Source organism: Microvirga terrae, from assembly GCF_013307435.2.
Classification (GTDB): Bacteria; Pseudomonadota; Alphaproteobacteria; order Rhizobiales; family Beijerinckiaceae; genus Microvirga; species Microvirga terrae.
Genome location: NZ_CP102845.1, coordinates 5,101,178 through 5,156,694, shown reverse-complemented (window position 1 = coordinate 5,156,694; position 55,517 = coordinate 5,101,178). Strand labels below are relative to the sequence as shown.

The 55,517-nt window shown below is 64.8% G+C and carries 49 protein-coding genes and 1 tRNA gene; 25 read left to right on the top strand and 25 right to left on the bottom strand.

The features are described from left to right. The first annotated feature begins 249 nt into the window (after nucleotides 1-249). A complete protein-coding gene (gene rnhA / locus HPT29_RS24120) occupies nucleotides 250-702 on the top strand; it encodes a ribonuclease HI (protein WP_173945205.1) in 453 nt (150 codons plus the stop codon). 133 nt (nucleotides 703-835) lie between these two features. Here the strand turns inward: rnhA and HPT29_RS24115 are convergent, their stop codons facing one another. Together HPT29_RS24115 and HPT29_RS24110 are read right to left on the bottom strand one after the other, a co-directional pair. Further along, the gene (locus HPT29_RS24115; protein ID WP_173945192.1) at nucleotides 836-1,636 is read right to left on the bottom strand and encodes an AbiU2 domain-containing protein; all 801 of its coding nucleotides are present in this window, start codon (nucleotides 1,634-1,636) and stop codon (nucleotides 836-838) included. 210 nt (nucleotides 1,637-1,846) lie between these two features. After that, complete coding sequence (locus HPT29_RS24110) at nucleotides 1,847-2,461, bottom strand: helix-turn-helix domain-containing protein (protein ID WP_259060785.1); 615 nt, start codon at nucleotides 2,459-2,461, stop codon at nucleotides 1,847-1,849. Nucleotides 2,462-2,776: 315 nt separating this feature from the next. Here HPT29_RS24110 and HPT29_RS24105 point away from each other — a divergent pair. Next, nucleotides 2,777-2,853 (top strand) — tRNA-Arg (locus tag HPT29_RS24105). A 287-nt stretch (nucleotides 2,854-3,140) separates the two neighbouring features. On the opposite strand, the gene HPT29_RS24100 is transcribed toward HPT29_RS24105, so the two are convergent. After that, on the bottom strand, nucleotides 3,141-4,829 hold the full coding sequence (locus tag HPT29_RS24100; protein ID WP_259060335.1) for a right-handed parallel beta-helix repeat-containing protein: 1,689 nt from the start codon (nucleotides 4,827-4,829) through the stop codon (nucleotides 3,141-3,143). A gap of 773 nt (nucleotides 4,830-5,602) precedes the next feature. On the opposite strand from HPT29_RS24100, the gene HPT29_RS24095 reads away from it, so the two are divergent. Next, entirely contained in the window at nucleotides 5,603-5,977 is a 375-nt protein-coding gene (locus HPT29_RS24095; protein ID WP_173946663.1) for a hypothetical protein, read from the top strand. On the opposite strand, the gene HPT29_RS24090 is transcribed toward HPT29_RS24095, so the two are convergent. The 6 genes from HPT29_RS24090 to HPT29_RS24065 all read right to left on the bottom strand — a co-directional run bounded on the left by HPT29_RS24090 (nucleotide 5,955) and on the right by HPT29_RS24065 (nucleotide 12,044). Further along, nucleotides 5,955-6,122: a YqaE/Pmp3 family membrane protein gene (locus HPT29_RS24090; RefSeq protein WP_173946662.1), complete on the bottom strand. Its 168-nt coding sequence runs from the start codon at nucleotides 6,120-6,122 to the stop codon at nucleotides 5,955-5,957. The genes HPT29_RS24095 and HPT29_RS24090 overlap by 23 nt on opposite strands. 99 nt (nucleotides 6,123-6,221) lie before the next feature. Next, nucleotides 6,222-6,419, bottom strand: coding sequence for a hypothetical protein (locus HPT29_RS24085; protein ID WP_173946661.1), 198 nt, complete (start codon nucleotides 6,417-6,419; stop codon nucleotides 6,222-6,224). Between the two features lie 52 nt (nucleotides 6,420-6,471). Next, complete coding sequence (gene iolB / locus HPT29_RS24080) at nucleotides 6,472-7,275, bottom strand: 5-deoxy-glucuronate isomerase (protein WP_173946660.1); 804 nt, start codon at nucleotides 7,273-7,275, stop codon at nucleotides 6,472-6,474. 11 nt (nucleotides 7,276-7,286) lie between these two features. Beyond that, nucleotides 7,287-8,171 (bottom strand): myo-inosose-2 dehydratase, encoded by an 885-nt coding sequence (gene iolE, locus HPT29_RS24075; protein WP_173946659.1) that lies wholly within the window; start codon nucleotides 8,169-8,171, stop codon nucleotides 7,287-7,289. Between the two features lie 21 nt (nucleotides 8,172-8,192). Continuing rightward, complete coding sequence (iolD, locus tag HPT29_RS24070) at nucleotides 8,193-10,040, bottom strand: 3D-(3,5/4)-trihydroxycyclohexane-1,2-dione acylhydrolase (decyclizing) (RefSeq protein ID WP_173946658.1); 1,848 nt, start codon at nucleotides 10,038-10,040, stop codon at nucleotides 8,193-8,195. 90 nt (nucleotides 10,041-10,130) lie between these two features. Beyond that, nucleotides 10,131-12,044: a bifunctional 5-dehydro-2-deoxygluconokinase/5-dehydro-2-deoxyphosphogluconate aldolase gene (locus HPT29_RS24065; protein ID WP_173946657.1), complete on the bottom strand. Its 1,914-nt coding sequence runs from the start codon at nucleotides 12,042-12,044 to the stop codon at nucleotides 10,131-10,133. Nucleotides 12,045-12,188: 144 nt separating this feature from the next. Here HPT29_RS24065 and iolG point away from each other — a divergent pair, with 144 nt between their 5' ends. Then, nucleotides 12,189-13,178 carry an inositol 2-dehydrogenase gene (iolG, locus tag HPT29_RS24060; protein ID WP_173946656.1) on the top strand — a complete coding sequence of 330 codons (990 nt, stop codon included), beginning with the start codon at nucleotides 12,189-12,191 and terminating at the stop codon, nucleotides 13,176-13,178. Between the two features lie 53 nt (nucleotides 13,179-13,231). Here iolG and HPT29_RS24055 read toward each other — a convergent pair whose 3' ends face one another. Beyond that, nucleotides 13,232-14,095 (bottom strand): MurR/RpiR family transcriptional regulator, encoded by an 864-nt coding sequence (locus HPT29_RS24055; RefSeq protein WP_371823185.1) that lies wholly within the window; start codon nucleotides 14,093-14,095, stop codon nucleotides 13,232-13,234. 261 nt (nucleotides 14,096-14,356) lie between these two features. Between HPT29_RS24055 and HPT29_RS24050 the strand changes: the two genes are divergently transcribed. The 5 genes from HPT29_RS24050 (at nucleotide 14,357) to HPT29_RS24030 (ending at nucleotide 19,095) form a co-directional block, all read left to right on the top strand. Next, a complete protein-coding gene (locus HPT29_RS24050; protein ID WP_173946655.1) occupies nucleotides 14,357-15,298 on the top strand; it encodes a sugar ABC transporter substrate-binding protein in 942 nt (313 codons plus the stop codon). 73 nt (nucleotides 15,299-15,371) lie between these two features. Then, entirely contained in the window at nucleotides 15,372-16,514 is a 1,143-nt protein-coding gene (locus tag HPT29_RS24045) for an ABC transporter permease (RefSeq protein WP_247654464.1), read from the top strand. Next, on the top strand, nucleotides 16,514-17,299 hold the full coding sequence (locus tag HPT29_RS24040) for an ATP-binding cassette domain-containing protein (protein ID WP_173946654.1): 786 nt from the start codon (nucleotides 16,514-16,516) through the stop codon (nucleotides 17,297-17,299). The genes HPT29_RS24045 and HPT29_RS24040 overlap by 1 nt, the downstream gene beginning before the upstream one ends. A 203-nt stretch (nucleotides 17,300-17,502) precedes the next feature. After that, nucleotides 17,503-18,642 (top strand): Gfo/Idh/MocA family protein, encoded by a 1,140-nt coding sequence (locus tag HPT29_RS24035; RefSeq protein WP_173946653.1) that lies wholly within the window; start codon nucleotides 17,503-17,505, stop codon nucleotides 18,640-18,642. A 12-nt stretch (nucleotides 18,643-18,654) separates the two neighbouring features. After that, nucleotides 18,655-19,095 carry an SRPBCC family protein gene (locus tag HPT29_RS24030; RefSeq protein WP_173946652.1) on the top strand — a complete coding sequence of 147 codons (441 nt, stop codon included), beginning with the start codon at nucleotides 18,655-18,657 and terminating at the stop codon, nucleotides 19,093-19,095. 8 nt (nucleotides 19,096-19,103) lie between these two features. Here HPT29_RS24030 and recQ read toward each other — a convergent pair whose 3' ends face one another. Further along, nucleotides 19,104-20,906: a DNA helicase RecQ gene (gene recQ, locus HPT29_RS24025; RefSeq protein ID WP_173946651.1), complete on the bottom strand. Its 1,803-nt coding sequence runs from the start codon at nucleotides 20,904-20,906 to the stop codon at nucleotides 19,104-19,106. Then, nucleotides 20,903-22,174 carry a BaiN/RdsA family NAD(P)/FAD-dependent oxidoreductase gene (locus HPT29_RS24020; protein WP_173946650.1) on the bottom strand — a complete coding sequence of 424 codons (1,272 nt, stop codon included), beginning with the start codon at nucleotides 22,172-22,174 and terminating at the stop codon, nucleotides 20,903-20,905. Before HPT29_RS24020 ends, recQ begins: the two co-directional genes overlap by 4 nt. 152 nt (nucleotides 22,175-22,326) lie before the next feature. On the opposite strand from HPT29_RS24020, the gene HPT29_RS24015 reads away from it, so the two are divergent. Both HPT29_RS24015 and HPT29_RS24010 read left to right on the top strand, forming a co-directional pair. Further along, nucleotides 22,327-22,791: a CAP domain-containing protein gene (locus HPT29_RS24015; RefSeq protein ID WP_173946649.1), complete on the top strand. Its 465-nt coding sequence runs from the start codon at nucleotides 22,327-22,329 to the stop codon at nucleotides 22,789-22,791. A gap of 60 nt (nucleotides 22,792-22,851) precedes the next feature. After that, nucleotides 22,852-24,630 (top strand): SLC13 family permease, encoded by a 1,779-nt coding sequence (locus tag HPT29_RS24010; RefSeq protein WP_173946648.1) that lies wholly within the window; start codon nucleotides 22,852-22,854, stop codon nucleotides 24,628-24,630. Between the two features lie 5 nt (nucleotides 24,631-24,635). Here HPT29_RS24010 and HPT29_RS24005 read toward each other — a convergent pair whose 3' ends face one another. Then, nucleotides 24,636-24,974 carry a hypothetical protein gene (locus HPT29_RS24005; protein WP_173946647.1) on the bottom strand — a complete coding sequence of 113 codons (339 nt, stop codon included), beginning with the start codon at nucleotides 24,972-24,974 and terminating at the stop codon, nucleotides 24,636-24,638. Between the two features lie 129 nt (nucleotides 24,975-25,103). Here HPT29_RS24005 and HPT29_RS24000 point away from each other — a divergent pair, with 129 nt between their 5' ends. Both HPT29_RS24000 and HPT29_RS23995 read left to right on the top strand, forming a co-directional pair. Continuing rightward, a complete protein-coding gene (locus HPT29_RS24000) occupies nucleotides 25,104-25,859 on the top strand; it encodes a hypothetical protein (protein ID WP_173946646.1) in 756 nt (251 codons plus the stop codon). Nucleotides 25,860-25,930: 71 nt separating this feature from the next. Further along, a complete protein-coding gene (locus HPT29_RS23995) occupies nucleotides 25,931-26,890 on the top strand; it encodes a DMT family transporter (RefSeq protein WP_173946645.1) in 960 nt (319 codons plus the stop codon). Here HPT29_RS23995 and HPT29_RS23990 read toward each other — a convergent pair. Continuing rightward, entirely contained in the window at nucleotides 26,859-27,812 is a 954-nt protein-coding gene (locus HPT29_RS23990) for a hypothetical protein (protein ID WP_173946644.1), read from the bottom strand. The two genes, HPT29_RS23995 and HPT29_RS23990, sit on opposite strands and share 32 nt — an antisense overlap. Before the next feature lie 254 nt (nucleotides 27,813-28,066). On the opposite strand from HPT29_RS23990, the gene ribA reads away from it, so the two are divergent. Beyond that, nucleotides 28,067-29,179 carry a GTP cyclohydrolase II RibA gene (gene ribA / locus HPT29_RS23985; protein WP_173946643.1) on the top strand — a complete coding sequence of 371 codons (1,113 nt, stop codon included), beginning with the start codon at nucleotides 28,067-28,069 and terminating at the stop codon, nucleotides 29,177-29,179. Between the two features lie 145 nt (nucleotides 29,180-29,324). Next, nucleotides 29,325-31,007 (top strand): L-lactate permease, encoded by a 1,683-nt coding sequence (locus HPT29_RS23980; RefSeq protein WP_173946642.1) that lies wholly within the window; start codon nucleotides 29,325-29,327, stop codon nucleotides 31,005-31,007. A gap of 119 nt (nucleotides 31,008-31,126) precedes the next feature. Here HPT29_RS23980 and HPT29_RS23975 read toward each other — a convergent pair whose 3' ends face one another. The 7 genes from HPT29_RS23975 to HPT29_RS23945 all read right to left on the bottom strand — a co-directional run bounded on the left by HPT29_RS23975 (nucleotide 31,127) and on the right by HPT29_RS23945 (nucleotide 38,287). Then, a complete protein-coding gene (locus tag HPT29_RS23975) occupies nucleotides 31,127-32,296 on the bottom strand; it encodes a M20 aminoacylase family protein (protein WP_173946641.1) in 1,170 nt (389 codons plus the stop codon). 135 nt (nucleotides 32,297-32,431) lie between these two features. Then, nucleotides 32,432-33,643, bottom strand: coding sequence for a peptide ABC transporter permease (locus HPT29_RS23970; RefSeq protein WP_173946640.1), 1,212 nt, complete (start codon nucleotides 33,641-33,643; stop codon nucleotides 32,432-32,434). 160 nt (nucleotides 33,644-33,803) lie between these two features. Next, complete coding sequence (gene mmsB / locus HPT29_RS23965) at nucleotides 33,804-34,694, bottom strand: 3-hydroxyisobutyrate dehydrogenase (RefSeq protein ID WP_173946639.1); 891 nt, start codon at nucleotides 34,692-34,694, stop codon at nucleotides 33,804-33,806. Next, nucleotides 34,691-35,125, bottom strand: coding sequence for a DUF4267 domain-containing protein (locus HPT29_RS23960; protein WP_173946638.1), 435 nt, complete (start codon nucleotides 35,123-35,125; stop codon nucleotides 34,691-34,693). Before HPT29_RS23960 ends, mmsB begins: the two co-directional genes overlap by 4 nt. After that, nucleotides 35,122-35,493 (bottom strand): DUF5367 family protein, encoded by a 372-nt coding sequence (locus HPT29_RS23955; RefSeq protein WP_173946637.1) that lies wholly within the window; start codon nucleotides 35,491-35,493, stop codon nucleotides 35,122-35,124. Before HPT29_RS23955 ends, HPT29_RS23960 begins: the two co-directional genes overlap by 4 nt. Then, a complete protein-coding gene (locus HPT29_RS23950) occupies nucleotides 35,490-36,641 on the bottom strand; it encodes an isobutyryl-CoA dehydrogenase (protein ID WP_173946636.1) in 1,152 nt (383 codons plus the stop codon). The genes HPT29_RS23955 and HPT29_RS23950 overlap by 4 nt, the downstream gene beginning before the upstream one ends. Nucleotides 36,642-36,790: 149 nt before the next feature. Then, the gene (locus HPT29_RS23945) at nucleotides 36,791-38,287 is read right to left on the bottom strand and encodes a CoA-acylating methylmalonate-semialdehyde dehydrogenase (protein WP_173946635.1); all 1,497 of its coding nucleotides are present in this window, start codon (nucleotides 38,285-38,287) and stop codon (nucleotides 36,791-36,793) included. 117 nt (nucleotides 38,288-38,404) lie between these two features. Here HPT29_RS23945 and HPT29_RS23940 point away from each other — a divergent pair, with 117 nt between their 5' ends. The 3 genes from HPT29_RS23940 to HPT29_RS23930 all read left to right on the top strand — a co-directional run bounded on the left by HPT29_RS23940 (nucleotide 38,405) and on the right by HPT29_RS23930 (nucleotide 40,900). Then, on the top strand, nucleotides 38,405-39,295 hold the full coding sequence (locus tag HPT29_RS23940) for a LysR family transcriptional regulator (RefSeq protein WP_173946634.1): 891 nt from the start codon (nucleotides 38,405-38,407) through the stop codon (nucleotides 39,293-39,295). A 70-nt stretch (nucleotides 39,296-39,365) separates the two neighbouring features. Then, nucleotides 39,366-40,337, top strand: coding sequence for a transaldolase (tal, locus tag HPT29_RS23935; RefSeq protein ID WP_173946633.1), 972 nt, complete (start codon nucleotides 39,366-39,368; stop codon nucleotides 40,335-40,337). 5 nt (nucleotides 40,338-40,342) lie between these two features. Then, nucleotides 40,343-40,900 carry a cysteine hydrolase family protein gene (locus HPT29_RS23930; RefSeq protein WP_173946632.1) on the top strand — a complete coding sequence of 186 codons (558 nt, stop codon included), beginning with the start codon at nucleotides 40,343-40,345 and terminating at the stop codon, nucleotides 40,898-40,900. Between the two features lie 80 nt (nucleotides 40,901-40,980). On the opposite strand, the gene HPT29_RS23925 is transcribed toward HPT29_RS23930, so the two are convergent. The 3 genes from HPT29_RS23925 to HPT29_RS23915 form a co-directional block, all read right to left on the bottom strand. Continuing rightward, the gene (locus tag HPT29_RS23925; RefSeq protein ID WP_173946665.1) at nucleotides 40,981-42,654 is read right to left on the bottom strand and encodes a thiamine pyrophosphate-binding protein; all 1,674 of its coding nucleotides are present in this window, start codon (nucleotides 42,652-42,654) and stop codon (nucleotides 40,981-40,983) included. Between the two features lie 194 nt (nucleotides 42,655-42,848). Continuing rightward, the gene (gene amaB / locus HPT29_RS23920) at nucleotides 42,849-44,399 is read right to left on the bottom strand and encodes an L-piperidine-6-carboxylate dehydrogenase (RefSeq protein ID WP_173946631.1); all 1,551 of its coding nucleotides are present in this window, start codon (nucleotides 44,397-44,399) and stop codon (nucleotides 42,849-42,851) included. A gap of 211 nt (nucleotides 44,400-44,610) precedes the next feature. Continuing rightward, nucleotides 44,611-45,744, bottom strand: a complete 1,134-nt coding sequence (locus HPT29_RS23915) for a saccharopine dehydrogenase family protein (RefSeq protein WP_173946630.1) — start codon at nucleotides 45,742-45,744, stop codon at nucleotides 44,611-44,613. A 114-nt stretch (nucleotides 45,745-45,858) separates the two neighbouring features. Here HPT29_RS23915 and HPT29_RS23910 point away from each other — a divergent pair, with 114 nt between their 5' ends. Both HPT29_RS23910 and HPT29_RS23905 read left to right on the top strand, forming a co-directional pair. Continuing rightward, a complete protein-coding gene (locus HPT29_RS23910; RefSeq protein WP_173946629.1) occupies nucleotides 45,859-46,287 on the top strand; it encodes an Lrp/AsnC family transcriptional regulator in 429 nt (142 codons plus the stop codon). Beyond that, nucleotides 46,284-47,492, top strand: a complete 1,209-nt coding sequence (locus HPT29_RS23905; protein WP_173946628.1) for an NAD(P)/FAD-dependent oxidoreductase — start codon at nucleotides 46,284-46,286, stop codon at nucleotides 47,490-47,492. The genes HPT29_RS23910 and HPT29_RS23905 overlap by 4 nt, the downstream gene beginning before the upstream one ends. Nucleotides 47,493-47,554: 62 nt before the next feature. Here the strand turns inward: HPT29_RS23905 and HPT29_RS23900 are convergent, their stop codons facing one another. Next, on the bottom strand, nucleotides 47,555-48,277 hold the full coding sequence (locus HPT29_RS23900) for a hypothetical protein (RefSeq protein ID WP_173946627.1): 723 nt from the start codon (nucleotides 48,275-48,277) through the stop codon (nucleotides 47,555-47,557). 207 nt (nucleotides 48,278-48,484) lie between these two features. On the opposite strand from HPT29_RS23900, the gene ugpB reads away from it, so the two are divergent. The 5 genes from ugpB (at nucleotide 48,485) to HPT29_RS23875 (ending at nucleotide 55,482) form a co-directional block, all read left to right on the top strand. Then, nucleotides 48,485-49,795, top strand: a complete 1,311-nt coding sequence (gene ugpB, locus HPT29_RS23895) for a sn-glycerol-3-phosphate ABC transporter substrate-binding protein UgpB (protein WP_371823184.1) — start codon at nucleotides 48,485-48,487, stop codon at nucleotides 49,793-49,795. Nucleotides 49,796-49,919: 124 nt separating this feature from the next. Next, entirely contained in the window at nucleotides 49,920-50,801 is an 882-nt protein-coding gene (gene ugpA / locus HPT29_RS23890; RefSeq protein ID WP_173946626.1) for a sn-glycerol-3-phosphate ABC transporter permease UgpA, read from the top strand. Then, a complete protein-coding gene (gene ugpE / locus HPT29_RS23885; protein WP_173946625.1) occupies nucleotides 50,801-51,646 on the top strand; it encodes a sn-glycerol-3-phosphate ABC transporter permease UgpE in 846 nt (281 codons plus the stop codon). The genes ugpA and ugpE overlap by 1 nt, the downstream gene beginning before the upstream one ends. 112 nt (nucleotides 51,647-51,758) lie before the next feature. Then, nucleotides 51,759-52,835 (top strand): sn-glycerol-3-phosphate import ATP-binding protein UgpC, encoded by a 1,077-nt coding sequence (locus HPT29_RS23880; protein ID WP_173946624.1) that lies wholly within the window; start codon nucleotides 51,759-51,761, stop codon nucleotides 52,833-52,835. A 1,015-nt stretch (nucleotides 52,836-53,850) separates the two neighbouring features. Continuing rightward, nucleotides 53,851-55,482, top strand: a complete 1,632-nt coding sequence (locus HPT29_RS23875; RefSeq protein WP_173949459.1) for an HAL/PAL/TAL family ammonia-lyase — start codon at nucleotides 53,851-53,853, stop codon at nucleotides 55,480-55,482. Nucleotides 55,483-55,517: the final 35 nt, after the last annotated feature.

The window sequence follows — 55,517 nt, the reverse complement described above, 5'->3', positions numbered from 1 at the left end:
ATAGGAGCAGGACCAGTGAGTTTTTGAGAGTACGCATCGTGAGCCTTTCCACTGTCTCGCCCAAAGCGTAAGACACGCAACGCTAACCATAGGTTAACCTTGGCTGTAAAATCTGATGGCTTGACGGAAAGACAGGAAGCTCACTGTGAACGCCGTCGCTTATCAGACGATCTTAACGCCTTCCGATGCTTATAGCCGCCTTCACTAAATGATCGAAAATCACATGACCAAGAGACTACTGAACACGCCATTGTCTTCACTGATGGCGCTTGCCTTGGAAATCCTGGACCAGGAGGCTATGCAGCCGTTGTCACTATTGCAGGGGACGAGCAGATTATTGTGGGCCGAGACACGGCAACGACAAATAACAAGATGGAAATGCTTGCTGCTATCAAAGCGCTTGAAGCTGTTCCTCGCTCGACTCCGATCATTATCCACAGTGATAGCCAGTACGTTATCAAAGGCGCGACCCAATGGCTTCGCGGATGGAAAGCTAAGGGTTGGCGTAAGGCTGATGGTAAGCCTGTGTTAAACCAGGAACTCTGGCTAGAGATAGACAGGCTGATCCAAGGCCGGAAGATCAATTGGCAATGGGTCAAAGGCCATGCTGGACATGAGCAGAACGAGCGAGTTGATGCGCTTGCCAATGCTGAGGCTCATATGGCTGCTATGGCGATTGGGTTTGCTGGAGCGGTACGCTAAGGGCTGACACATGACCCTCTCGGAAGCTCCTCACAGCAACTGAGAGGGTTTGCTGATCTGTGGGTTTGTTTAGGTATTTTATTGAATTGTTACGGCCTTAGCCAATTTTGCCTTGGTCAGTTTCATCCGTGCCTTAAGAACGAGGTGTATATGAAATTCTGGAATAGAACCCTCGCGCCTCATCACGCACTTCACTCCGCCGCACTTCGTAGTCATGCGGATTTGGGAGAATGGCTCTCTCCAAAGTTGTCATGATAGAGACTGTGCGATCTATAACACTATTCAAATCTGCGGTCGCAACGTCCCCGATTCCTTTCTCCTTGCCTTGTAATCTTTTGCTAATCTCGGCTCGCGTTCGATAGATTGGATGCGCAATATTCTTGTCACGATAGTTCCGAAGGCGCTGCATCGCCGGTAACTCAGCGACCCGCGCAACGTCTTTTATGGCTTGCTCTGCGCTTTCCATCAGCTCCTTTACGTCAGGACCCTGGCGCTGTTCTTGCGTAGAGCTTTCTTCGGTAAGACTACCCAGCTGTCCCAAGATACCAAAGCCCGCTCCATTACTGTTCCTCAACAGAGATTGCGCTTCCAGTCTCCGTTGGATGAGGGGCAAAACGTCATCCGCATTCAAAAGCGCCGCTATTGTTGGAAGCCCAAAACCGTGTGCATCGAATTTGTCCCAGAGGCGGCATACTTGGACAATCTCGTAATTTATTACCGTGAGTATAAGCGTGTCCGGAGGTCCGACCGGCTCATTGTGGGTTTCTCCGATCATGTTCCGGATCGCTTCTGACGCCCACAGAGCTTGCTTCTGCTCGTTAAGACGGATCACCTCCACCATTAGTCCAGAGGTTGATGCGAGGCGGTTCTGAGCTACAAAAAAACGCTCCTCCGCCGTTAGATGATTAAAGTCTCTAGGCTCACCGTTGGACATGCCTTGGCCTTTGCTTTGCTGCTAAGCTAATGGCGCGATAGGGCAAACTCAACCGGTTGCCGAACACTCTGATAGGTTCTCAAACGAACCTCACAGCAGACCGCAGCAATGGATCTATCACAAGCGAACTGAATATGTTTGATTGTTACAAAAATCTCTGAGTCTATCGCTCAACCCATGTGCAGCCATGTTCCCCCCTTAGGCATCAGATCAAGAGGTTATCTCTAGCTTTAACCTGATCGCCTCATAAGACGCTCCCGAAATTTGAGCGATCTGATTGCGTGCCTCATCAAGCACACGTTGTACTGTCAACTTGAGTCGCCGTGGCTCGGAGGCGACCGCCGCAGCTACCTCATCTTCATCTATGCCAAGCAGTCGGCACACCTCTGGAAGCAGCTCAGGAGACGGAGCAGTTGTGCCAACCTCCCAACTATTTACAGCCTGACGGGTGACACCAAGCGCCGAGGCCAGTGCCGCCCCAGTCATGCCGATCTTCTTCCGTCCCGCTTTGATCCTGACGCCGAGGCCAATACCTTCCGCCGGTCTGGCGGCTACCTCCTCTGGAACCTCAAATGTGAGACCAGGGTCATGCTTACCAAGATAGATCCAGTCTAGGCTAACCTCAGTAAGAGCGACGAGCTTAAGTGCCTCATCAAGTGAGATGCGTCGGCGTGCATTTTCAAAGTTACTCCAAGACTGCTGACCCATGCCTATATACTCACACCAGTCCTTGGCCCGAGTATAACCTAGCCTCTCCCGCAGATGGCGCAGCCTACGAGCTATTGCCTGCAAGGCCAAAGGGTCATTCTCTATCTGATCTAACACCACTTATGCCCCCAGCAGCCTTTGCTCAAATCGTGCAGCCGAGCCGAGCTTATGTCTAGCGCACGGGGCGTGAGACGGCAGAGCATTGATAATTTTATTGCAAAAACCTGTGAGCCTATCGCTCAACCCGTGCTCAGCTGGTTTCCCCCGTACCCGTGGGGAAGGTCTCGGCTTGTCACAGTGGTTGTCACAGTGAGTGTGACAAACGGAGTTGAACAGAGAGCTTTAAAATCCTTGCTAAGCTCAGGAAGGCTGCTAGGTTAGGTAGCGTAACTGATTGGATTTACTGACTGTTTGTCAGGCCCAGCGCCTCAAGCACCCGTAGCTCAGCTGGATAGAGCGTTGCCCTCCGAAGGCAAAGGTCACACGTTCGAATCGTGTCGGGTGCGCCATTCATTCTCGATGACATAGTTATAGAAGACACGCCGTTCTGATTGCTTCGCGCAAGCAATCGGTGGGTGAGCGAGGCCGTTTCATTCATTGGATTCGGCTCCCGAATGGGTCCGATGCTTTAGCGGGCCCATTACGGCACTCAGGGACATAGAGAGTTTGTGGTGTGAGTTTGTGGTTCGGATTTTCTGACGACTTCGCGAGACGAGCGATTGAAATGAAGTGCACCTGCTTGGCCAGCGGGATGGTAGCCCCGGACGGCCGGGGCTACCAGGGAGCCTAGCAACAGTTAGATGACGACGAAGTCAGCGGCCGTCATCTTCAGGTGAGCGTCGAGTTTGGCGAACTTGATCGCCGCGCCGCTGCCGGAGCCGTCGGCATCGTATGACAGATCGCCCGTCTTGCTGTTGTAGATAACGCGGTCGGTGGAATCCAAGGCTTTCTTGCCGATCACGAACTTGCTGGCCGCCAGGGTTCCCGTCGATCCGAGCTTGGTGAAAACCGAGTCGTTGAGACAGATGCGATCATCCGGTGGCTTGAAGTCGGTGATGGTATCGACGTTGTCCGAGCCCAGTTTCGTGTCGAACATGAAGGCGTCCTTGCTTGCGCCACCCGTGAGGATGTCGCTGCCGCCCTTGCCCCACAGGTAATCTTTTCCGCCCTTGCCATCGATCTTTTCGACGGCCGTCGTGCCAATCAGCTTGTTCTTACCGTTGTGTCCCGTAATCGCTCTCATAGACGTCGGTGCCGAGGTAAGGGTCGACAGGGGAGTGAGGGGCGGTTCAGAACCTCCCAATCCAAATTCGAACACGCCGAGGTCTGCGGTTGCGCCGAGATAGGCGCGGCCGCTGACGGCGACGCCCTTGTCGATGAGGTCGCTGGAGCTGGCCAGGTGCAGGAAGGCGCTTTGCGGCAGGGAGCCGTCGGCGGCGCGGGCGGCCACGGCGGAGCTGCTGTCGAGCGACTGGAAGTCGGCGCTGGAGAGCGACACGCCCAGGTCCCAGGAGTTGTGGTCGGCCGTGCCGGTGGTCTTGAGCTTGCCGGTCCCGTACGAGATGTTGTTGCGGAACACGTGCCCGGCCGCGGCATCGAAGTAGAAGTTGTAGATGCCGTTGTTGTAGGCGGTGTTGTTGTAGAGCGTCAGCTTGGACACGCCGCCGTTGCTGCCGTTCTCGTCAAAGCCGTTCATCTTGTTGCCGAAGGCCACGTTGCCCTCGACCACGTGGGCGCCGGCGGTCGAGCCGGAGCCGTCGCGCACGCCGCCGAGCTTGAAGCCGTTGCCGTCGCCGCCGGGCTTGCCGTCCACGGTCCAGCCATTGCCCCAGGCCCAGTTGTTGATCACCTTGAGAGCGCCGGCCTTGGTGCCGTTCTGGATGTTGTAGAAGTCGTAGCCGTCATCCGAGTTGGCCCAGGCGCGGGTGCCCTCGAGCACGTTGCCGCTGCCCGTGGTGGCAACCTGGAAGCCGTCGGCGTTGTCGAGGTTCAGGTCCTGGTTGTGATGGGAGTCGATGTTGCGCAGCAGGTTGTTGGCGCTGGAGCCGAACAGGGACACGCCCTTGCCCTCCCACTGCGACAGGCGGCCGTTGTGGTGCACGTCGAGGTTGTCGAAGACGTTGCTGTTGGACGCGCCCTTGATCAGCAGGCCGCCTTCGGCGCCGTTGCGGATCTCCAGGTTGGTGACGCGGTTGAAGGACACGCTGTCGAGGCTGAGCACGTAGCCGGCGGCGCCGCCCTTGGTCATGGCCGCGCCGTCGAGCACGGCCTTCTCGCCGGGTGCGCTGGTGATGGTGATCGGGGCGGCGGCGGTGCCGTCGTTAGTGAGCTTGAGGCCGGTGGTGAGCTTGTAGACGCCGCCGCGCAGGTAGATGGTGTCGCCCGGCTTGGCCAGGCTGTGGGCGTGTTGCAGGGAGGCGAACGGCTGCGCGGCCGTGCCGGCCCCGCTGTTCGACCCAGTCGTCGACACGTAATAAATCGTCATCTCTGAATTTCCCCTTGTCATTCAGGATTGTTCAAGCGGATGGAATAGTATTAATTTACTAAACTCGTTGCTGATGCTTGTTTATGATCCGCGGGGGAGACATTATCTGAGAATGTGTCCTGTTTATGTCCTGCATAACAAGATCGTGATTATGGCTTTTGCTGCCAACATACTGACAAATATGCGGCAATATCCTGCCACCGCTCAGCGGTGGGAATCTCATCTCCATTTCGAAGACAGAACGAATTGGTGAGTGTTGTTGAGGGGCTTGCCTGCCTCACTCACAATGCACGAACCCATCCTGGCAGGGAGCACGGCATTGGTGCCGGCCGAACGGCTGACATCATGGCCATCAGCAATCTTTGAAAATTCGTGCACCCCTGCCGCATAACGCGGCCTCGTCTCGAGAACCTGTTCGGCTGCCGACGTCATCGTCCTCATGCCCACTCGGCTCGAACAGAGTGCCTTCCTCGAGCTGGCGCTAAGTCGATCCTGCGGGGATGACAGCTCTTCTCGAACTGCTGCTTGGGCCGGGACTCCGGAGCGCTGAACGTGCATCGCATTGCTCTCGCCACCAACCGATTCCGGTGGCATTCAAGGTGCTTTAGCTCCTCAGCCGCGGCCGCGATCTCACAGGGAGAACGGCAAGATCGCATTTGGACACAGGGCAATGCCCGTACCTCGCCCTGCGATGGCAAAGGTCATACGGCCGACGTGTCGGGTGCACCATTCCTTCTGCAGGGGATCAGTGTCGAGGTCTCTCCCGCGACCGGGTGACATTCTCAGCGTCCGGCTCCGGTTTGCAGGCAACCGATGGGTTCCCGCAGGCGCATGAAGACTTCTCGCTGGAGCCGACGACCCCGCGCGAGCTGCGTGGCTTTTCCGACAGGTCGATCATGACCTGCTTTCCGGAGATGGGGTCGAGAACGGTCATCGATCGTCTTTCAATCTTCCGGCTGCACATGCCGTATCCACGCTTGGAAAACGGCCTCGTGCCCGCTCCGTTCAGGCTTGCCGACGCATCATGTGCGCTGGAGCACGAGGGAGTGCTGAATGGCCGCGCTAGGTCGGATCAAGCGCTTCGGGAGGGATTCCGGCAGATCACTCCGGACAACGCAGCACCGCTCAATGCGGGCGACGTGCGATGATCCAGACCGCATGGACGATGCCCGGAATATAGCCAAGGATCGTCAGGAGAATGTTGAGCCAGAACTGGCCGCCCAAGCCGACGGTGAAGAACACGCCGACCGGGGGAAGCAGGATCGCCAGGAGGATACGCAGAAGGTTTGCCATGGGATCGCGACGAGAGGTGAAGCCATGGAAAGAACGGCACCGCGGCCGTTCCGTTCCGGGCCTGATCGCCGTGACGCGATCACGAAAGCATTAGTACGGTCAGCGATCCCATTTGATGCCGAGAGCACTGGTGACGAGCCGGTCGATGAGCACCGGCGCATCAGCCGCCATGCGCTCGATTCCCGTCACGGCTTGGCGCGTCATGCGCCCATTCAGAAATGCGTAATCCATCACGATCGCGCTGACGAGCGCGATCACGGTCTTGAAGGCGCGTGAGGCGAGATCTGACCAGGACATGAGACCTCTCAAGGGGAATCGGATCGCCTCATGCCCGAAGGATCCGCCAGGATCAAGCTTTCGCCAGCATCCACTCGTGATCGGGATCGTTATGGAACTTCCAGATCCGCTTCGGGCCCGCCATCACGTTCAGATAATAGAGCTCATAGCCGTGCGGCGCGCCTACCGGGTGATAACCCCTTGGCACCAGCACCACGTCGCCGTTGCTGGCGGCCAGCGTCTCGTCGAGGGAGCGGTCGTCGGTGTAGACCCGCTGAAGCGCAAAGCCGGTCGGCGGGTTGAGACGATGGTAATAGGTCTCTTCCAGCAGCGACTCAGTCGGCAGCATGTCTCGGTCGTGCTTGTGCGGCGGGTAGCTCGACCAATGGCCCGAAGGCGTGATGACTTCCACCACGAGCAGGCTCTCTGCGGCTTCGGTCTCCGGCAGGATGTTGCGCACGTGGCGCGTATTCGTGCCCTGGCCGCGCGTCTCTTGGCCAACCTGATCGGGACGGATCACACGAGGGGGGAGCTTTCCCTCGGCGGGCGCCGTGCAGACAGCGATCTCACAATCGGTCTGCGTCTCAAGTGACCACTCGGAGCGGGCAGGCGCGTAGAGCGACCACGGATCCGGATCGAACGGCGACGAGCGTCCGCCGATCACGCCGAAATCCTGCCCCGAGGCCGCCACGCGGGCCTTGCCCGACAGGAGCACGACACAGGCCTCCCGATCCCCTGTCGCCTGATGGAGGCTCTGCCCGGCCTTCAGCTGGTAGACCTCGAATCCCACATAGGTCCACCCGGCGGAGTCCGGCGTGATGGCGTGGATGCGCCCCTGGTGATCGGGCTTCGACGGTTTGACGAGAAGATTCGCCATTGCATTCTCCCTTATCGCAGGCCGGCTTTCCTGAGGAATCGCGTCAGATTGGCATAGCCCATCTTGGCATAGGTCAGCGGATGCGCCTTCTTCGGATCCTGCTCCGCCTCGATCACCACCCAGCCGCTGTAGCCGGGCAGTTCCTTGAACACCGAGACGAAATCCACCATGCCGTCGCCCGGCACCGTGTAGACGCCTTCGATGACGGAATCGAGGAAGCTCCAGCCCTGCGCCCGCGACTTCTCCATCACGTCCCTGCGGACGTCCTTCGTGTGCACATGGCTGATGCGGCCGCGATAGCGACGGGCGAGCGCGGCCGGATCCGCGCCGCCCCAGGTGGCGTGGCCCGTATCCAGCAGGAGATGCACGGCCTCGCCGGTGGAGCGCATGAAGGCGTCGATGTCGGCCTCCGATTCCACGATGGTGCCCATGTGGTGGTGATAGACGACGCGCACGCCTTCCTGCAGGGTCCGCTCGGCGACCTCCGTGATGCGGCGCCCGAACTCGGCCCAGTCGCCGTCCTGCATGACCGGACGCTGCGACAGAGGCTTGGAGCGGTCGCCATGGATGGCATTGGAGGTCTCGGCGAAGACGAGCACGTCCGAGCCCATGCCCTTGAGAAGATCGAGATGCGGGCGCAGCGCCTTCATCTCCGCCTCGGCATCACGCTTCAGCAGCTCGGCCGAATACCAGCCCGAAACGCACGCGAGGCCGAAGGGCGCCAGCGCCTTCTTGAGGGCTTCCGGCTCGCGCGGGAACTTGTTGCCGAGCTCCATGCCCTCGAACCCGGCCTCCCTGGCTTCTGCCAGGCACACCTCCAGGGGCGTCTCGCCGCCGAGTTCCGGCATGTCGTCATTGGACCAGCCGATGGGATTGGCCCCGATGCGGATCGTCATGTTCGTCTTCCTCTGTCCTGGTCAATCGCCCACGCGCTGAGTGGCGAGAGCCGTTTCGTAATCCCTGCGGGCTTTGTTCACCTGCTCGCGCACCGACACTTCCGGTACCGCTACATCCCACCAATGGCCGCCGGCTTCGGTCGAAGCGAGCGGATCGGTGTCGATGACGATGACCGTGCTGCGGTCCGCGCCGCGCGCCTTCTTGAGCGCATCCTCCAGCTCGCCGATGCCCTTCACCTTGATGGATTGCGCGCCGAGCCCGGCCGCATGGGCGGCAAAGTCGATCTCGGGAAGGGTCACGTGATTGGTGTGCTGCAGCAGGTTGTTGAAGCTCTCCCCGCCCGTAGCGCGCTGCAGGCGGTTGATGCAGCCGTAGCCGCGGTTGTCGAGCAGTACGACGATGAGCTTGTGCCCCAGCATCACTGAGGTGGCGAGCTCCGAATTCATCATGAGGTATGAGCCGTCGCCCACCATCACGATCACCTCGCGGGACGGATCAGCCATCTTCACGCCGAGCCCGCCTGCGATCTCGTAGCCCATGCAGGAATAGCCGTATTCCATATGGTAGCCCAGCGCCGCGCTCGCCTTCCAGTGTTTGTGCAACTCGCCCGGCAGGCCGCCGGCTGCACAGACCACCACGTCGGTCGGCGACGAGGCGCGCTGAACCGCGCCGATCACTTGCGCGTCCGACGGAAGCTCCGCGTTGGTTGGGTTCGTGTACCGGGCTGCAGCATCGAACCAACGGGCCTTTTCGTCGTGGGCTTTGGCCGTCTGCTCTTCCGGCGCCGTCCAGGCGCCGAGCGCGTGGCTCAATTCCTCAAGGCCCACGCGCGCGTCGGCCACGAGCGGAGCCGCACTGTGCTTGGTCGCGTCGAAGGCCTGCACGTTGAGGCCCACGATGCGCCGCTTCGGGTTCTTGAACAGGGACCAGGAGCCCGTGGTGAAGTCCTGCAGGCGCGTACCTACGGCGATCACCACGTCGGCGTCTTCGGCGAATGCATTGGCGGCGCCCGTCCCGGTCACGCCGATCGCGCCGAGATTGGCCGGGTGGTCGTGGGGCAGGCTCGACTTGCCGGCTTGCGTCTCACCCACCGGAAGGCCGTGCTTCTGCGCGAAATCCGCCAGGGCGCTCTCGGCGCCCGAGTAGAGGACGCCGCCGCCCGCCACGATAAAGGGTTTCTTGGCCTTGCGGATGAAATCGGCCGCCTGGGCGAGCTCGGTCTCGTCCGGACGGATGCGGCGCTGCGTCCAGATCTTCTCCGCAAAGAAGCTTTCCGGGTAGTCGTAGGCTTCGGCCTGCGTATCCTGGCAGAGGGCGAGCGTCGCCGGGCCGCATTCGGCCGGATCCGTGAGCACCGTCATGGCGCGCTGCAGCGCGGGGATGATCTGCTCGGGACGGGTGATGCGGTCGAAATAGCGGGAGACTGGCCGGAAGCAGTCGTTCGCCGAGATTGTGCCGTCAGCAAAGCTCTCGATCTGCTGCAGCACCGGATCCGGTCTGCGGTTGGCGAAGACATCGCCCGGGAGGAGCAGTACGGGCAGGCGGTTCACATGGGCGACGGCCGCAGCCGTCACCATGTTGGTGGCACCGGGGCCGATGGACGTGGTGCAGGCCATCATGCGCCGCCGCCGCGAGGCCTTGGCGAAGGCGATGGCCGCGTGCGCCATGCCCTGCTCGTTATGGGCCCGATAGGTCGGAAGCTGGTCGCGCACCCCGTGCAGGGCCTCGCCCATGCCCGCCACGTTGCCGTGTCCGAAGATGGCCCAGACGCCGCCGAAGAGCGGCAGGATCCGTCCGTCGATCTCCGTCTTCTGGGCCGTCAGGAAGCGGGCAACGGCTTGCGCCATGGTCAGGCGGATCGTGCTCATGCGTGTACCTCTCGAATGGCGTCGCAAGGTGTTCAGGTTTTCGCGGTCATGGGAAGAGGACAGAGCCTTCCGCGGGCTTCATCCTTGGTATTAGGCGGCATTCACCTGGTCCGAGACGCGCTGCCACGCGTCGACGAGGCGTTGGAATCGGGAGGCCATGTCGCTGACGGCCGCTTCATCCGAGATCTCGCCCTTGAGCCAGCGCCGGGCCGCATCGTTGAAGATGGTGCGGCCGACCGCAAAGCCCTTCACCTGCGGCTCCTTGGCGGCGGCCGCGAAAGCGGCTTCCAACTCGCTCTCGGGCGCCTCAAGGCCAAGCAGCACGATGCCGCGGCAGTAGGGGTCGTTGCGGGTGATGACCGCCCCGATGGAATGCCACGCGGCTTCGTCCCGTTGCGGTTCGAGCTTCCACCAGTCGGGTCTGATGCCGAGATCGTAGAGCCGCTGCAGGATGGCGGCCACCGTGTCGGTTCTGAGCGGCCCATGCTTGCCCGCGATGATCTCGACGAGCAGTTCGCGCCCGATGCGGCGCGCGGCATCATGGAGCCGCAGCAGATCGCGCTCCTGGCGCTCCTTCAGCTCCGTCGGATCGTCCGGGTGGTAGAAGCACAGGCACTTGATGGTGTGCCCCACCGGCCATTCCACGAGCTTCGCGCCGAGTGAGCCGCCGCCCTCGAAGTCGAGGGGGCGCGAGCCGGGCAGTTCCACCGGCCTCCCGATCCAGAACGGGTGATCGGCGGCGCGAAACAACGCCTCGCGGCCATAGGTCCCGTCGATCAGCATACCGAAGCCGGCGCGTCCGTCCGCCACGCGTGCAGCCGCCTCGACGGCGAGAACCTTGAAGTCGGGAATGCGCTCGACCGGCGCGCCGATCTCAGTCGCCATCGCTTCCAGCTGCATGCGGTGGTCGATGGCGAGCGCCATCAGCGTCTCGCTTTGAGGCCGGCGCGTCGTCGCCCAATGGATGTGGTTGATATCCTGGTCGAAGCGCAGCGCCTTGTGGCGGCTGCCGGTTTTCAGGAAATGCTGCAACTCGGGGAAGGTGGGGATCTCGGGTGAGCAGAGCAGGCGCGACACAGCGAAGGCGCCGCTCGCATTGGCATAGGCGCAGCACGTCTCGAGCGGCTCGTCCCGCAGCCATCCCCGCAGGAAGCCGGACAGGAAGGCATCGCCGGCGCCCAGCACGTTGTAGACCTCGACCGGGAAGCCAGGCCCCGTCACGCCATCATCGAGCGCGTCCGGGATGTCCCCCGGAAACACCACGCAGCCCATGGGACCGCGCTTGCACACGATGGTGGCCTTCGAGATCGCCCGGATCGCCCGAATGGCGGACAGCGTGTCCTCGGACCCGCCCGCGATATGCAGTTCCTCTTCCGTGCCGACCACAAGGTCGCAATCGGCCAGGATCGGCTTCAGGTGCTCCGTCACCGCATCGGAGCGCACATAGCGGGATTCTCCCGCGCCATGGCCGAGGAGGCCCCAGAGGTTGGGGCGGTAATCCACGTCGAACACCACCTTGCGGCCATTCGCCTTGGCGATTCGGATCGCCTTCTTCTGCGCGGCGGCCGTTGCTTCCCGTGAGAAGTGCGTGCCCGTCACGACGATGGCCGTTGCAGAGGCGATGAATCCCTCGTCGATGTCATCCTCGTTGAGCGCCATGTCGGCGCAATTATCGCGATAGAAGATCAGAGGAAACGAAACCTGGTCCCGTACACCCAGGATCACGAGCGCGGTCAGCCGCTCCTTGTCGATGACGATGCCGTCTGTAGCGACGCCCTCGCGCTCCATCTGTTCGCGGATGAAGCCGCCCATGGCCTCGTCGCCGACCCGGGTGATCAGCCCGGACTTCAACCCGAGCCGCGCCGCGCCGATGGCGATGTTCGCCGGACAACCGCCGACAGCCTTGGAGAAGGAAGCCATGTCCTCCAGCCGTCCGCCCACCTGCTGGCCGTAGAGATCGACCGAAGCGCGACCAATGGTGATCACATCCAGGCCTGGCTTCATGCTGTTCCTCCCGCTCCCGGTCTTGTAAACCGTGTAAGAGCCGCGCTCGGCTCTTGCCGTTATAGAATGTTTATTCTATTAGCAGCTTATACTGGAATATCAATTCCAAATTCGACGTAAGCCGGCAAAGGATCAGGGGGAAACATGATCAGAATCGCCGTATTGGGCGCTGGCCGCATCGGCCGCATTCACGGTCGCAACGCCGCAAGCCATCCGGACGCCCGCCTTGTGGCGGTGGCCGACCCGCATGCGCCCGCCGCGCAGGACTTGGCGGCCGCCACGGGAGCCGAGGTTGCCTCGCTCGACGCGATCGTCGAGCGTTCCGACGTGGACGCCATCCTGGTCTGCACGCCGACCACCACCCACGCCGACCTGATCGAGCGCGGCGCACGCGCCGGCAAGGCAGTGTTCTGCGAGAAGCCGGTCGATCTGTCGAGCGCGCGCATCGAGGCTTGTCTTGCCACGGTCGAGAAGGCGGGCACGTCGCTCATGATCGGCTTCAACCGCCGCTTCGATCCGAATTTCGCGTCGCTGCGCCGTCGTCTCGCCGATGACGAGGTTGGCGAGGTAGAACTGGTCACGATCCTCTCCCGCGATCCCGGCCCGCCGCCGGTGAGCTACATCGCAACCTCTGGCGGTCTATTCCGGGACATGATGATCCACGATCTCGACATGGCCCGTTTCCTGCTGCTGGGCGATGAGCCGGTGGAGGTCCATGCGGTCGGCTCATCCCTCGTCGATCCGGCGATCGGCCAGGCGGGCGACGTCGACACCGCCGCCGTCATGCTGAAGACCGCCAAGGGCCGGATCGTACAGATCTCCAATTCCCGCCGCGCCACCTACGGGTACGACCAGCGCATCGAGGTCCATGGGTCCAAGGGCATGATCCGGGCCGGCAACGTCCACCGCACCACGGTCGAGGTGGCGAACGCCTCGGGCATCACCGCCGATCCGGTGCAGGATTTCTTCCTGGAGCGCTATGCCGAGGCCTATCGCGACGAACTCGCTACGTTCCTGAACGCGATCCGCGACGGCAAGCCGTGCGACCCCACCGGCCGGGACGGGCTCATGGCCCAGCGCCTGGCCGATGCCGCGACAGAATCGGCGCAATCCGGAAAACCCGTACGGTTGTAAACAAAGGGGCGCCGCGGCGCCCCTTTTCATATCCGCGCGAGGACGCGGCCCTGTCAGCTCTCCGCCCGCTTCTCCGCCGTGCCGACGGCAAGCGCCATGGCCAGGGCGAAGGAGGCGGAGAGCGACCGGAAGGCGCCGAAATCCGCTTCCGCGACCTCGAGCCAGACATCGGCATTCGTCACCAGCGGGCTGAAGGCCGAATCTGTGATCGCGACCACCGGCACGTCGCGCTGCGCGGCTGCCGCCGCGAGATCGGCCGTGACCGGCGCGTAGGGTGTGAAGCTGATCGCCAGAACAGCGTCGCGCTTGGTCGCAATGGCGAGCTGCTCGGGGCCGAGCTGTCCGACATGGTCGATGAGGATGGCCCGGATGCCGAGCTTTCCGAAGGCATAGGCACAATAGGCGATGACCGGGAACACCCGCCGGGCGCCGAGCAGGTAGACGGTATCGGCCTTGGCCAAGGTCTCGATGGCCCGGGCCAGCTCCTCGGGGCGCACGGAGGCCCGCATCCGGTCCAGGGAGACGGCGGCCGCACTGGTGAAGCCGTCGAGCAGGGACATCGCATGAACATGATGCCCATCGGCATCGCGCAGGCTGCGGAGCCGCTCGCGATAATCCGGAAACCGCTCCCGGAGACGGTCCCGGAAGATCTGCTGCAGATGGGAGAAGCCGTCGTAGCCGATGCTCTTGGCGAACCGCACCAGGGTTGAGGGCTGCACGCCGGCATGCTCGGCGATGCCCGCAACGGTTCCGAAGGCCATGTCCTCGGGGTGTTCGAGGGCGAAGGCGGCAATCTGCTTCAGGCGCTTCGGCATCGCCTCGCGGCGGCTGAGCAGGAGCACGCGAAGGCCGTCATAGTCGTCCGGCGTTTCCGCCACCGCCGCTTCCGCGCTGCCCATGCTGTCCTCGGTTTCCATCGCAGGCCTCTTGACGCCAGATCGGCCTTGACACCGATCCTACAAAAATGGAATAAAAATTCCAATATAGAAACAAAAAGGTTCTGACGTTCCGTTTCGGCGGACGATCGGATCGGCAGAGGGAACGCTGTACGGACGGTGATTCGCCCTTCGGCTCATTTGTTTTCTCTCTGCCCGTCGAGGCAAGCGGCAAGGCCGCGGCGGCGGCCGCAGCGCACAGGCGTTGTGGCACCCGCATGAGAACCATCTGGGAGGAAGAACATGAGATCCATCATCACCGGTCTGGCTGCCGCGGCAGCTCTGGCTCTTGCCGCCGCCACCCCGGCCGCAGCGCAGCAGAACGCCCGCATCATCGTCGTCAGCCACGGTCAGGCCAACGATCCATTCTGGTCCGTGGTCAAGAATGGCGTGGCGGCGGGCGGCCAGGACATGAAGGTCCAAGTCGATTACCGGGCGCCCGAGACCTTCGATATGGTCGCGATGGCCCAGCTCATCGACGCGGCCGTCAACCAGAAGCCCGCCGGCCTCATCGTGTCGATCCCCGATGCCTCGGCGCTCGGCCCGTCGATCCAGAAGGCGGTCGCGGCCGGCATCCCGGTGATTTCCATGAATTCGGGCTCCGACGTGTCGAAAAAGCTCGGCGCGCAGCTCCACGTGGGGCAGGACGAAGTCGAGGCCGGACGCATCGCCGGTGCCAAGCTCAAAGAGATGGGCGGCAAAGTCGGCCTGTGCGTGAACCAGGAGGTCGGCAACGTGTCGCTCGACCTGCGCTGCAAGGGCTTCACGGAAGGCTTCGGCGGCAAGGTGACGGTCCTGCCCGTTACGAACGATCCGGCCGACGTGCGCGCCAAGGTGAAGGCTGCCATCTCGGCGGACGCCTCGGTCGACACGGTCCTCGCGCTCGGAGCCGGCACCGCGGGCGAGCCTTCGGTCGCGGCCGTCAAGGAAGCCGGCAAGACCGGCGCCATCCGGGTCGCCACGTTCGACATGTCGGCCGGGTTCCTCAAATCGGTGGCGGCCGGCGAAGCGGTCTTCGCCATCGACCAGCAGCAGTACCTTCAGGGCTACCTGCCCGTGGTGTTCCTGGCCAACTATGCCAAGTACGGCCTCATGCCCGGCGGCAACGTGCCGTCCGGTCCGAACCTGATCACCAAGGAAAAGGCCAGCCAGGTGATCGATTTGTCCGCCAAGGGCATTCGCTAAAACAGCTCGTTGGAGCCCGCGGCCATGCTGGTTGCGGGCTCCTCTGTTTCACGGATTCATTGGGGAGACGCTCATGGTCGACACCACTCAGCCGACCGCTGATCTCGCACCGGCGACGGCCGTCAAGAAGATACAGGACGAGCGTCTGCGGGAGGTCTCACTCCTGACCAGGATCATGCGGCGGCCCGAACTCGGCGCCCTGGCCGGTCTCGTCCTGGTCACGATCTTCTTTCTCTCCACGGCCGATGCCTCGATGTTCACGCTCGCAGGCATCATGAACATTCTCTCGCCGGCCGCGCAGCTCGGAATCCTGGCTATCGCGGCGGCCCTCCTGATGATCGGCGGCGAGTTCGATCTCTCCATCGGCTCCATGGTGGCCTTCACCGGCCTCGTCTTCGGCGCCTTCATCACCATCAGCGGCTGGCCGCTCCTGCTCGCCATCGCGGCCACCCTCGTGGCGGCGGCGGTGCTCGGCGGCCTGAATGGCCAGATGGTGATCCGCACGAGGCTGCCCTCCTTCATCGTCACCCTCGCCTTCCTGTTCATCCTGCGCGGTCTCTCGCTCGTCGGATTGAAGTGGGCGACCGGTGGGTCGACCCAGATGCGCGGCATCGGCGATCAGGCGGGGGAGGGGCTCGTCCGCGAACTCTTCTCGGGCGTCGCCTTCGAAGGGGTGTTCTCCTGGCTCGCGGCGCACGATGTCATCGCCAAGTTTCCGAACGGGACGCCGACCGTCACGGGTGTGCCGATCTCCATCGTCTGGTTCGTTCTTTTCGCCTTGACGGCCACCTGGCTTCTGCTGCGCACGCGGGCCGGCAACTGGATCTTCGCGGCCGGCGGCGATGCGAACGCGGCGCGCAATTCCGGCGTGCCCGTGGACCGGGTGAAGACGGGCCTGTTCATGCTCACCGCCTGCGCGGCCGCGCTGGTTGCCATTCTCACCGTGCTCGACGCGGGCTCGACCGATGCGCGGCGCGGCTTCCAGAAGGAGTTCGAGGCCATCATCGCGGCGGTCATCGGCGGATGCTTGCTCACCGGCGGCTACGGCTCGGCCGTCGGAGCCTTCTTCGGCGCCATCATCTTCGGCATGGTGTCCATCGGCCTCACCTATACGCGGTTCGACTCCGACTGGTTCCAGGTCTTCCTGGGAGCCATGCTGCTGCTCGCCGTGCTGTTCAACAACTTTATCCGGCGCAAAGTGACGGGAGAACGCTGATGGACAAGGAAGCTCCCCTCATCGACATCCGCAGCCTCGTCAAGCATTTCGGCTCGGTGATCGCGTTGTCGGGCGTGTCGCTCACGGTCCAGCGCGGCGAGGTCATGTGCCTGCTGGGCGACAATGGCGCCGGCAAGTCGACGCTGATCAAGACCCTCGCGGGCGTGCACAGGCCGACGTCGGGCGAGTTCTTCGTCGAAGGCCAGCCGGTCGCCTTCACGAGCCCGCGCGATGCCCTCGATGCAGGCATCGCGACGGTCTACCAGGATCTTGCGATGATCCCGCTCATGTCGGTCACGCGCAACTTCTTCATGGGCCGCGAGCCGGTAAAGGGCATCTGGCCGTTCCGCAACGTGGATTTCGACCATTGCGACGAGGTCACGCGCGAGGAGATGCACAAGATCGGCATCGACGTGCGCGATCCCCATCAGGCGGTCGGCACCCTGTCGGGCGGCGAGCGCCAATGCGTGGCGATCGCACGGGCGGTCTATTTCGGCGCCAAGGTGCTGATCCTCGACGAGCCGACCTCGGCGCTCGGCGTGGCGCAGACATCCATGGTGCTGAAATACATCCATCAGGTGCGCCAGAAGGGCCTCGGCGTGATCTTCATCACACACAACGTGCGCCACGCCTATGCGGTCGGCGACCGCTTTACCGTGCTCAACCGCGGCAAGACGCTGGGAACGTACAGGAAGTCCGAGATCCAGATCGACGAGCTGCAGAACCTCATGGCCGGCGGCAAGGAGCTGCAGGCGGTGTCGGAAGAACTGGGCGGCATGGTCTGACAGCGAGGGCTGCCTTGTCTTGAGTGCACAAGCCTCGGATGTCATGGCCGGGCTTGTCCCGGCCATTCCGGTGCTGAAGAGCGGTGTGCTTCATGCAATCGAGATCACCGGCACAAGGCGGGTGATGACAAAAGAATTAGTTTCCCGGCCAGGTTCACTGGATGCGGATCGAGTTTTGTTCGTGAAAACTAGGAGCAGGACGGATGACGGCACTCGGGATCGGTCTCATCGGCACGGGCTACATGGGCAAGTGTCACGCACTCGCCTGGAATGCCGTTGCGGCCGTCTTCGGGGATGTCGAGCGTCCGCGCCTCGCAGTCCTGGCGGAGGCCACGCCGGAGCTCGCCGAACGGAAGGCGCGTGAGTTGGGGTTCGCGCGCGCGACGGGCGATTGGCGATCACTCATCGCCGATCCCGCGGTCGACGTGGTGTCGATCACGACGCCGAATGCCTTTCATCCCGAGATGGCCATCGCCGCCCTGGAGGCAGGCAAGCATGTCTGGTGCGAGAAGCCGATGGCCACGCGCCTGCCCGACGCGGACAGGATGCTGGCAGCCGCCCGCGCGTCCGGCAAGGTCGCAGCCCTCGGCTACAACTACATCCAGAACCCCATGGTCCGCCTGATCGCCCGTCTCCTCGGGGAGGGCCGGGTTGGCGATGTCAACCACGTGCGCATCGAGATGGACGAGGACTTCATGGCCGACCCGGAGCAGCTCTTCTATTGGAAGAGCGAGGCGAGTTCCGGTCACGGTGCGCTCGACGATTTCGGCGTCCATGCGCTCAGCCTGATCTGGACCCTCTTCGGCGGCGTGCGCCGCGTCTGCGGGCATATGGCCAAGCCTTATGCCGATCGCCCGCTGAAGGATGGGGGGCGCCGGGCGGTGGAGACCTACGACATCGCCACCACCCTGATCGAGCTCGACAATGGCGCCTCCGGGGTGATAGCGCTCAACCGCTCCGCCTGGGGCCGCAAGGGGCGAATTTTCATCCAGATCTTCGGCTCGAAGGGCACCATCGTGTACGATCAGGAGCGCATGAACGAAGTGCAGCTTTATACGGTCGACGGAGCCAAGGAGACGCAGGGCTTTCGCACCATCCTGACCTCCCCGCATCACCCGCCTTATGATAAATTCGTTCCCGCGCCGGGGCATGGGCTCGGTTTCAACGACCTGAAGATCGTGGAGTGCCGGGAACTGATGCGCCGCATCGCCGGAGAGGCCGCGCATCTGATCGCGTTCGAGGAGGGCCTTCGCATCGAGCGGGTCGTGGATGCAATTGCGCGAAGCGCGCATTCCGGCGTGTGGGTGGATGTTCCGGCCGTTGGAGACAGACAAGCCGCTTGAGGAGGTTCGACCATGAAAGTCGGAACAACCGCGGATCGGATCGTCATCGAATACGATATCAGGCAGGCGCCGCAGAAGGTCTGGGCGGCGCTGACCGCGCCGGACGCGATCGCGGCCTGGTGGGGCGACCATGTGAATCTGGATGCGAAGGCCGGCGGGGCCTTTCGCGAGGAATGGACTGACGAGACCGGCCGACGGGTGGTCACCACCGGCACCGTGAGCCGGTTCGAGCCGCCGGAGTTCCTCGAATTGTCCTGGGCCGATGAGGACTGGCCCCAGCCCACCCAGGTGTCCATGGTTCTCGATCCGGTCGCCGAGACGAAAACCCTTCTTCGCCTGGAGCATCGCGGATGGTCGGTGGTGCCGGCCGACAGGAGGCAGCGGCTGATCGAACAGCATGCCGCCGGCTGGCATCACCACCTGCGGGATCTCGAGGCGTATCTCGGCCGCTGAGGCGCGGCTCAGGCCGCGTGCGCCTTCAGGACCTCCAGGAAGGCGTCCGCGTAGCGGTCGAGCTTGGCTTGCCCGACGCCGTGGATCTCGCCGAAGGCGCGCACGGTGGTTGGCCGCTTGACCGCCATGTCGATCAGGCTGCGGTCGGAGAAGATCACGTAGGCCGGCACGCCCTCTCCCTTGGCAAGCCGCGTGCGCAGTCCCTTCAGGTCGAGCAGCAGCGGATCGTCGGACGGCACCACGGATTCCGCCTCCATCCGGGAGCGTCTGCGGCGGCGCTCGGCGGGCTTCATCAGCACGTCGGAGCGCAGCTCGATCCGCTCCTGGCCTTTCAGAACGGCCACGCCTTTGTCCGTCAGCGTCCAGCGTCCGTACTCCGCCAGTTCCAGCCCGACGAGGCCGGCTGCATAGATCTGCCGCAGGAGCGAGCGCCATTCCGTCTTCGAGCGGTCGTTGCCGACCCCGAACGTCTTCAGCTTGTCGTGGCCGAAGCGGCGGACCGAATCCGTCTCCTCGCCCACGAGGATGCTGATGAGATGCTCCGTGCCGAAGCGCTCGCCGGTGCGCACGATCGCCGAGAGGAGCTTCTGGGCCTCGATGGTCCCGTCGAAGGACATCACGCCATCGATGCACAGGTCGCAGTTCCCGCAGGGCTCGGTGCTCTCGCCGAAATAGGCGAGCAGCGTCTGGCGCCGGCAGCGCGGCGCCTCGCAGAGGGCCACGAGCGCATTGAGCCGCTGGCGCTCGACGCGCTTCTGCTCGTCCGCCGCGTCGCTCTCCTCGATCTGCAGGCGGCGCAAGCGCATGTCGTCGAGGCCGTAGAGGGTGAGCGTGTCGGCTGGAGCGCCGTCGCGTCCGGCGCGGCCGATCTCCTGGTAATAGGATTCGATCGATTTCGGCAGGGCCGCATGCGCCACAAAGCGCACGTCGGGCTTGTCGATTCCCATGCCGAAGGCAACGGTGGCGACCATCACCACGCCGTCCTCCTGCAGGAAGATGTCCTGGTTCTTGGCCCGGTCACCCTGCGGCATGCCGGCATGGTAGGGCAGGGCCCGGTAGCCAGCCTGGCTGAGCGAGTCCGCCAGCTTTTCCGTGGCGTCGCGGGACGAGCAATAAACGATGCCGCTCTCGTGCCGGTGCTTGTCGAGGAACGAGAAGAGCTGGCGCCTCGAGTGTTCCTTCGCCTGCATGGCGAGGCGCAGATTCGGCCGGTCGAAGCCGTGGATGAAGAGGCGCGGCTCCTCCTCGAACAGGCGATGCATGATGTCGCTGCGGGTCGCCACATCGGCGGTCGCGGTGAGCGCGATGGTCTGCACGTTCCCCAAGCGCTGGCGCACCTCGCCGAGCATGGCGTATTCGGGCCGGAAATCATGCCCCCATTGCGATACGCAATGCGCCTCGTCGATGGCGAGCAGGTTGACACCGGCACGCCCCAGCCATTCGGTGGTGCCCGTATTCGCCAGCCGCTCCGGCGACGCGTAGAGAAGGCGCATGCGGCCATCCCGCACCGCATCGACCACGCGGCGGTTCTCGGCCGGGTCATTGGCGGAGTTGAGGCTGCCCGCCTCGATGCCGAAATGGCGCAACGCCGCCACCTGATCGCGCATGAGGGCGATGAGCGGGGAGACCACCAAGGTCAGGCCCTCCCGGGCAAGCGTCGGCAACTGGTAGCACAGCGACTTGCCCGCGCCGGTGGGCATGACGGCGAGAACGTCCTCGCCAGCCAGCACGGCGCGCACGATCTCCTCCTGTCCTTCGCGGAAGGAGGGGAAGCCGAAAACGTCGTGGAGAATCTTGGCGGGATCGATCACGTCTGCCCTGTGGCCGAGGAGAGGCCTCCCGTCAATGCGGCATCGGGAATCCCCAGCCGGGCCAGCACCCCTCGCGCAGCCGCGATGCCGGTCGCGAAGGTCGCCTGGAGCAGATAGCCGCCAGTGGGCGCCTCCCAGTCCAGCATCTCGCCGGCCACGAAGACGTCCGGCATCCGCCGGAGCATCAGTTGCTCGTCGACCTGGTCGAAGGGAATGCCGCCGGCGGTGGAAATCGCCCGGTCGAGGGACTTCGTCCCCGTCAGCGTCAGAGGCACCGCCTTGATCAGCTGGGCCAGCGCATCAGGCTCGGCCGGAAGAGGCGCCGAGCCCTCCCGGAGCAGCGCAATCCCGACGGGGCCAAGGCCCACGCTCTTGCGCAGGAAGGTGGAGGCGGACTGCCCCTTTCGCGGAGCGTCAAGGCGGTTTGTCAGAGCTTCCTCGGTCAGATCGGGCCGCAGATCAAGGTGGAGCGTGGCCTGTCCTGTCCGCTCAATGGCATCGCGCAGCTTGGCTGACAGCGCATAGACCGCCCCGCCTTCGATCCCGTCCGCCGTGACGACGGCCTCGCCTTTCACGGTCGTGCCCTCAAAAGTCAGAGCGATTCGCTTCAGGGGCTCGCCTGCGAAACGGCTCCGTATGAGGTCTGACCAGGGCAGGGTGAAGCCCATGTTGGCGGGACGCAGTCGAGCGATCTCGATGCCGCGCCGGGACAGCAGCTCCGCCCATGTCCCGTCGGATCCGAGCCGGGGCCAGCTCGCGCCGCCGAGCGCCAGGATCGTGGCGGCGGGCTGGGTCCGAACCGCCTGCCCGGCCGCTTCGGTGAAGATCAGACGGCCGTCCTCGTCCCAGCCCTGCCAGCGGTGACGCAGGGCAAAGCGGACTCCAAGGCTATCGAGGCGCGACAGCCACGCGCGCAGAAGGGGCGAGGCCTTGAAGGCCGTTGGAAAGACGCGTCCGCTGGAGCCCACGAAGGTTTCCTGGCCCAGACCCTCGCACCAGGCGCGCAGATCCTCCGGGCGAAAGCCCTCGATCAGGGGAAGTAGTCGCGGGACGGCCTCGGCGTAGCGGGCGACGAAACGATCGAACGGCTCCGAATGGGTCAGGTTCAGCCCGCCCCGACCGGCCATGAGGAGCTTGCGGCCGACGGACGGCATCTGGTCGTAGAGTGTAACGGGAATCCCGGCGCGCCCCAGCACCTCCGCGGCGATCAGGCCTGCGGGGCCGCCGCCGATGACGGCAACTTCGGGAGGGGAGGGATTCGGGGGCATGCGGTCAGCTGACGCGGGAGAGGCAGGAATCTGGACCCTCGCGCTTCAGCATGGCATTCAGCGCCATCGGGTTCATGGCTCCTGCACATGAACGCCGCAGGCCATTTTTTCAAGGGGAGCGGCACCTGAACGCCGCCCGAAGGGGATATTCGATGCGTGCTCTCTTCATCTCGGGTCTGGTCGCCCTGGGACTGGCCGGCTGCGCGGGCGATTGGGCTCTCACTCCCAAGGATGCCGTCCTGGCGAGCTCCACGAGCGATGCCGCGGAGGCGGCCCGGCTGATCTCGGCCTATCGGGTGTCGAAGGGCTTGAGCCCGGTGACGGTGGACTCAAGCCTGAACAAGGCCGCCGAGCACCAGGCCCGAGCCGTGGCGGCGGCAGGCCGGCTCAGTCATGGCAGCTTCGCCAGCCGCATGGACCAGTACGGCATCAGCGGCTACTCGGCGGAGAATCTCTCGGCCGGTTCGGATTCGGTCGATGGCGCCATCGGCCGCTGGAAGGCCTCGCCCGGCCACAACAGCAACCTCCTGATGCCCCAGGCCCGCAGGATCGGGCTTGCCCGCGCCGATGCGAACAACCGTTACGGGCGTTATTGGGCCCTCGTGCTCGGTCAATAATGAAGGCACCAACGGGGGCGTGAAGCGTTAGGATCTCAGTTCCTCTCCTTCGCGCTTCGCATGACCCATCAACAAATGCTTTCCTTCGCCATCGTCGCCGGGATGATGGCGCTCTTCGTCTGGGGTCGCTTTCGCTACGATCTCGTCGCCGTCCTGTCGCTGCTGGTGGCCGTGCTCGTCGGCATCGTGCCGGCCGACAAGGCTTTCGAGGGCTTCAGCGACGACATCGTAATCATCGTGGCGAGCGCGCTTCTGGTCAGCGCCGCTGTGGCCAAGTCCGGGATCCTGGAAGCCGGCTTGAACCGGGTCGGACCCTATTTGCGCACCACGCAGATTCAGGTCGTCGTGCTGGTGACCGTGGTGACGGTCCTCTCCGCTTTCGTGAAGAATATCGGCGCTCTGGCGATGATGATCCCCGTCGCCTTCCAGATCGCCCGGCGCACGAACACGCCGCCGTCGAGCTTCCTCATGCCGATGGCCTTCGGCTCTCTTCTCGGCGGCATCGTCACCCTGGTCGGCACCTCGCCCAACATCATCGTGTCGCGGGTCAGGCAAGAACTCCTGGGCGAGCCGTTCGGCATGTTCGACTTCACGCCCGTCGGTGTCGGCATCGCGGTGGCTGGGGTCGTCTTCCTGGCCTTCGGCTACCGGCTTCTGCCGCAGGGACGCAAGGGGGCCGCCTCCCTCGATGCGGCCCTCAACATCAAGGACTACATCACCGAAGCCCGGGTCACGTCCGAGTCCGAGGTGATCGGCCAGACCGTGGCGGACGTGCACAAGCTTGCGAATGGGGAAGTGAAGGTTGCGGCCATCATCCGCAACGAGACCCGCAGCTCCAGCCCGCTCCCCGATGCGGCCATCCGTGAGAACGACCTGCTCATGCTCGAAGGCGAACCGGATGCTCTCGAAAGCGCCGTCTCACGGGCCGGTCTGAAGCTCAGCCGGGAGCACCGCCAGCCGGAGATGGAAGAGGCGCTGGACGAAATCGGCGTCATCGAGGCGATCGTCGGCCCGAATTCCGCTCTGGCCGGCACCTCGGCGGAGAGGATGGGACTCTACGAGCGGTTCGGCGTCAATCTCATCGCGGTCAGCCGGAGCGGTCAGCGGTTCAAGGAACGCCTGCGCACCATCACCCTGCGCTCCGGCGACGTCATTGTCCTTCAGGGCAATCTCAGGCGGTTGCCGGATACCCTGCGCGACCTCGGCTGCCTGCCTCTTGCGGAGCGCGAGATCCGGCTCGGCAGCGCCCGCCGCAGCCTCGTGCCGGCGGCGATTTTGGCCGGCACCATGCTGCTCGTCGCCTTCAACATTTTGCCGGTCGCCATCGCCTTCTTCGGCGCGGGCGTCCTGCTCGTCCTGTTCGGATCCCTTACCCTGCGTGAGGCGTACGACACGATCGAATGGCCGATCATCGTCATGCTGGGGGCGCTCATTCCAGTCAGCGAATCGATTCGCACGACCGGGGGCACGGATCTGATCGCAGGTTGGCTTTCGACGGCCGCTCACATGCTGCCGCCGACCGGAGCGCTTGTGCTCATCATGGTGGCGGCCATGGCGGTGACGCCGTTCCTCAACAACGCGGCCACCGTGCTGGTGATGGCACCTATCGCGGCGAGCTTCGCCAGCCAGCTCGGCTTCAAGCCCGATGCGTTCCTCATGGCGGTGGCCATCGGGGCAGCCTGCGACTTCCTGACCCCCATCGGCCATCAGTGCAACACCCTGGTCATGGGGCCGGGCGGATACCGCTTCGGAGATTACTGGCGGCTTGGACTGCCTCTGTCGATCCTGGTGGTCGTGATCGGCACTCCGCTGATCATGCTGGTCTGGCCACTGCAGTAAACCTGTCAGCGAAAGATCGCCGTCAGGAGCAGGGTGGTGCCCGCCACCGAGGACGAGAGCGCGACGATCATGGCCCAGATGTGCAGCCGGTCGCGCTCCTCTTGATTGAGCAGAGGACGATAGCGCGAATCCGAGCGACCGAAGATGAAACTTGCATTGCGCGCCGGCCTTGGATCGTGAGGCAGCACGCAGAAGCTCGACCGCACCGTCTGATGGCGGACGCTGTAGGACGGTTCACGGGAGAGCGGCGGGGTCATGGCAGGACGCAGCATGGTGCAGATGATGACCGGGAGGTTGGCTCCAAAGCCGTGAAGGAGTGGTAAAGGCGGCCGGGTGTTGTCCATCGTCGTAAACCAAATCTTGATCGCCGATTGATCTTCCCTGTGGATCGTCCGGTCCAATCAGGGCTGTCGTTGCCTTTCTCATGATGTTGTTGTGATATTATGTCGTTACGTTAACTGAAGGGGCAGATCATGATCAGGGTTTTCACCGGGGCCGGTGCACTTGCGATGATTCTCACCCTGACTGCGTGCAACCAGACCGGAGCCGGATCGGCTGCCCTGGACGCGGCCACTGGGCTGGATCCGACCGGGCTGTCCGGAACGGCCGTCAGTCTGGTCCAGAGCGCCCAACCCGAGCGGGACCCGGATCCCCAGAGCATCGATTTCAGCCGGTTCGCGTCTCGCCTGTCCGATGTGGCGGCCGGCAACACGGCACGCCCCAGTTATCTCGGTGAACTCGATCGTCAGTCGAATCTCGCGATGGCCAGGCACGCGGCCGGCATGGCCAGCACGGTCGCATCCGTGGCCATCGGCGGGGCCATGACCGGCGGCGTCGGTCTGGCGGCCGCCGCTCCGTCCCTCGCCATGCAGGCCGCGGCCGCAGGCATGACATCGAGCCAGTTGGCCGCCGCCCGGGGGCAGGCCAGCGCCAGCATCGCCCAGGCGGAGGCCCAGCGGGCTGCCGCACAGCTCGTATCCGATGCTGATCGCCCCGCGGAGGCCCAGGCGGTTCTGTCGATCCTCAACGGTGCAGGCGCGGCCAATGCCACATGGCAGAACCCTGCAACCGGCGCCTCCGGGAGGGTCAGCCTGAAGCCGGTGAACAGGAAGGCGTTCGGCGAACTCGATTGCCGCCTGATCCGCCGGGAGTTGCGGAGCGGCGGGGCAATGCGCACGGGCGAGATGCTCGCGTGCCGCAGCAACGGGGAATGGTACGACCTCTCCTGATCACAGAAAACGGGTCGCCTCGCGGGCCGCTTCGTGTCAGGTCTGGCCCACGAAGTTCGGAACCGAATCTGATGCCGCAGGCCGCCATCCAGAAAAACATGACCGCGTCCGATTGGGCGCTCTTGACGGTCCTTTCGGTCGTCTGGGGCGGGTCGTTTCTCTTCGTGGGTGTGGCCGTCCGGGAGTTGCCGCCCCTGACCATCGTGGCGCTGCGGGTGCTGACCGCCGCGATGGCGCTGCTTCTCGTCCTGAGGCTCACGGGCGTCGACCTGCCGCGGACCCGCCAGGTCTGGGCTGCCTTTGTCGGCATGTCGATCCTCAACAACGTCATTCCCTTCACCCTGATCGTCTGGGGGCAAAGTCACATCGCCAGCGGCCTGGCGTCCGTTCTCAATGCAACCACGCCGCTCTTCACGGTGATCGTGGCGCATTTTCTGACAGCCGACGAGCGGCTCACGGGTCAGCGGCTCGCGGGCGTGATCGTGGGATTCATTGGAGTCGCGGTGATGATCGGGGGGGCGGCCGTCGCGTCGCTCGATGCGGGCATCCTGGCGCAGCTCGCCGTTTTGGGAGCGGCCCTGTCCTATGGCTTCTCCGGTGTGTTCGGCCGCCGCTTCAAGACGATGGGCATCCCGCCGCTCGCGACGGCCGCCGGTCAGGTCACGGTCTCGAGCACGATTCTTCTGCCTGCCGCCCTGATGGTCGAGCAACCCTGGACACTAGCGGTGCCCAGCACCGCCGCCATTCTGTCACTGGCGGCCCTCGGCTTGGTCTCGACGGCCTTCGCCTATCTGATCTTCTTCCGCCTGCTCGCGCGGGCCGGCGCCACCAATGTGGGTCTCGTGACCTTCCTGATCCCGGTCAGTGCCATCCTGTTCGGGGTATCCGTCCTCGGCGAGACCCTAATGATGCGGCATATGGCCGGCATGGTGCTGATCGGCGCAGGCCTCGTCCTGATCGACGGCAGGGTGATGTCATTTATAAGCGCGCGGCTCGCCGTCAAGGAGCCGGCGTCGCGCGGAAACGGTTGAACATCATGTCGGGCGCGCTGGTGTTGTGCCGCGAGGGCACGAGTCGGCCCATCCAGGCATCGGTCGCCTTGGCGTCGTGGAAATTCATGATCGGCTCCTCGCGCCAGGACCGGGCACCGGCCTCGCGAACCGCGATGCGGGCCACATCGGCGTTGAATTCGGTCACGTACATGGAGCGAAGACCCGCGAAAGGCAGGCCGGCGATCCCCTGATCGAACGACACATCCAGGGTCATGCGCTCCTCGTTGAGAGCCTTGACCGCGACAATCGCCTTGCCGCCTTTCACCAGGGTCAGCGTGAAGGTCATGGTCTTCGGATCGAAGGCGACGTCCTTCAGGTTCACCACGGGGCGCTGGTCGAATTCCACCGGGCCGACGAGGAAGGAGGAGCCGTAGGAGGTCCAGTCCAGATGCTCGGGCGGGAGCGGCTTGATGCGCCAGTAGCCGTCGCCAGGATAGATCACCAGCACTTCGACGGCCTTGTCGCCCCGCTTCTTCAGGAGCTGCAGGAGATGGATCTTGTGCGTGACCGTATCGCCGATCGTCACGGTGACGTCGTTCGGGCGCCAGAACTCCGTAAATGACAGGCCCATGATGCGCAGATCGGCGTCGTCATAGAGGGTCGTCATGGTCGGATGGGGCTTGGCCGAGGTCTGTTCGGAGATGTCCTCGCAGGCGGTCCAGTCCGGCTCCCAGCGGTCCTGGCGCAGGGAGCCCATATAGGCCGGATGCACGGCCTCGATCTGAAAATGCTTCACCTCCGGGGCGGCGAAATTGATCGCCACATTGTCCTTTTCCGCACAGAGGACCGGCTCGCTGGTATTCGTCACGGTCACGGCCAATCCGTCGAGGGTGGCGGCGCCCGCCGCGGAGGCGAAACCGAAGAGGCCAAGGGCGACGAGCCGGGGCAGGAACGTGGGCATGGTCAAGGATCTTTGCGGAGGCTGAAGCGGCGGGACGCGCCAGAGATAGCGCGCTCGGACTATGCCGTCGAGCCAAGAGACGTTTGCACGCGAGCCTGTTGATCCAGCATGGCTGCCATCGCATCTATGGGATTAGGGATCGGGGGCGGCCTGTGGTAGGGTGGCGATCATCCTGAAGCGTGACTTCAGTGGCCGTCTGGCCATAAAGACCCAAAACCTGCCAGATCCGAGGCCGTTTTCTAGAGTTTTCGACCATGCGCCTGACCTTGAGCCTGTCCGCCAATCCTGCCACGACCTCGGTCGAGCGGGCGATCATGGAGTTTCGCAGCGCCCGCCCGGTGGTAATCGACGGGTCAGAGGGCAGCGTGCTCGTGGCCGGCGTCGAGGACCTGGACGAGGTGACGAGCACCGAGATCGAGGCGGTTGCGGGCGGCCATGCTCATCTGGTCCTGCCGGCGGCGCGGCTTCGCCGCCTCGGGCTCGAGCGCGAGGTTCCCGGCCGGATCGCCCTGCCCGTGGTCGACCGGAGCCGCGTCGAGGCCCTGGCTCTCAAGGTCGATGGTCGCATCGACGCGCCGGTTCGGCCCGCCGATGGGTTGGACAGCGAGGCGCTGGAGCTGGCTCGCCTGTCGCTCGTCCTGCCGGCCGTGATCGTGGTGCCGCTGACGAAGGGCATCGAGATCGCCCCGTCGGTCGTGCGCGTGTCCGGCGAGGCCGTCCGCGGCTATCGCCGTGCCGCGGCAACCGAGTTGAAGATCGTCAGCCGGGCGCCGGTGCCGCTCGAAGGAGCGCCGACCAGCGAATTCGTGGTGTTCCGTGGCGGCGAGGGGCTGCGCGATCAGGTGGCGATCGTCGTCGGCAAGCCCGATATCTCGAAGCCCGTGACCGTGCGGCTGCACTCGGCTTGTCTCACGGGGGATCTTTTCGGCAGCCTGAAATGCGATTGCGGCGACCAGCTGCGTGAGACGGTGCGCTTCATGGCCTCGGGCGAGGGAGGAATCCTGCTCTATCTCGATCAGGAGGGGCGCGGGAACGGCATCGCCAACAAGATCCGCGCCTATAAGCTCCAGTCGCAGGGTTACGACACCTACGATGCCGACGAGATGCTGGGCTTCGAGGCCGACCAGCGCCGCTTCGATTTCGCCGCCGTGATGCTCAAGGAATTAGGCGTCGCCAAGGTCCGCCTCATGACCAACAACCCAGACAAGATCGCGGCGCTGACCAGGGCCGGGCTCGAGGTCATCTCGGACCATCGGGTGCTGGGCCGTCCCACGGCCGAGAACGTCAGCTATCTGGCCGCCAAGCGCGACCGCGCCGGTCACTATATCGATCTCGAAGGCATGCTGGCCTGCTCGCAGAAAGATTAAGCGGTTGATACCGCACAATTCCCCTTAAGGTCGTATTGTCGCATTAGAACAATGTTCTAGCTTTTCCGTCAGGCGGAAAGACCTCTCCGGCCCGACCGCCATGCCACGGGTGCCAGCAGGCGCTGGCGGGGTGAGGGAAAAGCTCATGTGGAGCCAAGTCTATAATCCATTCGGCAACGCGACGTTGTCGACCATCGCGGCGGCCATTCCCGTCGTTCTGCTCCTGGTGATGATCGCATCCGGCAAGGTGAAGGCCCACATTGCCGCGGTAATCGCCCTACTTGCGGCGATCGCCGTCTCGGTCTTCCTGTTTACCATGCCGGCCGGGCTCGCCACCCGTGCCGCCCTGTTCGGCGTCGCGACGGGCATGTTCCCGATCGGCTGGATCATCCTGAACGTCATCTTCCTCTACCGGCTGACGGTGGAGAGGGGATGGTTCGCGACGCTTCAGCAATCCGTCGGGGATCTCACGACGGATCGCCGCCTGCAGTTGCTGCTCGTCGCCTTCGCGTTCGGTGCCTTCTTCGAAGGCGCCGGCGGCTTCGGCACGCCGGTCGCCGTGACGGGCGCCATTCTCATCGGACTCGGGTTCTCGCCCCTTGCAGCCTCGGGTCTGTCGCTGATCGCCAATACGGCGCCGGTGGCCTATGGCGCCCTTGGCGCTCCGATCCAGGGTCTGGCCTCGGTGACGGGTTTCGACCCCTACGTCCTCGGCGCGATGGTCGGGCGCCAGTTGCCGTTCTTCTCGTTGATCGTCCCCTTCTGGCTGATCTGGGTGTTCGCCGGGTTCCGGGGCATGCTCCAGGTCTGGCCGGCCATCCTGGTCTGCGGCGTGTCCTTCGCCATTCCACAATTCCTGATCTCCAACTACATCAACCCCTGGATCGTCGACATCGGCGCATCCCTGATCTCGATGGCCTGCCTCGTCGGGTTCATGCGGATCTGGCGCCCGAGGGAGATCTGGACGTCTCCGGCGCTGCGAACCCATGACATCTCGGCCGGCACCATGACGCAGCCCGCATCGCTGGGCGCCGGCGCCGCCCCTGTGGCGCCCAAGGCGAGCCGCGACGAAGTCATCCGGGCCTGGGTGCCATGGATCATCCTGTCGGTGATCGTGGCCATCTGGGGCACGGGCTGGTTCAAGGCGATCGTCAACCCGATCTTCACCTGGAGCTATCCGATTCCGGGCCTGCACAACATGGTGCAGAAGGTTGCGCCCATCGTGGCCAATCCGACCGCGGAACCGGCCGTCTTCGCCTTCACCTACATGTCCTATACGGGCACGGGCGTGCTGATCGCTGCCATCATCGCCGGGCTTGTCATGGGCTTCTCGCCCCTGAGGCTCGTCACGGCCTGGTTCGAAACGATCTGGGTGCTGCGCTACTCGCTCATCACCATCGCGGCCATGCTCGCGATCGGCACGCTGACGCGCTTCTCGGGCGTCGATGCGACGCTTGGGCTTGCCTTCGCCGGCACGGGAATTCTGTACCCGTTCTTCGGCACCCTGCTTGGTTGGCTCGGCGTGGCGCTGACGGGTTCGGACACCGCGTCGAACGTGCTGTTCGGCGGCTTGCAGAAGATCACGTCGGAGCAGCTCGGGCTGTCACCCATCCTCATGGCGGCGGCCAATTCGTCCGGCGGCGTGATGGGCAAGATGATCGACGCGCAGTCCATCGTCGTGGCGTCGACCGCGACCAACTGGTTCGGCCACGAGGGAAGCATCCTGCGCTTCGTGTTCTGGCACTCGATCGTGCTGGCGTGCCTCGTCGGCGGCCTCGTGATGCTGCAGGCCTACGTCTCGCCGTTCACCGAGATGGTCCTGCACTGACGGGCAGCGGGAGATAAAATGAAAGCGCCGCCGGATGGTTTCCGGCGGCGCTTTCGTTCGAAGCGGCTTAGTGCATCGTGCGGACCGAGAAAAGTGGATCCACGTTCGGGTCCGATGCTCTAGCGCGCCGGCATGCCGGTCTCGATGATCTTCGCCCAGAGGGAGACACCATAGGGGCTCGCCTCGTCGTTGAAGTCGTAGGCCGGATGGTGGACGCCCGCCGTATCCCCGTTGCCGAGGAAGATGTAGGCGCCGGGGCGCTGCTCCAGCATATAGGAGAAATCCTCGGCCCCCATGAGCGGCAGCACCGTGGTGTCCACGGCGTTCTCGCCGGCGACGGCGCGGGCGACGCCCGCCATGAAATCGGTCTTGTCGGGATCGTTCATGGTCACCGGATAACCGCGGTCATACTCGACCTCCGCCTTGGCGCCGAATGCCGCGCAGACATTCTCGACGATCGCGCGGATGCGCGTCTCCGCGAGGTCGCGGACCTCGGGGGAGAGGGTGCGTACGGTGCCGAGCAGCATCGCCGTCTGCGGAATGACGTTGAAGGCTTCGCCCGCCTTCACGGTGCAGACGGAGACCACCACGGAATCGAGCGGATCGGCGCTGCGCGACGCGATGGTCTGCAGGGCCGTGATCACATGGGCCGAGATGACCACCGGGTCGATGCAGTCGTGAGGACGCGCCGCATGGCCGCCCTTGCCCTCGATCGTGATCGTGAACCGGTCGGCCGCGGCCATCATGGGGCCCGGCCGGATGGCGAACTGGCCCACGGGAATGCCCGGCATGTTGTGCATGCCGTAGACCTCGTGCACGCCGAACCGCTCCATCAGGCCGTCTTTGAGCATCTCGTTGCCGCCGCCGCCGCCTTCTTCCGCCGGCTGGAAGATCACCACCGCAGTTCCGTCGAAGTTGCGCGTCTCGGCGAGATATTTCGCGGCCCCGAGGAGCATCGCCGTGTGGCCGTCATGGCCGCAGGCATGCATCTTGCCCGGCACCTTGGATTTGTGCGGAACGTCGGTCGCCTCTTCGATGGGCAGCGCGTCCATGTCGGCGCGAAGGCCGATTACCTTGCCCGAGTTGTTCGAACGCCCCTTGATCACGCCGACGACGCCGGTTCGCCCGAGGCCGGTCACGACTTCGTCGCAGCCGAAGCTCTTCAGCTTCTCCGCCACGATGCCGGCGGTGCGATGAACGTCGAACAGGAGCTCCGGGTTTTCATGGAAGTCGCGGCGCCAGACGGCAATTTCATCGGCAAGGTCGGCGACGCGGTTGATGATCGGCATGATCGTCCCTCGGGTTTGAGAATCCGGAAACCGTCAGCGAAGCAGAGGCGAGGCCGCTTCGTCAATCCTTCTGCGCAAGATGCACTAGCGCGTCGTGTGGATCCAAAAGTGGAATCCACTTTCGGGTCCGATGCACTAAGCCATGCGGTGCAGAACGGCCTTGGGACGCTTCGTGCGAAACTGTCCCCGCTCGATGGCAACGAAGATCAGCACCAGAGCCACGAGCGCGGTGAACCACCAGACCTGCGTGGTGCCGATGCCGAGGCAGCCCAGGGCGTAGGTGCAGGCGAACGCCGCCATGATGCCAGGCGCCACGCTGGCGCGGTGGCCCCTGGCGCTGACGACCGCCTGATACAACAGAACAGACCCGGCCACGGCACCTACCACTCCGAGTTCATACCAGATCTCGAACAGCAGCGTGGACGGTGCGCTGGGCGGCATCAATCCGAGGAAGCGCCCGCGCAGGGCCGTCTCCAGGCCATGTCCCGTCAGCAACCGCAGCGGCTCGCCGAGAATGATCTGGCGCCACACCTCGAGGGCGAGGGTCGTCGGAGAGTTCACGCCGAGCAGGTTGGCCGCCAAGGGTTTCAGGAGGAAGGGCAGGACCGGAGCAAACAGCAGGAGGCCGGCCATGACGAGACCGGTCAGGCGCGGGCCGAAGACCGGATTCCACGCGGTGACGACGAACACGACGGCGCCGGCGACCAGGCCATAGAGCGGCAGGCCGTCACGCGTGAGGAGCGAACAGACTGCGACGGCGAGCGCCAGCCCGATGGCTTCCAGGTTGCGCCCGCGGGAATGAAGCCATGCGATGGCCGGCCAGAGGAGCAGAACGAGCATCAGCATGCCGCGCTCCAGGCTCAGACCTTCTGGGTCGACGGTGCTGCCGCCGGTGAGCGTCAGGAAGACGGCAATCAGGGCCGCGAGTCCGACCCCGACCGGCAGAAGATAGAGATTGGCCGAGCGCATGCGCTCGGGAACGGCGAGAAAGCCGCCCAGGCCCATGAGGATCATGCCGGTGATGTTGAGGAGCCGCTCGGAGGCCTGAGGCAGAAAGGGCGTCCACAGCAGGGACAGGCCGGCCCAGAACAGAAGGACCAGCCCGGCTATTCCGCCAGGAGACGTGGCAAGGGCCGTCAGCTTGTCCCAGGCATGCTTCGCGCTGCCGTCGAGCACCGACGCGAGGACGAGGAGGATGACCGCCAGGGGCGCCATCACCACGAGCGCGCGGCGCGTGAACAGAGCTGCCAGAGGGACGGCGAAGAACAGGATGGCGAAGCCGAGACGCCGCAGCATGGCGGCGGCATCGGCTGAGGGATTGGCCGCTTGGAAGACAGGACGGATCATGCGGGCAGGCAATCAGCGGTTGAATGTTCAGGAGATGAAAGCCTAACGGACGGCGGGGCCAAATGCTGTAGGTGCGATGCAACACATGTTTTTCTTTATGGCATTCCTCACCGGCCTGTCATGGCCGGAGCGAGGCCGGCCATGACATGGGGACCCCGCCTCAATCCTTCCGTCCGCGAATGAAGTTGATGATGCCGGAGAAGTCGTCACCCTCGTGGCCGGCATTGTTGAACAGGGCGTAGAGTTGGGCCGCCTCCGCTCCGAGGGGTGTGGGGGCGCCCGAGGCGAGCGCGGCCTCCTGCGCGAGCTTCAGGTCCTTGAGCATGAGGGCTGCCGCGAAGCCCGGCTTGTAGCCGTTGTTGGCGGGCGAAGCGGGCACGGGGCCCGGTACCGGGCAGTAGGTGGTCAGCGACCAGCATTGGCCCGACGACGTGGAGGCGACATCGAACAGCGCCTGATGCGACAGCCCGAGCTTCTCGCCGAGCACGAAGGCTTCGGCCACCCCGATCATCGAGATGCCGAGAATCATGTTGTTGCAGATCTTCGCCGCCTGGCCGGCGCCCGCCTCGCCGCAATGAACGACCTTCTTGCCCATTCGGGACAGGATCGGCTCGGCACGGTCGAAGGCGTCCTTCGTGCCGCCCGTCATGAAGGTGAGCGTCGCGCCCTTCGCGCCGCCGACGCCGCCGGATACGGGCGCGTCGAGGCTCGCGAGGTTGCGTCCCTGCTCGCGCGCCAGGGCGTGCACCTTGCGTGCGCTCTCCACGTCGATGGTGGAGCAGTCGATCAGCAGCGTGCTCTCCTTCACCGAAGGGAGAATATCGGCCCAGACCGCGAGCACGTGCTTGCCGGCCGGCAGCATGGTGACGACGATCTCCGCGTCCCGCACGGCGTCGATCGTCGATCCCGCGATGGTCACGCCGTCGCTGCGCGCCTGGTCGCAGGATGCGGGAGACAGATCGAAGCCGGAGACGCTGTGTCCAGCCTTGACGAGATTGGCGGCCATGGGTCCGCCCATGTTGCCGAGGCCGATGAAGGCGATAATGGTCATGAAAACCCTCCCTTGTTGTGATGTGACGCCCGGCCGAGAAGCCAGAACGAGCCGGCCGCCATGACGAGGCCGCTGCCGGCGTGCAGCAGGAGATGCCCGGGGCTCTCGAAACCCCGTTCGACGAAGACGAGAATGACGTCGCCGGCCGGAATGAGAACCGTCAGCCCCAGAACCGTGCCGACGATGCGCCGGGTCGCCAGGCGCGACAGAGCCGCGAGGTAGGCCCCGAAGGCGAGATCGCGCAATCCGATGGCAGAGACGTAGGACAGACCCGGGCCGTCCGGAGCAGCGATTCCGAACAGGGCCGACCCAGCGCGCGGCGCGAAGACGAACAGGATCCCCAGCAGGACGAACACACCCGACAGGGCGACGACGAGCCAGGTGCTCGGCTCACGCCAAGGCAGCCCCGACGGTTCGTCCCGGCCCGTCATGGGCGTCGCGCCACCCACAGGGCACCGGTGAGCGCGAAGCCGTAGAACCACAGCATCAGCGAGCCGAAGACCTTGTCGAGAGCGGGATCGAGTTGCGGAAAGAACACCGCGAAATGCGATCCCACGGCAGCCATGACCAGCATGCCCGGCACGGCGGTCAAAGCCATGGCATGGCTCGCGGCTTTGCGCGGCACCTGCAGGATGCGGTCGATCGTCAGGCCGAGGCCCGATCCCAGCACGGCGCCTGCGGTGAAGTTGAGCTGGAACGGGCGTCGTCCGTCCTGGAAGAACCAAGGTCCCGCCAGCCAGAACAGCGCCAGGATCGCCGCCGCGATGCCGACGCCGAGGCCGAGCGACCGCACCATCATCGATTGCCGCGCCCCACCAGATCGCGCGCCACGATCAGGCGCATGATCTCGTTGGTGCCCTCCAGGATCTGGTGGACGCGCAGGTCGCGCACGATCTTCTCCACGCCGTAATCGGCCAGATAGCCGTAGCCGCCATGGAGCTGCAGGGCATCGTTCGCCACCTGGAAGCCCACGTCGGTGGCCATGCGCTTGGCCATGGCGCAGAGCTTGGTCGCATCGAGTGCCTTGGTATCGAGGGCGGAAGCCGCGCGCCAGAGGAAAGTGCGTGCCGCTTCGAGTTCGGTCGCCATGTCGGCGAGCTTGAACTGGAGCGCCTGGAAGTCCGCGATGCGCTTGCCGAAGGCCTTGCGGTCGCCCGTGTAGGCGAGCGCCTTGTCGAGCGCCGCCTGAGCGCCGCCAAGCGAGCAGGCGCCGATATTGATACGTCCGCCATCGAGGCCCGACATGGCGATCTTGAAACCCATGCCCTCGTCGGACAGGCGGTTGGCGACCGGCACGCGCACGTCCTCGAAGATCACCGCGGCGGTCGGCTGCGCATTCCAGCCCATCTTCTTCTCCTGCGCGCCGAAGGATACGCCCGGCATGTCCTTCTCGATCACGAGGGTCGAGATGCCGGAAGGACCATCCTCGCCGGTGCGCACCATGGTCACGTAGATGTCGGAGGTGCCGGCGCCCGAGATGAACTGCTTGACGCCGTTGACGACATAATGATCGCCGTCGCGGACGGCCTTGGTCTTGAGCGCGGCCGCATCCGAGCCCGAGCCCGGCTCGGTCAGGCAGTAGCTCGCGATCAGCTCCATGGTGACGAGGCGCGGGATGTAGCGCTGACGCTGCTCCTCCGAGCCGTAGCGGTCGATCATCCACGTCGCCATGTTGTGGATCGACAGATAAGCCGAGACGGCCGGGCATCCGGTGGCGAGCGCCTCGAAGATCAGCGCCGCGTCGAGCCGCGTCATGCCCGATCCGCCCACATCGTCGCGGGTGTAGATCGCCGCCATGCCGAGGGAAGCCGCCTCGCGCATCACGTCCACGGGAAAATGCTTCTTCTCGTCCCATTCGAGGGCATGAGGAGCGAGGTTGTCCGCCGCGAAGGCCAGCGCCATGTCGCGGACGGCGATTTGATCGTCGGTGAGGGAAAACTGGGTCATGGTCCTAAATCGTCACGACAGGGGTGCTTCGTGCACCCCGACTTTGGATCTAGTGCACCCATCGGCGAAGTGGTCACAGGTCACCGCCAAAAAGATGCAGCCCAAGAAGCAGATGGCCGGGATCCAGGTCCCGGCCATCACGCTTGTGCCTACTTCATGGTCGGAATGGAGAATTCCGCCCCTTCCTTGATGCCGGACGGCCAGCGGGAGGTGACCGTCTTGGTCTTTGTGTAGAAGCGTACCGCATCCGGACCGTGCTGGTTGAGGTCGCCGAAGCCCGAGGCCTTCCAGCCGCCGAAGGTGTAGTAGGCGAGCGGCACCGGGATCGGCACGTTGATGCCGACCATGCCCACATTCACCTTGGAGGCGAAATCGCGGGCGGCGTCGCCGTCGCGGGTGTAGATCGCGACGCCGTTGCCGTATTCGTGATCGGAGGGCAGGCGCAGGGCCTCGTCGTAGTTCTTGGCGCGCACCACCGAGAGGACGGGACCGAAGATCTCCTCCTTGTAGATGCGCATGTCGGTCGTCACCTCGTCGAAGAGGCAGCCGCCCATGTAGAAGCCGTTCTCGTAGCCCTGCATCTTGAAGTCGCGCCCGTCGACCACGAGCTTGGCGCCTTCCTGCACGCCGAGATCGACATAGGAGCGCACTTTTTCCATGTGCGCTTTCGTGATCATGGGGCCGAAATCGGCGGAAGGATCCGTGGAGGGGCCGACCTTCAGGCTTTCCACGCGCGGGATCAGCTTGTCCATGAGCGCATCGGCCGTTGCCTTGCCGACCGGCACCGCCACCGAGACCGCCATGCAGCGCTCGCCGGCCGAGCCGTAACCGGCGCCGATGAGGGCGTCCGCAGCCTGGTCGAGATCGGCGTCGGGCATGATGATCATATGGTTCTTGGCGCCGCCGAAGCACTGGGCGCGCTTGCCGTTGGCGGCGGCGCGGGAATAGACGTACTGCGCGATCGGCGAGGAGCCGACGAAGCCCACCGCCTTGACGTCCGGATCGTCGAGGATCGCGTCCACCACTTCCTTGTCGCCGTTGACCACGTTGAGGATACCGGCCGGAAGACCCGCTTCCAGCATCAGTTCGGCAAGACGCATCGGCACGCCCGGATCCCGCTCGGAGGGCTTCAGGATGAAGGCGTTGCCGCAGGCGATGGCGGGGGAGAGCTTCCACAGCGGGATCATGGCCGGGAAGTTGAACGGCGTGATGCCGGCCACGACGCCGAGCGGCTGACGGATCGAATACATGTCGATGCCGGGGCCGGCGCCTTCCGTGAACTCGCCCTTCAGGAGATGCGGGATGCCGGTGCAGAACTCGGCCACCTCGACGCCGCGCTGGATGTCGCCCTTCGCGTCGGCGACCGTCTTGCCGTGCTCGCGGGCAAGCAAGTCGGCGAGCGAATCGGTCTCCTTGGCGATGAGCTCGAGGAACTTCATCATCACGCGGGCGCGGCGCTGCGGGTTGGTGGCCGCCCAGGCGGGCTGTGCGGCCTTGGCGTTCTCCACCGCCTGACGCAGCTCGTCCCTGGAGGCGAGCGCGACGCGGCCGAGGACCTCGCCGGTCATGGGCTGAAAGAATTCGGTGCTCCGTCCCGATTTGCCGGGGACCTGCTTGCCGCCGATGAAATGTCCGACCTCGCGCATGGCGTCTCCTCCTCAAGGGTGATTTTCGTGAGCCTCTTCTATCATTGTTGAAATCGCACGACTATGGGTGAAACCAAAGCACCGTTGTGCGAAAATGCCAATATGTGGGGGAGTGGCATGAGCGCATTCGACTGGGACGATCTCCGCTTTTTCCTCGCCGTCGCCCGGGCCGGGCGGCTCACCGCGGCCGCGCGCCAGCTGGAGGCCGACCACACCACCGTGTCCCGCCGCATCTCGGCCCTGGAACGGGGGCTCAAGGCCAAGCTCTTCGAGCGCAGCCCGCAGGGCTACACCCTGACCGAGCAGGGTGAGCGGCTCCTGAAGCACGCGGAGACGATGGAGACCCAGGCGCTCTCGGTGGCGAGCGAACTCGGCGGAGCGGACCTCGCGCTCTCGGGCACCGTGCGCATCGGCGCTCCGGACGGAATCGGCACCTATTTCCTCGCCCCCGAACTCGGGGTGCTGGCCGAGCGCCATCCGGGTCTCACCCTGCAGCTCGTGGCGCTGCCGCGCACCTTCTCGCTCTCGAAGCGCGAGGCCGATATCGCCGTGACCCTGGAGCAGCCGACCGAAGGGCGCCTCGTGTCGCGCAAGCTCACCGATTACCGCCTGAGGCTCTACGCCTCGCAGGCCTATCTCGACCGGCACGGGCCGCTGACGGAGCTCGCCGACCTGTCCGGCAAGACCCTCGTCACCTATGTGGCGGACCTGCTCTACAGTCCGGTGCTCGATTATTTCTCCGCCCTGGAGAAATACACCGCCCGCCGGTTCGAGTGCGCCAGCGTGGTGGCGCAGGCCGAAGCGGTCCGGGCCGGCGTGGGCATCGGCATCCTGCATGACTACGCGGTACGCCAGTTCCCGGAGCTCCGGGTCGTGCTGCCCGAGGTGTCCTACCTGCGCACCTACTGGCTGGTCACCCATGCGGACGTGCGGTCCCTGCGCCGGGTGGAGGAGGTCTATTCCTTCATCCTGAGCCGGGTTCGGGCCAACCGGGGGCTGTTTGTCTGACGCTTTGCCCTTCACGCGGGCCCCCGATGGGACTAAGTCAGATCCAAAGGACAACCCACGGAGATCCCCGATGCCCTCCAAGCTCGACCAATTGCGCGCCATGACGGTCGTCGTCGCCGACACGGGCGACCTCGACGCGGTGCGCCGCCTCAAGCCCCAGGACTGCACCACCAATCCGACCCTGCTCCTGAAGGCGGTCGAGATTCCTGCTTACGGGCACCTCCTCGAGGAGGGGCTGGCCTGGGGGCGCAAGCAGGGCGGTGCCCGCGAGGGCGTGGTGGCGGCGATCTGCGACCGGCTCGCGGTCGCATTCGGGACCGAGCTTGCCGGCATCGTGCCGGGCCGGGTCTCGACGGAGGTGGATGCCGACCTGTCTTTCGATACGGACGCGACGGTGAAGACCGCGCGGAGCATCGTCAAGGACTACGAAGAGCGTGGCGTCGGGCGCGAGAAGGTCCTGATCAAGATTGCCTCCACCTGGGAGGGCATCCGCGCCGCCGAAATCCTCCAGAACGAAGGGATCGACTGCAACCTCACGCTTCTGTTCTCCCAGGTGCAGGCACAGGCCTGTGCGGAGGCGGGCGTGTTCCTGATCTCTCCCTTCGTCGGGCGCATCCTCGACTGGCACGTGAAGGCAGGCGGCGGGCCCTACACGGGCGAGACCGATCCGGGCGTGATCTCGGTGCGCGACATCTACGCCTCCTACAAGGCCCAAGGGATCAAGACCGTTGTGATGGGCGCATCCTTCCGCAACATCGGTGAGATCGAAGCGCTCGCCGGATGCGACCGGCTCACCATCTCGCCCGCGCTCCTCGACGAGCTGGCGAACGCGCAGGGCGAGCTGCCGCGCAAGCTGTCGCCCGACAACGTCGACAGGATCGAGCCCCTGCCACGCCTCGACGAGAAGAGCTTCCGCTTCGTGCTCAACGAGGACGCGATGGCGACCGAGAAGCTCTCCGAGGGCATCCGCTCCTTCGTGAAGGATCTGCGGTCCCTGCGCACGCTCGTGGCCCGGCGGCTCGAGGAAGCCAAGGCGGCCTGATCGCGATGGCGAAGGCTCTCGTCATCATCGACGTGCAGGCGGGAATTCTTCCCGCAAAAGGCTCGGAGCGTCCTGCAGTGCGGCAGCGCTTCGACGAGGTGCGCCGCCGGATCTTCGGTCTCGTGGGCGAGGCCCGGCGCCAGGGCGCGCCGATCGTCTTCGTCCAGCATGCCGGAGAGCCCGGGCATCGTCTGGAAACCGGCACGCCCGGCTGGGAGATCTGCGAGGACCTTGGCCTGACGGCGGACGATATCGTGGTCAGCAAGACGGCCTGCGATTCCTTCTACGAGACGGATCTGCAACCCGTATTGTCAGAGCACGGCATCAGCCATCTCGTGGTCGTTGGTCTGATGACGCAATATTGCGTCGACACCACCTGCCGGCGTGCCGTGAGCCTCGGCTATGACGTCACGCTCGTGGCCGATGCCCATACGACGGCCGACATGAGGTCACTGACTGTCGAGCAGATCGTCGATCATCACAACGCGTTGCTCGACGGGTTCGATGCCGGGGCGGCTGCGATCAAAGTCAGGCCGGCGAGCGAGGTCTTCGTGGCTGAATAAGGGAGCTCGCAAGACCCATTGGAAAAGGCGCTACGATGATCGTAGCGCCTTTTTGTTTCTGACCTAACCTCGTCCGGCGCCTACTTCTTCCCCGCCAGCGCCCTGTCGCGGATCGCCGTGAGCGACATGGTGGGCGTGATGACTTCCGGATCGATGATGCAATGGAGGATCGCCGGCTTGCTGGAGGTCAGCGCGCGCTGCAGGGCAGGGCCGAACTCCTCCGTGTTCGTCACCCGCTCGCCATAGCCGCCGAATGCCTTGGCATAGGCGGCGAAGTCGGGGTTCTTCAGCATGGTGGCCGAGACGCGGCCGGGATATTCGCGCTCCTGGTGCATGCGGATCGTGCCGTACATGCCGTTGTCGAGCAGGATCACGAGGATCGGCAGGTCGTACTGCACGGCGGTGGCGAATTCCTGCCCGTTCATGAGGAAGTCGCCATCGCCGGCGAACACCACCACGGGGCTGTCGGGCCGGATCCGCTTGGCGCCGACCGCGGCAGGGACGCCGTAGCCCATGGAGCCGGAGGTGGGCGCGAGCTGCGTGCCATATTCGCGGAAGGGCCAGAAACGGTGGACCCAGGTGGCAAAGTTGCCGGCGCCGTTGCAGAAGATCGTGTCGGACGGCATCACCTTGCGCAGGTGCGTCATCACCTCGCCCATCTGCAGGCCGCCGGCGGTGCGGATGGCGCTCGGATCACTCCAGGCCAGATAGTCTGCATGCGCGGCCTTCGTGCCCTCGCTCCAGGGAAGGGAGGCCGGCGGATGCACGCCTTCCAGCGCCGCCGTGAAGGCGACCGGCGAAGCGTTGATGGCAAGGTGCGGGGCATAGACCCGGCCGAGCTCGCTCGGATCCGGATGGACATGCACCAAGGTCTGCTGCGGCGCGGGAATGTCGAGGAGCGTATAGGCTTGGCTCGGCACCTCCGACAGACGTCCGCCGACGAGCAGGACGAGGTCGGCTTCCTTGATGCGCGCGAGGAGCTTCGGGTTCACGCCGAGGCCGAGATCCCCGATATAGGAGGCGTGGTCGGCGGGAAACAGCATCTGGCGGCGGAACGTGCAGGCGACCGGCAGTTCGAAGCGCTCGGCGAAGCGCACGAAGCGCTGGACGGCGGTCTCGGACCAGCGGCTGCCGCCGAGAAGGGCGATCGGCTTCTTCGCGCCGTGCAGCAGCTTCTGCAGCTCGGCCATCTGGGTCAGGCCCGGATGGGTTTCGATGACCTGGTAGCGCGGCGCGTCGGCGACGTCGGCCATCTCGGTGAGCACGTCCTCCGGCAGCGCGATCACGACCGGTCCGGGGCGGCCTGAGGTCGCCACGTGGAAAGCCCGCGAGACGATCTCGGGGAAGCGCGCCGGATCATCCACCTCCGTGGCCCATTTGGCGAGCGGGCCGAAGGCGGCCCGGTAATCGAGTTCCTGGAACGCCTCGCGCTCGCGCATGCCGCGCTCGATCTGGCCGACGAACAGGATCATCGGGGTGGAATCCTGCTTGGCGATGTGGATGCCCGGCGAGGCGTTCGTCGCGCCGGGACCGCGGGTGACGAAGCAGATGCCGGGGCGGCCGGTGAGCTTGCCGTAGGCCTCGGCCATCATCGCGGCGCCGCCTTCCTGGCGACACACCGTCACATTGATGTTCGCATCATGCAAGGCATCCAAGGCGGCCAGATAACTCTCGCCCGGAACGCAGAAGATGTGATCGACTCCGTGCAGGTTAAGCTGATCGACAAGAATCTGGCCGCCGGTGCGGGAGGGCATGGTCATGGAAGGCTCGTGATTGAAGAGGGCTGATAACAAAACGGAGGGCTCGAGCATCGGACCCGAAAGTGGACCCACTTTTGGGATCGGATCCGATGCTCCTTTCCTCAAGCAGCGCATCGTTCGGAGCGGAAAACCGGGTCCACTTTTCCGCACGATGCGCTCATGCCCTCCGCTCGATGCGTTTGAACTGCTCAGGCGTCGACGTCGAACTTCACGCCCTGGGCGAGCGGAAGCGTCGAGCCGTAATTGATCGTGTTGGTGGCGCGGCGCATATAGGCCTTCCAGGCGTCCGAGCCGGATTCGCGTCCGCCGCCCGTTTCCTTCTCGCCGCCGAAGGCTCCGCCGATCTCGGCGCCCGAGGGGCCGATATTGACGTTGGCGATGCCGCAATCGGAGCCGACCGCCGACACGAAGGCCTCGGCCTCGCGCAGGTTGAGAGTGAAGATCGACGAGGAGAGACCAGCGCCGACCGCATTGTGCAGCTCGATCACCTCGTCGAAATCCGAGTAGCGCATCACGTAGAGAATCGGCGCGAAGGTCTCGCGCGTCACCGGGCCGGTCTGGCTCGGCATCTCGACGAGCGCCGGACGGGCATAGAAACCGTCATTCGCCACGTCGGTGGTGCGCCCGCCGCCATGCACCTTGCCGCCGGCCGCGCGGGCCTCGTCGAGGGCGCGCTCCATGCCGTCGAAAGCCGCCTTGTCGATCAGCGGCCCGACGAGCGTGCCCTCAATGCGCGGATCGCCGATCTTCACGCTGCCATAGACTTTCGCGAGACGCGGCACGAGCTGGTCGTAAACGCTGTCATGCACGAAGAGACGGCGCAGGGTCGTGCAGCGCTGGCCTGCGGTGCCCATGGCGGCGAACGCGATGCCGCGCAGGGCGAGATCGAGGTCGGCCGAGGGGGCGACGATGGCGGCGTTGTTGCCGCCGAGCTCCAGGATCGCGCGAGCGAAGCGCTCGGCGAGCTTCGGGCCGACCTGACGGCCCATGGCGGTGGAGCCGGTAGCGGAGAGAACCGGCACGCGGGTGTCCTCGACGAGGATCTCGCCGACCTCGCGGCCGCCCAGAAGCACCTCGCACAGGCCCTCCGGCACGCCGCCGAAGCGCTTGGCGGCGCGCTCGACGATGGCGTGCGTGGCGAGCGCCGTGAGCAGGGTCTTCTCGGACGGCTTCCACACCACGCTGTCGCCGCACACGAGGGCGAGCGCCGCGTTCCAGGACCACACGGCTACCGGGAAGTTGAAGGCCGAGATGACGCCGCAGACGCCGAGGGGATGCCAGGTCTCCATCATGCGGTGATCGGCGCGCTCGGTCGCGATGGTGAGCCCGTAGAGCTGGCGGGAGAGCCCGACGGCGAAATCGCAGATGTCGATCATCTCCTGCACTTCGCCGAGACCCTCGGACACGATCTTGCCCGCCTCAAGGGTGACGAGGCGGCCGAGATCGTCCTTAGCGGCGCGCAGCTCCTCGCCGAGCAGGCGGATGAACTCGCCGCGCTTGGGCGCCGGGACCTTGCGCCAGGCCTTGAAGGCGGCGTCGGCCCGGCCGATGGCTGCCTTGGCCTCCTCGGGCGTGGTCTCACGCACATGGGCGATCACTTCGCCGGTGATCGGCGACCGGGCCGGCCGCCCGGCGGACGCGAAGGCGCTCTCCGGCACGCCGAGGCGCGCGAGAATGGCGCGGGCCTCGTCCGCAACGGAAGCAGGCGCGGAGGATACGGGTTTCAGGCTCGCGGTCATGTTGAATCTCCCTCGATGCGGGCGTGAGGCTTCCACGGGAAGTCCGCCGCCCTCGCTTGTCGTTGAAACGAAACGACGGCGGCTCTCATGCCACCGTCTTAATGCATGACCGGGAAGCCTGGGAACTGCTTTTCCCGAATAGGGTCATGCCAAATGGTCAAGAACTCGGAACGCTCCCGCTTCCGTTGAAGCGGGAGCCCAGTCCCGTTCGTCATGCCGCCGAGTCGAGGCGGATGTTCTTCGCCGCCGGCTCGTGGCCCTCGTCCAGGCGCTCGCCCGCGTAGACGCGGCCGAAACGGTTGGCCAGGAAGGTGTCGAGGTCGATCTCCTCCTGGCGCACGAAACCCTGTTTCGGAAGCTGGCCTTCGACGAGCAGATCGAGCATGGCGCAGATCCCGGCCGCCGTGGTGACCTGGATCGCCGTGCGCTGGACGCCGGCGACCTTCTGGCCGTAGACGCTGCGGGCATAGGTTTCCTGCACGTAGCGGCCGCCGCGTTCGCCGGTCACGGTCACGAAGACGATGACCATGTCCTGCATGGTGGCCGGCACCGCATTCTCCAGGATGTCCTTCAGGATCTCGCGGCGGTTGCGCAGCTGCAGGTCGTTGAGCAGGACGCGCATCAGGGCGCAGTGGCCGGGATAGCGGATGGTTTTGTAGTTCAGGTTGCGCACCTTGCCTTCCAGCGTCTCGCACAGGGTGCCGAGGCCGCCGGAGGTGTTGAAGGCCTCGTAACGGGTACCGTCGAGGGAGAATTCCTCGAGCTCCTCCATGGCCGGGACCTCGCGCAGCTTCCCGTCGACCACCGCCTCGCAGCGCTCGATATATTCGTTGATGACGCCGTCCGTGCTCCAGGTGAGGTTATAGGACAGGGCATTCGACGGGTATTGCGGCAGGGCGCCGACGCGCAGGCGGACCGTGTCGAGCTTGTCGAAGCGGCTGGCGATGTCGTGCGCCACGATGGAGATGAAGCCGGGCGCGAGGCCGCATTGGGGAATGAAGGCCGTGGTGGCGCCCTCGGAGAGTTCCTTCACCATGCGGGTGGTGGCGACGTCCTCGGTCAGGTCGAAATAGTTGACGTCGGCGAGGCGGGCTGCCTGGGCCACGTGGCCGGTCAGGTGGTAGGGGGCGGCGCTGAGCACCGCGAAATGGCCCTTGAGCGCATTCTGCAGGGCGACCGCGTCACTGAAGTCGAGCTGAAGCGTCTTGACCCCATCCTTGGCGACGGCCTCGAGGGCGGCGGCGGAAGCATCCGCGACGGTGACGTCGTAATCGCCGGTCTCGTGAAGCATGTCGACAATGGTGGAGCCGATCTTGCCGGCCCCGATGACGAGGATCGAGTGCATGGAAATCTCCCTGTGGTCCTCTCAGAAAACGGCAAAGCCATGCAGAACGCCATGGACAAGCTGACGAAAAGCCGGCTAGTTTTCGGCATATTGCCGTTATGGTTGGTCATAGTGATGCTCGACGCCACCGATCGCGCCTTGATTGCTCTCCTGCGGGAGAATGCCCGGATCGGCCATGCGGAGGCGGGGCGGCGCCTCAAGCTCTCCCGCACGACCGTGCAGGCCCGGGTCGAGAGCCTGGAGCGTCGCGGGGTGATCGCCGGCTATACCTTGCGCCTCGCCGAGGAGGTCGCGAGCCGCATGGTGCGGGCGCATGTGACGATCGTGGTGGCGCCGAAGGCGTCGGGCGGCGTGGTCTCGGCGCTGCAGCGCATGCCAGAATTGCGCGCGCTTCATTCGGTCGCGGGTGTCTTCGATCTTCTGGCGGTGGTAGAGGCTGAGGACGTTCCCTCCCTCGATGCCGCCATCGACAAGATCGGCGCCCTCGACGGGGTGGAGCGCACCCAATCCTCCATCATCCTCTCAACGAAATTCGAACGATGACCTCTTCAGCCTCTCCTTCAGCCGATGTCGTGATCGTCGGCGGCGCCGTCATGGGCTCCTCCGCGGCCTATCACCTGCTCGCCGATGCCGGCTTCAAGGGACGCGTGGTCGTCATCGAGAAGGATCCGACCTACCAGCTCTCCGCCTCGGCCCTGTCGGCGGCTTCGATCCGCCAGCAATATTCCAGCGCGGTGAACATCCGGATTTCGCTCTATGGAATCCAGTTCCTGCGCACCATCGCCGATCACCTGACCGTCGACGGCGACCGGCCGGAGATCGGCCTGAGGGAAGGCGGATATCTCTATTGCGCGTCGGAGGCCGGCGCCTCGATCCTGGCGGAGAACCAGGCGCTCCAGGTCGCCGAGGGGGCGGACATCCTGTTCCTGAAGCCGGATGCCCTGAAGGAGCGCTTCCCCTGGCTCAACGTGGAGGACCTGGCGGCGGGCACCTGGGGACGTTCGGGCGAGGGCTGGTTCGACGGCTGGGGCCTGCTCCAGGCCTTCCGCAAGAAGGCCCGCGCGCTCGGCGCCCAGTACGTGAAGGGCGAGGTGGCCGACATTGAGCGGGACGGCAACGCGGTCGTCGCGGTGCGGCTGAAGGACGGCACCCGGATCCCCTGCGGCACGCTCGTCAACTGCGCGGGCTCCGGCGGGCGCGCCGTGGCGGCCATGGCCGGGCTCGACATTCCGGTCCAGGCCAAGCGCCGCTACGTCTTCACCTTTTCCTGCAAGGAGCGGGTCGAGAACTGCCCGCTGCTCATCGACACGTCGGGCGCCTATGTGCGGCCGGAAGGGGAAGGGCATTTCATCTGCGGCGCCTCGCCGGAGGCGGATCTCGATCCCGACTGGTCCGACGAGGATCCGGCCAGCCAGGAGATCGACCATTCGTTCTTCGAGGAGTTCATCTGGCCGAACCTGGCGAACCGCGTCCCAGCCTTCGAGGCGATCAAGCCGGGACGCGCCTGGTCCGGGCCCTACGACATGAGCCTCCTCGATCACAACGCGATCATCGGCCTGACCGGCGAGCTCACGAACTTCTACCTCTGCAACGGCTTCTCCGGCCACGGCCTGCAGCAGGCCCCGGCGGTGGGCCGAGGCCTGGCCGAGCTGATCGTCCATGGCGGCTACAGGACGCTCGATCTGTCCGAGCTCGGCTACGAGCGCGTTCTCGCCAACCGTCCGCTGCTCGAGCGCAACGTGATCTGAGCCTCGGTCCCGAAAGCGGAAAGCACGTTCGGGGTCCTCTCCGGCGCTCCGCGTGCGATGGGCTAGAGACCCATCTCGTCGGCGGTGCGGTAGGCCCAGATCCGGCCGCCCCGGTTCATGTGGCGCTGCATCAGGCCGGGCTGGTCGGGATCGGGCCGGGTGTCGACGGCCAGCTCGTTGACGCCCTCCCGGTCGGCCCGCTCGTCGGCGCGGCGCGCGCCGGTGCCGACGGTCGTGCCCGAGCCCTGGTTGGTCTGGCTGAACTCGTCCGTCCTCAGGTCCGTGGTGCCGAGATCGTCCGCGCCTTCCGCCATGAGCCCCATGCCGGGCAGGGAGCCCGTGGTGGTGGTGCCGGCGCCCGAGCCGCCGGTGATCCCGGCCGCCAGGGGCGCACCCGCATCGGCTCCCGCCTGGTCGGATCCGCTCTCCTCGAGCCATTCGCGGCTGCTGCCGTCGAGATCGACCGGATCGAACATCTCCAGGACCCGTACGGCCTCCTCCATGTTGTCCCGGTCGACCTGCGCGGCGATCAGGGAGCAGTGCCTCCGCAAACCCTGCTCGAAGAGGCGCTTGTCGGAGTCCGGCAGGTTCAGGTCGTGCAGCGCGTCGAGGGTGTCGTCCCGAGCCGACAGGCTGCGGAAGCCGGAGATCGACGAGATCTCGCGGGCTTCCGCATTGCCGGCGGCGACGATTCGGTTCTGGGCGATGCCCATTTGCAGCAAGGACTGAAGGGCCTGATGGGCCTGGGCGGGATCCCTGAACAGGGCGGCGATCATCTGGGGCATGGGTCTCTTCCGTTAAGTTACTCCCTCAACGAAGAGGTGTTCCGGGCTGTTCCCGAAGTCGGCCGTTAAGTCTTTTGGATGAAAGGGCTTCCATTTTGAAGCCGGCTATGATTGTCATGTTTTCGTCATAGAAACGTCATCCGGCCTTAACGCCGGGGTGATGAACGACAAGAACGTCCCCGACGGGATGACATGGGAGAGATTACTATGATGAAGAAGTCCCTCCTCGGCGCTCTGGCCATCGGCCTGGCGACGAGCACCTCCGCCTTCGCCCAGACCGAGATCCAGTGGTGGCACGCCATGACGGGTGCCAATAACGACGTCGTGAACCGGCTGGCGGACGAGTTCAACAAGTCCCAGAACGAATACAAGGTCGTGGTCAGCTACAAGGGCCAGTATGCCGATACCCTGAACGCCGGCATCGCCGCGTTCCGCGCGGGCAACGCCCCCCACATCCTGCAGGTTTTCGAAGTCGGCACGGCGACCATGATGGGCGCCCGCGGGGCGATCAAGCCCGTCTACCAGCTGATGGCCGACGCCGGCGAGAAGTTCGACCCGCAGGCCTATCTGCCGGCGATCACCGGCTACTACTCCACGGCCAAGGGCGAGATGCTCTCCTTCCCGTTCAACTCCTCCTCGATGGTCATGTGGATCAACAAGGACGAGCTGAAGAAGGCGGGCGTTAACGAGATCCCGAAGACCTGGCCCCAAGTGTTCGAAGCCGGCAAGAAGCTCAAGGCTGCCGGCCACGACACCTGCGGCTTCTCGAACGCTTGGGCGCCCTGGGCCAACGTCGAGCAGTTCTCCGCCTGGCACAACATCCCGATGGCCACCAAGGCCAACGGTCTCGACGGCTTCGACACGGAGATGAAGTTCAACTCTCCGGCGCACGTGAAGCACCTGCAGAACCTCGTCGACCTGCAGAAGGACAAGACCTACGACTATTCGGGCCGCGACTCGAAGAGCGAGGGCCGCTTCACCTCGGGCGAATGCGCGATCTTCCTCACCTCGTCGGGCTTCTACGGCAACGTGAAGGCGAATGCGAAGTTCGACTTCACGTCCGTGCCGATGCCTTACTACCCGGACATCCAGGGCGCTCCGCAGAACTCCATCATCGGCGGCGCTTCGCTGTGGGTCATGGGCGGCAAGTCGGCCGCCGAGTACAAGGGCGTGGCCAAGTTCTTCACCTTCCTGTCGGACACGGACCGCCAGGCCAAGCTGCATCAGGAATCGGGCTATCTCCCGATCACCAAGGCAGCCTACGAGAAGACCAAGGCTTCAGGTTTCTATGAGAAGAACCCGGTCCTGCAGACCCCGCTGCTCGAGCTGACCAACAAGGAGCCGACCGAGAATTCCCGCGGTCTGCGCTTCGGCAACATGGTCCAGATCCGCGACGTGGTGTCGGAGGAGATCGAGGCTGCTCTGGCCGGTCAGAAGCCCGCCAAGGATGCTCTCGACTCCGCCGTGACGCGCAGCAACCAGATCCTGCGCCAGTTCGAGCGTTCCGTCAGCCGCTGAGCGATCTGACCGCACGACTTTCCATCCCGGGCGGCCCCGCTGCCCGGGATGATCTTATGGATCACCTTCGCAGACCGGTTGCCGCCGTCATCTGCCACCCATCATCCGGACAGCCGTAAACGCGATGGAAAAACGAGCTCATTTTTCAGGTTGGACGCTGCCACTTCTGCTCATCGTTCCGCAGATGGCGATCACCGTCATTTTCTTCTATCTGCCTGCATCGCAGGCCATCTGGCAGTCGTTCCTGCGGGAAGACGCCTTCGGCCTCACCTCCGAATTCGTCGGCTTCGAGAACTACAGCGCGGTCTTCGAGCAGCCTGAATATTACCGGGCAATGGTCACGACCGTGATCTTCTCGACCCTGGTGGCCTTCTTCTCGCTCGCAGTCGCGCTTCTTTTCGCCACCCAGGCCGACAAGAGCCTGCGCGGCGGCCACGGTTTCAAGACCCTGCTGATCTGGCCTTACGCGGTGGCTCCCGCCATCGCGGGTGTTTTGTGGATGTTCATGTTCCACCCGACGCTCGGCACGCTCGGGCGCCCGCTCAACCTCATGGGGTTCAACTGGAATCCCATGCTTGACGGCAAAGATGCCATGATCCTGCTCGTGCTCTCCGCCACCTGGAAGCACGTCAGCTACAATTTCCTCTTCTTCCTCGCTGGCCTGCAGGCGATTCCGAAGAGCGTGATCGAAGCCGGCGCCATCGACGGCGCAGGGCCCATGCGCCGCTTCTGGACGATCATCTTCCCGCTTCTGTCGCCGACCACCTTCTTCCTTCTCGTCGTGACCATCGTCTACGTGTTCTTCGAGACGTTCGGCATCATCGATGCCGTGACGGGCGGCGGTCCTGCCGGAACGACCACAACCCTCGTCTACAAAGTCTACGCGGACGGCCGCTCCGGCGGCGATCTCGGCCTGTCGGCCGCCCAATCGGTGGTCCTCATGGTCATCGTGATCGCGCTGACCGCCATCCAGTTCCGCTATGTCGAACGCAAGGTACAGTACTGATGGTCGAGAATCGTCCCTTTAGAGACTTCATGGCCTATCTGACGCTGATCATCGGCGTCGTTCTGGTGGCCTTCCCGGTCTACCTCGCGATCATGGCGTCGACCTTCGACACCGCCACCATCATCAACGGCAACATGCCGCTGATCCCGGGCGATCAGACGCTGGAAAACTACTCCCGCGCGCTGTTCTACGGGGGCAAGACGGCCCGCGAGCCCGTGATCGGCATGATGATCAACTCCATGATCGTCGCAATGGGAATCGCATTCGGCAAGATCCTGATCTCGATTCTGTCGGCCTATGCGGTTGTGTATTTCAGGTTCCCGTTCCGCAGGACGGCGTTCTGGGTCATCTTCATCACCCTGATGCTCCCGGTCGAAGTGCGTATTTATCCGACCTACAAGATCGTCGCCGATCTGGGTCTCCTCGATACCTATTCCGGTCTCATCCTGCCGCTCATCGCGTCGGCGACCGGCACGCTCCTGTTCCGGCAATTCTTCATGACCATTCCGGAGGAGCTTCTGGAAGCCTCGAAGATCGACGGCGCGGGCGCGTTCCGCTTCTTCAAGGACACGCTGCTTCCGCTTTCGATGACGACGATCGCGGCACTCTTCGTGATCCAGTTCATCTATGGCTGGAACCAGTATCTCTGGCCGCTGCTGATCACCACGAAAAGCTCGATGCAGACCATCGTCATCGGCATCAAGAAGATGATCACGACCACCGATGCACTGACCGAGTGGAACATCGCCATGACGACGGCCGTGCTGGCGATGGTGCCGCCGGTGCTGGTCGTCATCTTCATGCAGAGGCTCTTCGTGAAGGGTCTCGTCGAAACGGAGAAGTGACGCGGGAAACGCGCAGGGCCCTTCCCGTTCGGCGGAAGGGCTCCTTCTCACATGATTGGAATTCTCGCCCGCGGCCCACGGCGGCGCGGGCAGCGATAAAAGGAAAGACACGATGGCAGGGGTCACACTCGATACCGTCAGGAAGATCTATGCGGGCAATGTTGAGGCCGTGAAGGGCGTCTCTCTCGGAATCGAGGACGGCTCCTTCTGTGTGCTCGTCGGCCCGTCCGGCTGCGGCAAGTCCACGCTGCTCCGGATGATTGCGGGCCTCGAGACGATTTCCGACGGCGAGGTGAAGATCGGCGAGCGAGTGGTGAACCAGGTCGAGCCGGCCGATCGCGACATCGCCATGGTGTTCCAGAACTATGCGCTCTACCCGCATATGACCGTCTACGACAACATGGCCTATGGCCTGAAGAACCGCGGCACGCCGAAGGACGAGATCGAGAAGCGCGTGAAGGAAGCGGCCCGAATCCTGGCGATCGAATCCTTCCTCACCCGCAAGCCGCGCCAGCTCTCCGGCGGCCAGCGCCAGCGCGTCGCCATGGGCCGGGCCATCGTGCGCAAGCCCCAGGTGTTCCTCTTCGATGAGCCGCTCTCCAACCTCGATGCCAAGCTGCGCGTCCAGATGCGCGTCGAGATCAAGCGCCTGCAGAAGGCTCTCGGCGTGACGTCGATCTACGTGACTCACGATCAGGTCGAGGCCATGACCCTGTCCGACAAGCTCGTGGTGATGTCCGGCGGCCAGATCGAGCAGGTGGGCAGCCCGGCGGACGTCTACCGCCGTCCCGAGACCCGGTTCGTCGCCACCTTCATCGGCTCGCCGCCCATGAACATCCTGCCCGGCAAGGTCGAGGGGCCCGGCCGGGTGTCGGTCGGCGGACAGGCGATCATGGTCGCGGACATGCGCGACGGCCTCGCCCCCGGCTCCGCCATCGAGGTGGGCCTGCGTCCGGAGGACGTCCAGGCAGGCGGCGCGGGCTCGAGCTCCCTCTCCATGGATGTGGATTTCGTCGAGGAACTCGGCGCGACCCAGCTCTTCCACGGCAAGGTCGCCGGCGCCGACTTCGTCGTTCAGGCCTCCACCGGTCAGATTCCGGCCGACACCCGCCGGCTGACCCTGTCGGTCGATCCGGCCAACGTCCATCTCTTCGACCCTCAGACCACCCGGCGTCTCGGCAAGGTCTGACATCCCGGACGGCGAGCCGGAACGTCAGGGTGTCCAAGGGCCTCGGGCTTGCGCTCGGGGCCCTCTCGTTGTGCGGGCAACCTCATGCCCCTTGTCCCTCTCCCCCTCGTCAGGATGAGGGGGAGGGTTGACGATCAGGGTGGGCGGTCCCGCACCACCGCGCCGGCACCCGCTCCCACCTTCCCGCAGCCGTTCCGCTACCCTCGGCCCGTTCTCGCTACCCTCGGCCCGTGCTGGCACCCAGCTGTGTCGGCTACCCTCCGCCCGTCCTGACACCCTCCCCGTCATGGCCGGGCTGGTCCCGGCCATCCCGCTCATGTGAAGCGCCGTGCCTTACGGGTCGGGATCACCGGCACAAGGCCGGCGATGACGTGGGAGGGTCTGTGCAAGGATGTGTTCTCACTTTGTTCTTGACAGGGGTGCCAAGCTAAGCTATATCGTTGGACAGATCGGTTCCTTCGAGGGGCGCGCTCGCGAGGCGTCGCAAGTGTGGGAACCGGCACGGTCCTGCGACAGGCTTCGCACCCCTGGGCGCGCAGGAGGCCGACCTTGGGCTCTGCCCAGCTGGTCCGCCTGAAAAGAACCGTGCGCGACGAGCAGCTTGGCTCTCGCTTATCACCTCAGACATCGAGCCGGGCTGCCACTCGCGCCACCCTCGATCATCCTGAAGGCTCGCAGCGCAAGCTGCGGGCCTGCAGGTGCTGCTCTTTGACAGCGCACAGATCGCAAACCGGCACCGCAGCGCGACGCTCCCCCGTCATCCGACCCTGCCCCGTCATGGCCGGCCCCGTGCCGGCCATCCCGATCCGGTGAGGCTCCGGCGCTTCAAGCAAGCGAGATCACCGGGACACGCCCGGTGATGACGGGGGAAGGATCAGGACGGGCCATCCCGATCCGAACAGGCGCGGCGCTTCAGACAAGCGCGATCACCGGCACAGGCCCTGTGACGACGGCGAGGCGGTTGCACGACGTTCGAAGCCTCGGTATCCCTTTTTCTTCAACGTGAGGAACAGCGATGACGGTCAAGCTCGACGGCGCCACTCTCGGCATTCAGGATGTGGTGCGTGTGGCGCGCCCCGATGCCAGCGGAGCCTTTGCGCCCGCCGCCCTGACCCCGGAGGCACGCGAGCGCATTGCGGCGACGCGGGATTACATCGACCGCACCTGGATGCACGACGACGCGCCGCTCATGTATGCCTTCAACACGGGCGTCGGCCTGTTCAAGGACCAGCGCGTTCTCATCAGCGACATGGCGGCCTACCAGCGCAAGACGGTCTATGCCCACGCCACTGGGGTCGGCGAGCCGTTCGCCGAGGACGTAACCCGCGCCATGATGCTCCTGCGGGCCAATGCGTTCGCGTCGAACTATTCCGGCCCCCGCGTCGAGCTGGTCGAGCGCCTCATCGCGTTCGTCAATGCGGGCCTGCATCCGGTCATTCCGCAAAAAGGCTCCGTCGGCGCGTCGGGCGACCTCGCGCCGCTCGCCCATATGGCTGGCGCGGTCTGCGGATTCGAGGAGGCCGAGATAATCTATCGCGGCCGCCGGATGCCGGCCCGCGAGGCCATCCGGGCGGCCGGCTTCGATCCCGATTTCGAGCTTGGCGCGAAGGATGCTTCGGCTCTGATCAACGGCTCGACCACGTCGCTTGCGCTCGGGGCGCTGGCCACGCACGACGCACGCCGCCTGCTGAAGCAGGCGGACATCGCCATGTGCCTGTCGCTCGAAGCCATGCGCGGCGAGCTCGCGGCCTTCGATCCCCGCGTGCACAAGGCGCGCCCTCATCCGGGCCAGGCCCGCGTCGCCCGCAATCTGCTGCGCATTCTCGACGGCACGAAGCGCTGCTCGCAGGCTGCGCGCGACATCGTGTTTCCCGACGAGCCGCGTCAGCCCGGAGCGCCGGCGGCTCCCCGCGTGCAGGACGTCTATTCCCTGCGCTGCACGCCGCAGGTTCACGGGCCCGCCGTCGAGGCCGTGGAATACGTGGAGCGCATCATCGGCACGGAGATGAACTCCGCCACCGACAACCCGCTGATCTTCGACGACGGGCAAGGCGGCTACGTGTCGATCTCGGGCGGTCACTTCCACGGTCAGTACATGGCGCAGGCCATGGACTTCCTCGCCATTGCGATGGCCGATCTCGGGGCGATCTCCGAGCGGCGCCTCGCGCGGCTGATCGATCCCACCATGTCCTACGGCCTGCCGCGCAACCTGCTCGCCGGCAAGCGCGGGCTCAACACGGGATTTGCAACCGTGCAGTGCTCCCTGTCGGCGCTGGTGATGGAGAACCGCGGGCTTGCGACGCCGGGCTCGGTCGACTCGATCCCCGGCAAGTCGAATGCGGAGGATCACGTGTCCAACTCGACCTGGTGCGGGCGCAAGGCACGCACCGTCGTCGAGAATGTGGAGCAGATCGTGGCCGGCGAGTTGCTGATGGCCGCGCAGGCGCTCACGCTCGTGGAGCCGCTCGCGACGGATCATCCGCTCGGCAAGGGTTCGCGCGCCGCCCTGGAGGCGATCCGGGCCATTATTCCGCCGGCGCTCGATGGCGACCGCTGGTACGCGACCGAGATGCGCCAGGCGCTCGATCTCGTGCGCGCGGGCGCAGTGGTCGAGGCGGTCGAAAGCGCCATCGGCGAGCTCGAGTAAAGAAAAAGGGCCCGGTGAGACCGGGCCCTGAATGG

What these genes read in the sequence shown, in the direction of transcription:
- ribA (WP_173946643.1), top strand. Translation starts at nt 28,067, where the DNA reads ATGCGCCTGACCTTGAGCCTGTCCGCCAATCCTGCCACGACCTCGGTC.
- HPT29_RS23880 (WP_173946624.1), top strand. Translation starts at nt 51,759, where the DNA reads ATGGCAGGGGTCACACTCGATACCGTCAGGAAGATCTATGCGGGCAAT.
- HPT29_RS23960 (WP_173946638.1), bottom strand. Translation starts at nt 35,125, where the DNA reads ATGACGGGCCGGGACGAACCGTCGGGGCTGCCTTGGCGTGAGCCGAGC.
- HPT29_RS23995 (WP_173946645.1), top strand. Translation starts at nt 25,931, where the DNA reads ATGCCGCAGGCCGCCATCCAGAAAAACATGACCGCGTCCGATTGGGCG.
- HPT29_RS24065 (WP_173946657.1), bottom strand. Translation starts at nt 12,044, where the DNA reads ATGAAGCCAGGCCTGGATGTGATCACCATTGGTCGCGCTTCGGTCGAT.
- HPT29_RS23970 (WP_173946640.1), bottom strand. Translation starts at nt 33,643, where the DNA reads ATGATCCGTCCTGTCTTCCAAGCGGCCAATCCCTCAGCCGATGCCGCC.
- mmsB (WP_173946639.1), bottom strand. Translation starts at nt 34,694, where the DNA reads ATGACCATTATCGCCTTCATCGGCCTCGGCAACATGGGCGGACCCATG.
- HPT29_RS24050 (WP_173946655.1), top strand. Translation starts at nt 14,357, where the DNA reads ATGAGATCCATCATCACCGGTCTGGCTGCCGCGGCAGCTCTGGCTCTT.
- HPT29_RS24035 (WP_173946653.1), top strand. Translation starts at nt 17,503, where the DNA reads ATGACGGCACTCGGGATCGGTCTCATCGGCACGGGCTACATGGGCAAG.
- HPT29_RS23910 (WP_173946629.1), top strand. Translation starts at nt 45,859, where the DNA reads ATGCTCGACGCCACCGATCGCGCCTTGATTGCTCTCCTGCGGGAGAAT.
- HPT29_RS23875 (WP_173949459.1), top strand. Translation starts at nt 53,851, where the DNA reads ATGACGGTCAAGCTCGACGGCGCCACTCTCGGCATTCAGGATGTGGTG.
- HPT29_RS24085 (WP_173946661.1), bottom strand. Translation starts at nt 6,419, where the DNA reads ATGTCCTGGTCAGATCTCGCCTCACGCGCCTTCAAGACCGTGATCGCG.
- HPT29_RS24100 (WP_259060335.1), bottom strand. Translation starts at nt 4,829, where the DNA reads ATGACGATTTATTACGTGTCGACGACTGGGTCGAACAGCGGGGCCGGC.
- iolE (WP_173946659.1), bottom strand. Translation starts at nt 8,171, where the DNA reads ATGACGATCCGCATCGGGGCCAATCCCATCGGCTGGTCCAATGACGAC.
- HPT29_RS24115 (WP_173945192.1), bottom strand. Translation starts at nt 1,636, where the DNA reads ATGTCCAACGGTGAGCCTAGAGACTTTAATCATCTAACGGCGGAGGAG.
- HPT29_RS24000 (WP_173946646.1), top strand. Translation starts at nt 25,104, where the DNA reads ATGATCAGGGTTTTCACCGGGGCCGGTGCACTTGCGATGATTCTCACC.
- ugpA (WP_173946626.1), top strand. Translation starts at nt 49,920, where the DNA reads ATGGAAAAACGAGCTCATTTTTCAGGTTGGACGCTGCCACTTCTGCTC.
- HPT29_RS23980 (WP_173946642.1), top strand. Translation starts at nt 29,325, where the DNA reads ATGTGGAGCCAAGTCTATAATCCATTCGGCAACGCGACGTTGTCGACC.
- HPT29_RS24020 (WP_173946650.1), bottom strand. Translation starts at nt 22,174, where the DNA reads ATGCCCCCGAATCCCTCCCCTCCCGAAGTTGCCGTCATCGGCGGCGGC.
- HPT29_RS24030 (WP_173946652.1), top strand. Translation starts at nt 18,655, where the DNA reads ATGAAAGTCGGAACAACCGCGGATCGGATCGTCATCGAATACGATATC.
- tal (WP_173946633.1), top strand. Translation starts at nt 39,366, where the DNA reads ATGCCCTCCAAGCTCGACCAATTGCGCGCCATGACGGTCGTCGTCGCC.
- amaB (WP_173946631.1), bottom strand. Translation starts at nt 44,399, where the DNA reads ATGACCGCGAGCCTGAAACCCGTATCCTCCGCGCCTGCTTCCGTTGCG.
- HPT29_RS23925 (WP_173946665.1), bottom strand. Translation starts at nt 42,654, where the DNA reads ATGCCCTCCCGCACCGGCGGCCAGATTCTTGTCGATCAGCTTAACCTG.
- HPT29_RS24010 (WP_173946648.1), top strand. Translation starts at nt 22,852, where the DNA reads ATGACCCATCAACAAATGCTTTCCTTCGCCATCGTCGCCGGGATGATG.
- HPT29_RS23945 (WP_173946635.1), bottom strand. Translation starts at nt 38,287, where the DNA reads ATGCGCGAGGTCGGACATTTCATCGGCGGCAAGCAGGTCCCCGGCAAA.
- ugpE (WP_173946625.1), top strand. Translation starts at nt 50,801, where the DNA reads ATGGTCGAGAATCGTCCCTTTAGAGACTTCATGGCCTATCTGACGCTG.
- HPT29_RS23990 (WP_173946644.1), bottom strand. Translation starts at nt 27,812, where the DNA reads ATGCCCACGTTCCTGCCCCGGCTCGTCGCCCTTGGCCTCTTCGGTTTC.
- ugpB (WP_371823184.1), top strand. Translation starts at nt 48,485, where the DNA reads ATGATGAAGAAGTCCCTCCTCGGCGCTCTGGCCATCGGCCTGGCGACG.
- HPT29_RS24015 (WP_173946649.1), top strand. Translation starts at nt 22,327, where the DNA reads ATGCGTGCTCTCTTCATCTCGGGTCTGGTCGCCCTGGGACTGGCCGGC.
- HPT29_RS23975 (WP_173946641.1), bottom strand. Translation starts at nt 32,296, where the DNA reads ATGCCGATCATCAACCGCGTCGCCGACCTTGCCGATGAAATTGCCGTC.
- HPT29_RS23905 (WP_173946628.1), top strand. Translation starts at nt 46,284, where the DNA reads ATGACCTCTTCAGCCTCTCCTTCAGCCGATGTCGTGATCGTCGGCGGC.
- HPT29_RS24040 (WP_173946654.1), top strand. Translation starts at nt 16,514, where the DNA reads ATGGACAAGGAAGCTCCCCTCATCGACATCCGCAGCCTCGTCAAGCAT.
- iolG (WP_173946656.1), top strand. Translation starts at nt 12,189, where the DNA reads ATGATCAGAATCGCCGTATTGGGCGCTGGCCGCATCGGCCGCATTCAC.
- HPT29_RS23900 (WP_173946627.1), bottom strand. Translation starts at nt 48,277, where the DNA reads ATGCCCCAGATGATCGCCGCCCTGTTCAGGGATCCCGCCCAGGCCCAT.
- HPT29_RS24055 (WP_371823185.1), bottom strand. Translation starts at nt 14,095, where the DNA reads ATGGAAACCGAGGACAGCATGGGCAGCGCGGAAGCGGCGGTGGCGGAA.
- HPT29_RS23950 (WP_173946636.1), bottom strand. Translation starts at nt 36,641, where the DNA reads ATGACCCAGTTTTCCCTCACCGACGATCAAATCGCCGTCCGCGACATG.
- HPT29_RS23955 (WP_173946637.1), bottom strand. Translation starts at nt 35,493, where the DNA reads ATGATGGTGCGGTCGCTCGGCCTCGGCGTCGGCATCGCGGCGGCGATC.
- HPT29_RS24005 (WP_173946647.1), bottom strand. Translation starts at nt 24,974, where the DNA reads ATGGACAACACCCGGCCGCCTTTACCACTCCTTCACGGCTTTGGAGCC.
- iolB (WP_173946660.1), bottom strand. Translation starts at nt 7,275, where the DNA reads ATGGCGAATCTTCTCGTCAAACCGTCGAAGCCCGATCACCAGGGGCGC.
- HPT29_RS23930 (WP_173946632.1), top strand. Translation starts at nt 40,343, where the DNA reads ATGGCGAAGGCTCTCGTCATCATCGACGTGCAGGCGGGAATTCTTCCC.
- HPT29_RS24090 (WP_173946662.1), bottom strand. Translation starts at nt 6,122, where the DNA reads ATGGCAAACCTTCTGCGTATCCTCCTGGCGATCCTGCTTCCCCCGGTC.
- HPT29_RS23940 (WP_173946634.1), top strand. Translation starts at nt 38,405, where the DNA reads ATGAGCGCATTCGACTGGGACGATCTCCGCTTTTTCCTCGCCGTCGCC.
- HPT29_RS23915 (WP_173946630.1), bottom strand. Translation starts at nt 45,744, where the DNA reads ATGCACTCGATCCTCGTCATCGGGGCCGGCAAGATCGGCTCCACCATT.
- HPT29_RS24045 (WP_247654464.1), top strand. Translation starts at nt 15,372, where the DNA reads ATGGTCGACACCACTCAGCCGACCGCTGATCTCGCACCGGCGACGGCC.
- iolD (WP_173946658.1), bottom strand. Translation starts at nt 10,040, where the DNA reads ATGAGCACGATCCGCCTGACCATGGCGCAAGCCGTTGCCCGCTTCCTG.